48 protein-coding genes are annotated in these 56,572 nt (G+C 73.0%); 15 read left to right on the forward strand and 33 right to left on the reverse strand.

The features are described 5' to 3' along the window. Positions 1-354: 354 nt before the first annotated feature. The 7 genes from ACIQF6_RS34575 to ACIQF6_RS34605 all read right to left on the reverse strand — a co-directional run bounded on the left by ACIQF6_RS34575 (position 355) and on the right by ACIQF6_RS34605 (position 11,158). Positions 355-1,311 carry an acyl-ACP desaturase gene (locus ACIQF6_RS34575; RefSeq protein ID WP_400902424.1) on the reverse strand — a complete coding sequence of 319 codons (957 nt, stop codon included), beginning with the start codon at positions 1,309-1,311 and terminating at the stop codon, positions 355-357. A gap of 182 nt (positions 1,312-1,493) precedes the next feature. Further along, positions 1,494-2,900, reverse strand: coding sequence for a lanthionine synthetase C family protein (locus ACIQF6_RS34580; protein ID WP_400902427.1), 1,407 nt, complete (start codon positions 2,898-2,900; stop codon positions 1,494-1,496). Next, complete coding sequence (locus tag ACIQF6_RS34585; RefSeq protein ID WP_400902430.1) at positions 2,897-6,031, reverse strand: lantibiotic dehydratase; 3,135 nt, start codon at positions 6,029-6,031, stop codon at positions 2,897-2,899. Before ACIQF6_RS34585 ends, ACIQF6_RS34580 begins: the two co-directional genes overlap by 4 nt. Before the next feature lie 100 nt (positions 6,032-6,131). Next, complete coding sequence (locus ACIQF6_RS34590) at positions 6,132-6,275, reverse strand: hypothetical protein (protein WP_400902433.1); 144 nt, start codon at positions 6,273-6,275, stop codon at positions 6,132-6,134. Between the two features lie 348 nt (positions 6,276-6,623). Next, positions 6,624-8,405: an acetyl/propionyl/methylcrotonyl-CoA carboxylase subunit alpha gene (locus ACIQF6_RS34595; protein WP_400902436.1), complete on the reverse strand. Its 1,782-nt coding sequence runs from the start codon at positions 8,403-8,405 to the stop codon at positions 6,624-6,626. A 46-nt stretch (positions 8,406-8,451) separates the two neighbouring features. Beyond that, positions 8,452-9,486 carry a methyltransferase gene (locus ACIQF6_RS34600; protein WP_400902438.1) on the reverse strand — a complete coding sequence of 345 codons (1,035 nt, stop codon included), beginning with the start codon at positions 9,484-9,486 and terminating at the stop codon, positions 8,452-8,454. Positions 9,487-9,703: 217 nt separating this feature from the next. Then, positions 9,704-11,158: a DHA2 family efflux MFS transporter permease subunit gene (locus tag ACIQF6_RS34605; protein ID WP_400902441.1), complete on the reverse strand. Its 1,455-nt coding sequence runs from the start codon at positions 11,156-11,158 to the stop codon at positions 9,704-9,706. 158 nt (positions 11,159-11,316) lie between these two features. Between ACIQF6_RS34605 and ACIQF6_RS34610 the strand changes: the two genes are divergently transcribed. The 4 genes from ACIQF6_RS34610 to ACIQF6_RS34625 all read left to right on the forward strand — a co-directional run bounded on the left by ACIQF6_RS34610 (position 11,317) and on the right by ACIQF6_RS34625 (position 14,919). Beyond that, positions 11,317-11,994 (forward strand): TetR/AcrR family transcriptional regulator, encoded by a 678-nt coding sequence (locus ACIQF6_RS34610; RefSeq protein WP_400902443.1) that lies wholly within the window; start codon positions 11,317-11,319, stop codon positions 11,992-11,994. 124 nt (positions 11,995-12,118) lie between these two features. Continuing rightward, complete coding sequence (locus tag ACIQF6_RS34615; RefSeq protein ID WP_400902445.1) at positions 12,119-13,330, forward strand: cytochrome P450; 1,212 nt, start codon at positions 12,119-12,121, stop codon at positions 13,328-13,330. Between the two features lie 5 nt (positions 13,331-13,335). Next, positions 13,336-13,542 (forward strand): ferredoxin, encoded by a 207-nt coding sequence (locus ACIQF6_RS34620; RefSeq protein WP_400902448.1) that lies wholly within the window; start codon positions 13,336-13,338, stop codon positions 13,540-13,542. Positions 13,543-13,725: 183 nt separating this feature from the next. After that, on the forward strand, positions 13,726-14,919 hold the full coding sequence (locus tag ACIQF6_RS34625) for an acyltransferase family protein (RefSeq protein ID WP_400902450.1): 1,194 nt from the start codon (positions 13,726-13,728) through the stop codon (positions 14,917-14,919). A 75-nt stretch (positions 14,920-14,994) separates the two neighbouring features. On the opposite strand, the gene ACIQF6_RS34630 is transcribed toward ACIQF6_RS34625, so the two are convergent. Together ACIQF6_RS34630 and ACIQF6_RS34635 are read right to left on the reverse strand one after the other, a co-directional pair. Then, positions 14,995-16,212 carry a cytochrome P450 gene (locus ACIQF6_RS34630; RefSeq protein WP_400902453.1) on the reverse strand — a complete coding sequence of 406 codons (1,218 nt, stop codon included), beginning with the start codon at positions 16,210-16,212 and terminating at the stop codon, positions 14,995-14,997. Between the two features lie 264 nt (positions 16,213-16,476). Further along, entirely contained in the window at positions 16,477-17,304 is an 828-nt protein-coding gene (locus ACIQF6_RS34635; protein WP_400902455.1) for an SDR family NAD(P)-dependent oxidoreductase, read from the reverse strand. 146 nt (positions 17,305-17,450) lie between these two features. On the opposite strand from ACIQF6_RS34635, the gene ACIQF6_RS34640 reads away from it, so the two are divergent. Beyond that, the gene (locus ACIQF6_RS34640) at positions 17,451-18,068 is read left to right on the forward strand and encodes a TetR family transcriptional regulator (protein ID WP_400902457.1); all 618 of its coding nucleotides are present in this window, start codon (positions 17,451-17,453) and stop codon (positions 18,066-18,068) included. A 147-nt stretch (positions 18,069-18,215) separates the two neighbouring features. Continuing rightward, entirely contained in the window at positions 18,216-18,902 is a 687-nt protein-coding gene (locus ACIQF6_RS34645; protein ID WP_400902460.1) for a hypothetical protein, read from the forward strand. Between the two features lie 64 nt (positions 18,903-18,966). On the opposite strand, the gene ACIQF6_RS34650 is transcribed toward ACIQF6_RS34645, so the two are convergent. The 15 genes from ACIQF6_RS34650 to ACIQF6_RS34720 all read right to left on the reverse strand — a co-directional run bounded on the left by ACIQF6_RS34650 (position 18,967) and on the right by ACIQF6_RS34720 (position 33,726). Further along, complete coding sequence (locus ACIQF6_RS34650) at positions 18,967-19,632, reverse strand: hypothetical protein (RefSeq protein ID WP_400902463.1); 666 nt, start codon at positions 19,630-19,632, stop codon at positions 18,967-18,969. Between the two features lie 29 nt (positions 19,633-19,661). Next, on the reverse strand, positions 19,662-20,252 hold the full coding sequence (locus ACIQF6_RS34655; RefSeq protein ID WP_400902466.1) for an NADPH-dependent FMN reductase: 591 nt from the start codon (positions 20,250-20,252) through the stop codon (positions 19,662-19,664). Between the two features lie 19 nt (positions 20,253-20,271). Then, positions 20,272-21,501, reverse strand: coding sequence for an MFS transporter (locus ACIQF6_RS34660; protein ID WP_400902469.1), 1,230 nt, complete (start codon positions 21,499-21,501; stop codon positions 20,272-20,274). Continuing rightward, positions 21,498-22,481, reverse strand: a complete 984-nt coding sequence (locus ACIQF6_RS34665) for an LLM class flavin-dependent oxidoreductase (protein ID WP_400902472.1) — start codon at positions 22,479-22,481, stop codon at positions 21,498-21,500. The genes ACIQF6_RS34660 and ACIQF6_RS34665 overlap by 4 nt, the downstream gene beginning before the upstream one ends. A gap of 23 nt (positions 22,482-22,504) precedes the next feature. Next, the gene (locus ACIQF6_RS34670; RefSeq protein WP_400902475.1) at positions 22,505-22,717 is read right to left on the reverse strand and encodes an acyl-CoA carboxylase subunit epsilon; all 213 of its coding nucleotides are present in this window, start codon (positions 22,715-22,717) and stop codon (positions 22,505-22,507) included. Then, on the reverse strand, positions 22,714-24,285 hold the full coding sequence (locus ACIQF6_RS34675) for an acyl-CoA carboxylase subunit beta (protein ID WP_400902477.1): 1,572 nt from the start codon (positions 24,283-24,285) through the stop codon (positions 22,714-22,716). Before ACIQF6_RS34675 ends, ACIQF6_RS34670 begins: the two co-directional genes overlap by 4 nt. A gap of 51 nt (positions 24,286-24,336) precedes the next feature. After that, positions 24,337-25,104, reverse strand: coding sequence for an SDR family oxidoreductase (locus ACIQF6_RS34680; RefSeq protein ID WP_400902480.1), 768 nt, complete (start codon positions 25,102-25,104; stop codon positions 24,337-24,339). Then, the gene (locus ACIQF6_RS34685) at positions 25,101-27,074 is read right to left on the reverse strand and encodes an SDR family oxidoreductase (RefSeq protein ID WP_400902483.1); all 1,974 of its coding nucleotides are present in this window, start codon (positions 27,072-27,074) and stop codon (positions 25,101-25,103) included. Before ACIQF6_RS34685 ends, ACIQF6_RS34680 begins: the two co-directional genes overlap by 4 nt. Positions 27,075-27,076: 2 nt before the next feature. Continuing rightward, positions 27,077-28,033, reverse strand: coding sequence for an aromatase/cyclase (locus tag ACIQF6_RS34690; RefSeq protein WP_400902486.1), 957 nt, complete (start codon positions 28,031-28,033; stop codon positions 27,077-27,079). A gap of 32 nt (positions 28,034-28,065) precedes the next feature. Next, positions 28,066-28,851, reverse strand: a complete 786-nt coding sequence (gene fabG / locus ACIQF6_RS34695; RefSeq protein WP_400902489.1) for a 3-oxoacyl-ACP reductase FabG — start codon at positions 28,849-28,851, stop codon at positions 28,066-28,068. A 29-nt stretch (positions 28,852-28,880) separates the two neighbouring features. Further along, positions 28,881-29,132 (reverse strand): acyl carrier protein, encoded by a 252-nt coding sequence (locus tag ACIQF6_RS34700; RefSeq protein WP_400902491.1) that lies wholly within the window; start codon positions 29,130-29,132, stop codon positions 28,881-28,883. 19 nt (positions 29,133-29,151) lie between these two features. Continuing rightward, on the reverse strand, positions 29,152-30,372 hold the full coding sequence (locus ACIQF6_RS34705; protein ID WP_400902493.1) for a ketosynthase chain-length factor: 1,221 nt from the start codon (positions 30,370-30,372) through the stop codon (positions 29,152-29,154). Beyond that, positions 30,369-31,643, reverse strand: coding sequence for a beta-ketoacyl-[acyl-carrier-protein] synthase family protein (locus ACIQF6_RS34710; RefSeq protein ID WP_400902496.1), 1,275 nt, complete (start codon positions 31,641-31,643; stop codon positions 30,369-30,371). Before ACIQF6_RS34710 ends, ACIQF6_RS34705 begins: the two co-directional genes overlap by 4 nt. Continuing rightward, a complete protein-coding gene (locus ACIQF6_RS34715; RefSeq protein ID WP_400902499.1) occupies positions 31,640-31,969 on the reverse strand; it encodes a TcmI family type II polyketide cyclase in 330 nt (109 codons plus the stop codon). The genes ACIQF6_RS34710 and ACIQF6_RS34715 overlap by 4 nt, the downstream gene beginning before the upstream one ends. 188 nt (positions 31,970-32,157) lie before the next feature. Further along, positions 32,158-33,726 (reverse strand): FAD-dependent monooxygenase, encoded by a 1,569-nt coding sequence (locus ACIQF6_RS34720; RefSeq protein WP_400902502.1) that lies wholly within the window; start codon positions 33,724-33,726, stop codon positions 32,158-32,160. Positions 33,727-34,933: 1,207 nt separating this feature from the next. Here ACIQF6_RS34720 and ACIQF6_RS34725 point away from each other — a divergent pair. Further along, positions 34,934-35,653: a response regulator transcription factor gene (locus ACIQF6_RS34725; protein ID WP_400902505.1), complete on the forward strand. Its 720-nt coding sequence runs from the start codon at positions 34,934-34,936 to the stop codon at positions 35,651-35,653. 139 nt (positions 35,654-35,792) lie between these two features. Here the strand turns inward: ACIQF6_RS34725 and ACIQF6_RS34730 are convergent, their stop codons facing one another. From ACIQF6_RS34730 to ACIQF6_RS34740, 3 genes are all read right to left on the reverse strand, one after another. Then, positions 35,793-37,127, reverse strand: coding sequence for a GH1 family beta-glucosidase (locus ACIQF6_RS34730; protein WP_400902508.1), 1,335 nt, complete (start codon positions 37,125-37,127; stop codon positions 35,793-35,795). Between the two features lie 489 nt (positions 37,128-37,616). Continuing rightward, entirely contained in the window at positions 37,617-39,029 is a 1,413-nt protein-coding gene (pcaB, locus tag ACIQF6_RS34735) for a 3-carboxy-cis,cis-muconate cycloisomerase (RefSeq protein ID WP_400902510.1), read from the reverse strand. Further along, positions 39,026-40,930, reverse strand: coding sequence for an FAD/NAD(P)-binding protein (locus tag ACIQF6_RS34740; protein WP_400902513.1), 1,905 nt, complete (start codon positions 40,928-40,930; stop codon positions 39,026-39,028). Before ACIQF6_RS34740 ends, pcaB begins: the two co-directional genes overlap by 4 nt. A 688-nt stretch (positions 40,931-41,618) precedes the next feature. On the opposite strand from ACIQF6_RS34740, the gene ACIQF6_RS34745 reads away from it, so the two are divergent. Next, on the forward strand, positions 41,619-43,334 hold the full coding sequence (locus tag ACIQF6_RS34745; RefSeq protein ID WP_400902516.1) for an APC family permease: 1,716 nt from the start codon (positions 41,619-41,621) through the stop codon (positions 43,332-43,334). Here the strand turns inward: ACIQF6_RS34745 and ACIQF6_RS34750 are convergent. From ACIQF6_RS34750 to ACIQF6_RS34765, 4 genes are all read right to left on the reverse strand, one after another. Next, entirely contained in the window at positions 43,323-45,047 is a 1,725-nt protein-coding gene (locus ACIQF6_RS34750) for a hypothetical protein (RefSeq protein ID WP_400902519.1), read from the reverse strand. The genes ACIQF6_RS34745 and ACIQF6_RS34750 overlap by 12 nt on opposite strands. After that, positions 45,044-46,069 carry a hypothetical protein gene (locus ACIQF6_RS34755; RefSeq protein WP_400902522.1) on the reverse strand — a complete coding sequence of 342 codons (1,026 nt, stop codon included), beginning with the start codon at positions 46,067-46,069 and terminating at the stop codon, positions 45,044-45,046. Before ACIQF6_RS34755 ends, ACIQF6_RS34750 begins: the two co-directional genes overlap by 4 nt. Position 46,070: 1 nt before the next feature. Then, on the reverse strand, positions 46,071-46,400 hold the full coding sequence (locus ACIQF6_RS34760) for a hypothetical protein (RefSeq protein ID WP_400902525.1): 330 nt from the start codon (positions 46,398-46,400) through the stop codon (positions 46,071-46,073). Positions 46,401-47,127: 727 nt separating this feature from the next. Then, a complete protein-coding gene (locus ACIQF6_RS34765) occupies positions 47,128-47,733 on the reverse strand; it encodes a TetR/AcrR family transcriptional regulator (protein ID WP_400902528.1) in 606 nt (201 codons plus the stop codon). Between the two features lie 92 nt (positions 47,734-47,825). On the opposite strand from ACIQF6_RS34765, the gene ACIQF6_RS34770 reads away from it, so the two are divergent. Both ACIQF6_RS34770 and ACIQF6_RS34775 read left to right on the forward strand, forming a co-directional pair. Then, entirely contained in the window at positions 47,826-48,863 is a 1,038-nt protein-coding gene (locus ACIQF6_RS34770; protein WP_400902531.1) for an aldo/keto reductase, read from the forward strand. A 236-nt stretch (positions 48,864-49,099) separates the two neighbouring features. Beyond that, positions 49,100-49,654, forward strand: a complete 555-nt coding sequence (locus ACIQF6_RS34775) for a hypothetical protein (RefSeq protein WP_400902533.1) — start codon at positions 49,100-49,102, stop codon at positions 49,652-49,654. Between the two features lie 132 nt (positions 49,655-49,786). Here ACIQF6_RS34775 and ACIQF6_RS34780 read toward each other — a convergent pair whose 3' ends face one another. Beyond that, positions 49,787-50,425, reverse strand: coding sequence for a hypothetical protein (locus tag ACIQF6_RS34780; protein ID WP_400902536.1), 639 nt, complete (start codon positions 50,423-50,425; stop codon positions 49,787-49,789). Between the two features lie 371 nt (positions 50,426-50,796). On the opposite strand from ACIQF6_RS34780, the gene ACIQF6_RS34785 reads away from it, so the two are divergent. Continuing rightward, positions 50,797-51,573 carry a MerR family transcriptional regulator gene (locus ACIQF6_RS34785; RefSeq protein ID WP_400902585.1) on the forward strand — a complete coding sequence of 259 codons (777 nt, stop codon included), beginning with the start codon at positions 50,797-50,799 and terminating at the stop codon, positions 51,571-51,573. Positions 51,574-51,579: 6 nt separating this feature from the next. Then, the gene (locus ACIQF6_RS34790; RefSeq protein ID WP_400902539.1) at positions 51,580-52,803 is read left to right on the forward strand and encodes a glycosyltransferase; all 1,224 of its coding nucleotides are present in this window, start codon (positions 51,580-51,582) and stop codon (positions 52,801-52,803) included. Positions 52,804-52,903: 100 nt separating this feature from the next. Here the strand turns inward: ACIQF6_RS34790 and ACIQF6_RS34795 are convergent, their stop codons facing one another. Next, a complete protein-coding gene (locus ACIQF6_RS34795) occupies positions 52,904-53,266 on the reverse strand; it encodes a hypothetical protein (protein WP_400902541.1) in 363 nt (120 codons plus the stop codon). Between the two features lie 268 nt (positions 53,267-53,534). Between ACIQF6_RS34795 and ACIQF6_RS34800 the strand changes: the two genes are divergently transcribed. The 3 genes from ACIQF6_RS34800 (at position 53,535) to ACIQF6_RS34810 (ending at position 56,271) form a co-directional block, all read left to right on the forward strand. Then, positions 53,535-53,966 carry a DoxX family protein gene (locus ACIQF6_RS34800; RefSeq protein WP_400902543.1) on the forward strand — a complete coding sequence of 144 codons (432 nt, stop codon included), beginning with the start codon at positions 53,535-53,537 and terminating at the stop codon, positions 53,964-53,966. Positions 53,967-54,131: 165 nt separating this feature from the next. Then, entirely contained in the window at positions 54,132-55,436 is a 1,305-nt protein-coding gene (locus ACIQF6_RS34805) for a globin domain-containing protein (RefSeq protein ID WP_400902546.1), read from the forward strand. A 409-nt stretch (positions 55,437-55,845) separates the two neighbouring features. Then, a complete protein-coding gene (locus ACIQF6_RS34810) occupies positions 55,846-56,271 on the forward strand; it encodes a hypothetical protein (protein WP_400902549.1) in 426 nt (141 codons plus the stop codon). Positions 56,272-56,572: the final 301 nt, after the last annotated feature.

Genomic DNA, 56,572 nt, shown 5'->3' on the forward strand with positions numbered 1-56,572 from the left:
CTCTAGCCGATCCCCGCTCCGAAAAGCGAATCCGCCGCAATCTCCGAAAACGCGCACAGCAAATACGAACGGAGACGCGAAAAGGACGCGACCCGCCACGGATCAACTGGGTGGTTCTCGAGGATTGGCCGCCCCGGGACCGTCCACACAGATGCGTGTCCGGTGCTCCCTGCCGAGCGACTGGTGAACAGTACTCCAACTCCGTGCCCGAGACAAACATCCCTGCTGGCCCGGATGTCCCTCGAACGCGGCCCGGGTGCCCGAAGCCTCCGCCGGCGTCACAAGGCGGAGGCTTCGGACGTCCAGGCCCTGGCTTCAGGCCCTGGCTTCCGGTCCTGGCTTCAGGTCCTGGCTTCAGGCCTTCGCTGCGGCCCGCCGGGCCCGGATCGCGGCCTGCCGTTCGTCGAAGCGGGTCGCCTGGGTGGCCAGGCCGTCGAGCATCAGGCCCAGTTCCATCTGGGCCCGCACCCCGTCGGGGCCGAGCCCGCCCATGTCCATCACCTTGAGGTGGCGCAGGACGGGCATCAGCACGTCGTCGAGGTGGACGCGGAGGTTGTACACGCCGTCGACGGCGATCCGGGCGGCGGCGCGCTCGAAGCCGGGCATGCCGTGGCCCGGCATGCGGAAGTTGGTGACCACCTCGTTGACGGCCTGCATCGCCTGGTCGGGGGCGAGTTCGAAGGCGGCCCGGAGCAGGTTCCGGTAGAAGATCATGTGCAGGTTCTCGTCGTTGGCGACCTGTGCCAGCATCCGGTCGCAGACCGGGTCGCCCGAGGCGTGTCCGGTGTTGCGGTGCGAGATGCGGGTGGCCAGCTCCTGGAAGGCGACATAGGCGACCGTGTGGAGCGGCGAGTGTCGGTTGTCGGAGACGAAGCCGTTCTGCATGTGGGCCATGCGGGCCCGCTCCAGTTCCACGGGGTCGACGGCGCGGGAGGCGATGAGGTAGTCGCGCATGACCATCGAGTGCCGGGCCTCTTCGCTGGTCCACTGGTGCACCCAGGTGCCCCAGGCGCCGTCCCGGCCGAACAGGGTGGCTATCTCGTGGTGGTAGCTGGGCAGGTTGTCCTCGGTCAGCAGGTTCACCACCAGCGAGACCCGGCCCACCTCGGTCAGCGGCGACTGCTCGACCGACCACGGTTCACCGCCGAGCGGCCCGTCGAAGTCCCGACCCCGGCTCCAGGGCACGTACTCGTGCGGCATCCACTCCTTGAAGACCCCCAGGTGGCGGTTGAGCTCGCGCTCGACCACCTCCTCCAGAGCCTGCAGAAGTCGGGCATCGGTCCACCGGGCCGGGGAGGAGGTGCTGCTCACGGGTCCAACTCTCGATCGACGAACAAACCTACGGTGCCGTAGGTAACGCCACCGTAGGTTTGTCGCCCCGGCGGTGTCTGGGGCCGTTCGGCCCTAATTCGCGCCTGTCGGAGAGGCCGGAGCGGCCGGGGCTGTCAGGCATTCGTCGGCCGCCTCCTGCGACAGGGCCCGTGGCGGCAACGTCACGTCAGCAGCAGGGCGGCGTCCCAGTCGGGCGCCTCCCCGCCGCGAGGGTCGGACTGCGTGTCGGCGTAGGTGGCCAGGGCCAGGGCTGCGCCGGTGGCGCCGTCGATCAGGGCCGGGCTGTCCAGGTGTCGGGGGCCGGAAGCGGTGGGGACGTACTGGCGGTAGCCGAAGGGCGCGGTCTCGTCGAAGGCGGCGGCGAGTTCGGCGGCGGCGTGGTCCGCGGCCGTCCACAGGGCCGGGTCGTCGGTGGCGGCCGCCATCCGCACGGCGGTGTGCAGCAGACCGGCGCGGCCGTGGCACAGGCCGGGGTCGTCCGTCATCGTGCTCGGGAGCGGGCGGGCGAGTTCGGCGCGCATGGCGTCGCGGGCGCGGGCCTGGACCGCCGGGTCGGCGAGGGCGCGGCCGGCCAGGTAGAGGGACCGGGCGATGCCGGACGCGCCGTAGCACCAGCCTGCCCGGGGGGTGGCGGTGCCGGTGTCGTCGGCCTGGCCGGTCTCCTGCTCGTACGGGATCCGCGCGGGCCAGTAGGCGCCCGCCTGGTCCGTCAGCTGTCTGGTCAGGAGCCAGTCGGTGACGGAGCGGATCGCCTCGGGCCCGCCGGGTACCTGGACTCCGGCGCGGTGGGCGAGGGCGAGGAGCGCGAGCGGGCCGGAAATCCCGTGTGCGGCACCGAGGTTGAAGTCTCCGGACGGGTAGGCCAGCCGGTCGCGGTCGACGACGTAGCGCTCCGGCGCGCACCACCAGCCCGGTACCTCGCGACCCCGCACCTCGGTGGGTCGGGTCAGCCGGACGAGCAGGTGCAGCAGGTCGGAGAGGACTGCCGCGCTGCGGTCGTCGCCGGCGCCTGCGGCGGCCAGCAGGGTGCGGCCCCGGCCGGCGAGCCCGGCGATGACGTCGTAGTCCAGGTAGGACAGGCCCGGTCCGTGCTCGGTCAGTCGGGCGTCGAGCCCGGCGACCGCGGCCGCGGTGTGGGCGGCGTTCAACTCGGCGCTGCGGGCGAGCAGTTTGGCGTATCCACCGGTGAGGCGGGCGTGCAGCAGGGTGGGGAGGATCAGGTCGCCCGCCGCGGCCGGGCCTGCGGCGGGGGCGGAGCGGACGGCGGCGGCCAGGTGTGCGTGCGCGACAGCCGACCAGTCGGGCTCGCGCCGTGCCCGGACGACGTGCAGCAGGGCGATCCCGGGATGCCCGAGCAGGGTGGAGGCGGGTTGCCACCCGGGCAGCAGCAGGCCGGTCGGGGCGGTGGCGAATGCGCGTCCGGCGGTGTCGGCGACGTGCTGCGGGTCGCGGAGGCGCTCGCCGACCTGGTGGGCGACGGCCCGGGCGGTCTGCGCGGTCCGTTCGGCGGCCCGGCGGCGCTCGCGGTGCGGCGCGGGCGGGGTGCGGCGGATCTCGGGTGTGCTCATCGGCCGTGCCGCTTCCGGTCGATGCGCAGGGCCAGGGCCTCGCGGGCGATCGCGTGGGCCAGCGCCTCGTCGTCGGGGCGGGGGCCCAGGAGTCGGTTGCAGTGCAGGTGGGCGAGGCTCGTCGCGACGTTCGCCCGGCGGGTCGGGCCGGTCGTGGCGGTGGCCGTCGCGGCGCGCAGGCCGGTGAGGGCGTCCGCCCGTTCGGCCCACGGCCCGGCCGTCTCCGGCGTGAGCGCGGGTCGTGGGCGGCCGTTCGGGTCGAGCAGTGCGGCCACCGTCTTCTTGGTGTCCCGGTCGACGTCGCCGACCCGGGCGCGCACGGGCTCGCCGCTCAGCCAGGCGAGGGCCTCTTCGGGGGTGCCGAGGGCGGTGAGCAGGTCGAGCACGCCCAGCGCCGCGAGGGTCGCGCCCGAGTGGCCGAAGACGGCTTTTCCGGCGGCGAGTTGGGCGATCACCACCCGGCTGTCGGCGTGGAACACCCCGGTGGCGGCGTGGTGCGGGGCGGGGCCGCCGTAGCGTTCCGTCTCGGGGTCGTAGGTGTCCAGGACGAGCCGCCCGCCCAGTCCGGCGTCACGCAGGTGTTCCGCCCAGTCGTGGAGGCGGGGCAGCAGGGCCGTCCGGAGGTCGGCGGGTTTGCCGTGGAAGCGCAGCCGCAGGTGCGGGTCCGGGTCCGCGTAGCGGAGGAAGAACCAGTCGTTCACGCCGTCCTCGGCGAGCCGGGCGGGGTCGGTGATCGACGTCAACTGCCGGGCGAGGACGCCGTCCTGGCGCGCCTGCGGGACGTAGATCTTGGCGTACAGCCACTCCCCGCCGGGCAGGTGCGTGGTGGCGGCCCGGTCCGGCAGGAGGCGGGGGGCGGGCCGTCGTGGTGCGGTGCGGTTCGCGGGCTTCGGCTCGGCGAGCAGCGGGAGGACGAGTTCGGTGGCGTGCGGTCCGTCCGGTCCGGTCAGCCAGGTGCCGGGGCGGTCGGCGTCGAGGCGTTCCACGACGGCGGTTCCGGGGCGGGCGAGTTCTTCGGCGAGGACCGTCCGGTGCAGGGGCTGGTCGAGGTCGACGGCGATGCGGTGGTCCGCGCGGGTCAGCAGGACGTGTCGGGGCACGCTCCAGCGCTCGCGCCAACGTGCCACCTCCGCCTCCCGGTCGGGGCCTCCGACGGCTGCGGTCAGGGCGCGGTCGGGCAGCCAGCGTGCGGGGGCGAGCACGGTGCGGCCGTAGCTGACCCGGGGTTGGGCGGGGGCGGTCGACCAGGCGCCCCAGTTCCAGGGCAGGCACCAGTCCTGGCCCTCCTGTCCGAGTTCGAGGAGGAACCGGGCGAGGTGCGGGAGGTGGCCGCCGGCCGGGTTGAGCATCGAGTACGAGACCGGGCGGACGGGCTCCCCCGAGCGGGTGTCGGTGAGTCGGAGGCCGTCGAGGTCGGCGTGGACGGCGAGGTGCTCGACCGGCAGGTCCCGGGCGTGTTCCGTCGCGGCGGGGCCGACGCCCAGCGGGATCCGGTCCGGGAGCCACTGCGGGACGACGGCGACGTTGCCCGAGCGGATCGCGCGGGGCCGGTAGGCGACGGTCGCGGCGCGTTCCCCGGGCTCGGCGCCGCCGCCGGCCCGCCGGACGAACGCGGTGACGTCGGCGGCCCGTTCGCCCAGCAGGTGGGCGAACCGGCCGAAGGTGGCGCCCGCCAGTGGGGAGCCGGGGTTGCCTCCCAGGACGAGCCGGAAGTCGCCCGCGCACAGCGCGTCCCAGCTGTCGGCGAGGAGTTCGGCGCCGAGTTCGAGGGAGCGCGGCAGCCGGCGCTCCGTCGGCCCGGCCAGGTCGTTCAACGCCCGCTCGTCGAGCCGGACTTCGGGCACCGAGCCGGCGGGCGTCCGCCGGACGGCGGTGAGCAGGAGTTCGCCGAGCACCCGGTCCCGGGCGTCCGCCTCCGGGTGCGGGGCCGGGCGGGCGGCTGCCGTCCGGTAGGCCGCGGGGAGCCCCAACCCGCGTCCCTCGTCCAGCAGTTCGAGCAGCGGTACGGCCCGGTCGGTGCCGTACCGCTCCAGGAAGGCCTCGTGGTACTCGCGCAGGTGCGGGCTCCCGGGCCGGATCAGGGAGATCCGCCACAGGGCGTCGGCCGCCCGTTCGGCCTCGCGGGCGACCTCCTCCGGCAGGACGACGCGGGCGTCCAGGGCGAGGTCGGTCTGGATCAGGTGGTCGCTCGGGTGCAGCGCCGCCATCCGCTCGCGCGCCGCCGTGAGCGCGCGTCCCCGGTCGGCCGGAGCCGCGGCGTCCAGCTCGGCGAGGGAGGCCTGGACGCCGCGCAGGGCCGCGGCCGCCGGATGGCCGAGCCCGTCCAGCCGGTCGAGCATGTGGCGGAGCGGGTCCGCGCACTCGGGCGGCGGGGCGAGGTCGCTCAACAGGAAGCGGGTGCGGACGAGTTGGGTGATGGCGCGGTCGACGGCAGCCTCCCCCGCCCGAGGGAAGCGCTCGACCGTTCGGGCCAGCAGTTCCGACCGGTCGACGGGCTCGGCCGCGCACTCCAGCAGCTGCCGGACGGCCGGGCTCAGCCCGACCGAGTGGTGCAACTGGCTTCCGCCGTCGGCCTCGTAGACGTCGAGCAGCACCAGGCGGCCCTCGCGTTCGATCCGCAGGGCGTTGGCGACGAGCCGTCCGCCGCGGAGCACCGCGGGGTCGGCGAGCAGGGTGGTCAGCACGCTGTCCAGCCACCCGGCGTCGGGGCGGCTGACGGGCCGGTGGTCGGTGCCGAGTTCGGCGGCGGGCGAGGTTCCGAAGCCGGCGACGGCCACCCCGGCGAAGAGACCGAAGGGGGTCGCCCGGTGGGTCATCCGCAGGCGGTACTTGAGCAGCGAGACGGCGAGGCGGCGCAACCGCCGGGGTTTGAGCGGCTCCCCTGCCCGCACCCGGCGGGCCTCGGCCGCCAGGACGGGGCTCGCCAGGTCCACCGCGGCCATGAACTCCGGCTCGGATGCGAGGAGTTCGACCTCCGCCCGCAGGCGGTCCGGATGCTCGGGGTCGTCGGAGGCGGGGGAAGCGGAGGGCGCCCTGCCGTCGTCCGTTGGCAGCGGCAGGACGGCCGCGCGGAGCAGCGCCACTCCCGCCGATTCGAAGCCGGTGCCGCTGTCCGTCCGCATCCCGTCCATCCCGTTCCATCCGTCCTGTTCGTCCTGCCCGGCCCGTGGCGCGCGCCGGTGCCGGGCGGTGGGCGCGGAGTGCGCGCACCGCCCGGCGCCGGTCACCGGATCAGCACAGCCAGGAGGTGATCGGGCAGGACAGGCAGGTGCCGGTCAGGGTGAAGGACTTCGCGCCGGCGACGGCGCCCTCCTCCACGACGATCTCCAGGTCGAGGTCCAGGTCGAACTCGAGCTCGGCAGTGATGGTGCTCATGATGTCTCCCAGTGGGTGGGTGGGTGGGTGGGTTCGCCGGGAATCCGGCGGCCGGTGCACGCGGGTGCGCGCACCGGAGCTTCGGGAGGTCCGCCGCGGTACGGGCGGCGAACCGGTTCGGGTGGTGGGCCGGGTCGAACGGTGGGCCGGGGGTCGGGCGACAGGCCGTGCGGGGACGGCCGCGACCCGGGCAGAGCCGGGCGGGGCCGGGCGGGGCCGGGCCGTGCGGAACCGCCGCCGGGGCTCGCCGAGCAGCGGGCGCGGACCGGGCCGCGGCGTCGGCATCGGCGTCCGCGTCCGCGTCCGCGTCCGGGGCGATCGTGCGGACGCAGCCGGAGCGTCAGGCGCTCAGGGCGCCGGCTCCTTGATCTCGCAGAGTGCGGCGCCGCTGGAGACGGACTGGCCGACCTCGGCCTTCAGACCGGTCACGGTGCCGGCCTTGTGGGCGTTGAGCGGCTGCTCCATCTTCATCGCCTCCAGGACCACGATCAGCTCGCCCTCGGCGACGACCTGGCCCTCCTCGACGGCGACCTTGACGATGGTGCCCTGCATCGGCGACGCCAGCGTGTCGCCCGAGACCGCGGAGGCGGCCTTCTTCGCCCCCACCCGGCGCTTCGCCTTGCCCGCGCCGGCGCCCGCCGCCGGGGCCGACGCCACGCCCAGCGAGGACGGCAGCGACACCTCGATGCGCTTCCCGCCGACCTCGACCACCACGGTCTCGCGGCCCTCGGGCTCCTCGCCGTCGCCGCCCGCACCCGCGAACGGCGCGATGGTGTTCTCGAACTCGGTCTCGATCCAGCGGGTGAAGACCGTGAACGGGCCCTCGGAGCCGTGCACCTCGGGAGCGAACGCCGGGTCGGCGACCACGGCCTGATGGAACGGGATGGCGGTCGCCATGCCCTCCACCCTGAACTCCTCCAGGGCGCGCTTGGCGCGCTGCAGGGCCTGCTTGCGGTCGGCGCCGGTGACGATCAGCTTGGCCAGCAGGGAGTCCCAGGCGGGGCCGATCACCGAGCCGGACTCCACGCCGGCGTCCAGCCGGACGCCCGGGCCGGACGGCGGGGCGAACAGCGTCACGGTGCCGGGCGCGGGCAGGAAGCCCCGGCCCGGGTCCTCGCCGTTGATCCGGAACTCGAAGGAGTGACCGCGGACCTCCGGGTCGTCGTAGCCGAGCTCCTCGCCGTCCGCGATCCGGAACATCTCCCGGACCAGGTCGAGACCGGTGACCTCCTCCGAGACCGGGTGCTCCACCTGGAGACGGGTGTTGACCTCCAGGAACGAGATCAGGCCGTCCTGGGAGACCAGGAACTCGCAGGTCCCCGCGCCGACGTAGCCCGCCTCGCGCAGGATCGCCTTCGACGCCCGGTACAGCTCCGCGTTCTGCTCGGCGGTCAGGAACGGCGCGGGGGCCTCCTCCACCAGCTTCTGGTGGCGGCGCTGGAGCGAGCAGTCACGGGTGGAGACGACGACCACGTTGCCGTGCCGGTCGGCCAGGCACTGCGTCTCGACGTGCCGCGGCTTGTCCAGGTACTGCTCGACGAAGCACTCGCCGCGGCCGAACGCGGCCACCGCCTCGCGCACCGCCGACTCGTACAGCTCCGGGATCTCCTCCAGCGTCCGCGCCACCTTCAGGCCGCGGCCGCCGCCGCCGAACGCCGCCTTGATCGCGACCGGCAGACCGTGCTCGGAGGCGAACGCGACCACCTCGTCGGCGCCCGACACCGGGTCGGCGGTGCCCGCGACCAGCGGCGCGCCGGCGCGCTGCGCGACGTGCCGGGCGGTGACCTTGTCGCCCAGGTCGCGGATCGCCTGCGGCGGCGGGCCGATCCAGGTCAGACCCGCGTCGATCACGGCCTGCGCGAACTCGGCGTTCTCGGACAGGAAGCCGTAGCCGGGGTGGACCGCGTCCGCACCCGAATCCGCGGCCGCCTTCAGGACCTTCGCGATGTCCAGGTAACTGCCCGCCGGGGTGTCGCCGCCCAGCGCGTACGCCTCGTCGGCCGCCCGCACGTGCAGCGCGTCCCGGTCCGGCTCGGCGTACACGGCGACACTCGCGATACCGGCATCCCGGCACGCCCGGGCGACGCGGACAGCGATTTCGCCGCGATTGGCGATGAGCACCTTGCGCACTGTGGCTCTCCCGGGCGGGTTGTCGGCGGCGGCGGGTGACGGTGGGTCAGCGGTCCTTGTGCGCGATGATCAGCACGTCGTCGCGGGACTCGGCGAGGCCCACCGTCTCGGGGCGGAAGCCGGCCTCCTTCAGCCACGTGTGGCAGTCCTCGACGGAGTACTCGTGCCCGCCCGCCGACCAGACCAGCATGCTGAGGCTGGCGAGCAGCGCGAACAGCGGCGGGGTCTCGTTGCTGACCATCGGGTCGTAGATGATCACCGCGCCGCCGGGGCGCACGGCCCGGTACGCGCTGTTCAGCAGTCGCCGGCGGTCCTCGGTGCCCCAGTTGTGCAGGATGTGGCCGAAGACCAGCACGTCGGCCTCGGGCAGCGGGTCGGTGAAGAAGTCGCCGCCGTGGAAGGCGATCGGCTTGGCCGGGGCGAGCGCGGCCATGTGCTTCTGGAAGGCGCGGTCGAGCTGGGGCAGGTCGAAGACGCCGGCCTCCAGGTGCGGGTGGGCGTTCTGGAGGTGGTGGGCGAGGTTGCCGCGGGCGCCGCCCACGTCGACGAACGAGGTGTAGCCGGACCAGTCGAGGGCGGCCAGCCGGGCCGCGATCGGCGTGTTGAACATGTCCATGCTGTCGAGGAAGGAGTCGGTGGCCGACTCGTCCGCGTACAGCGAGTGGTACGGGTTGCCCTCGGTGGCGGCGAGGTTGTTCGGAAGGCCGGTGCGCAGCGAGCCGGCCAGGCCGTCCCAGGCGGGGTTCAGTTCGCGGTCGCAGAACTGGAGGTAGCCGCCGACGAATTCGGGCCGGCCGCGCACCAGGAATGTCGCGGCGGCCGGGGTGTTCCGGTATTTCCCGTCCTGGAGTTCGAGGAGTCCGAGGCCGGTGAGCGCGAGGAAGAAGTCGCCGGCGCCGGGCATGGCGAAGCCGAGGCGCTCGCAGAGCTCTTCGGCGGTGGCGGGCGATTCCGACAGCCGGGTGAAGAGGTCGGCGTCCGTCGCGGCCAGCAGGATCTTCGTCTGCCAGTAGCCGGTCAGGATTCCCATGACCTGGCCCGGGTTGGGCTCGGCGGGCGCTTGGGGGTTCGAGGCGTTCATGACCGTTGTCTCCTAGGAACGAATTTCCTACCGGTTGCGGAACTGCGGTCAATTCTTCCGGACGGGCGCAGTGTGGCCAAGGGCCGCAAATTCAGAAGTAGTTGAAGAAATGTCAGATCTATGTCATCCCGGGGTGCCCGCAACGACAAACCTGCGCCGGGCCGTTGGGCGGCCTGGCGCAGGTTCGGGGGTGCGGTCCGGGTGCGGTCCGGGGCGGTCAGTGCGCGGCGGGCGCGCCCTGCTCGACGGGGGCCACCTCTTCGACCGGGGCCGGCGGGGCCTCGACCTTGCCGGGCAGGAAGAGGGTGGCGACCAGCAGCACCGCGAGGGTGGCGATGGCGAACCAGTAGACGCCGTGGATGCCGCGCATGACGTCGTCGCCGCCGACGGTCTTCAGGATGACGGTGACGAGGGCGATGCCGATGCCGGCGCCGAGCTGGTTGAGCATGTAGAGGACCGAACTGCCCTGCGGCACCAGGTGCATGGGCAGGGTCCGGTAGAGCGAGCCCATGGTCGGCGCGCCGACGAAGCCGAGGCCGAGGCCCATGACCAGCGCAGCCAGCGAGGGCCAGAGTTCGAAGGTGTCGGCGCCGACCTGGGTGAGGGCGAAGCCGCCGAGGGCCGCGACGACGGCGCCGCCCTGGGCGAGGCCGCGGCTGCCCATCCGGTCGCTGAGCGCGCCGGCCATCGGCATGGCGAGCGCGGCGCCGAGGCCGACCGGGGCGACCAGGAGGCCGGCGACGAGCGTGCCGTGGCCGTGGGCCTGCTGGTAGTACAGCGGCAGGGCGAAGAGGCTGGCGAAGGTGGCCAGGCCGCTGAGGGTCATGACGGTGACGCTGGCGGTGAAGCTGGTGTTCTTGAACAGGCGCAGGTCGATCAGCGGCGCCTTGTTGCCGGCGCGCAGCGCGTGGGCGGCGTAGCCGATCAGCATCACGGCGCCGAGGATCAGCGGCAGCAGCACCTGCCAGACGGCGAACGCGCCCTGCTCGGCGGACTGGGTCATGGCGAGCACGAGGACGGCGAAGCCCGGGCCGAGCAGGGCGAGGCCGATGACGTCGAGCCGGACGCGGGGCTGCTCCGGGCCGGCCGGCTGGTCGGTGGGCACGACCTTGACGGCGAGCAGCAGGGCGATCAGGCCGATCGGCAGGCCGAGCAGGAACATCCAGCGCCAGCTGAGGCTCTGCAGGACCGCGCCGCCGGCGATCGGGCCGAGCACCGGGCCGAGCGAGAGGACGACGCCCATCAGGCCCATGACGCGGCCGGCGCGGGCCGGTCCGGCGGCGCGGGCGAGCAGCACGAGGACGAGCGGGTCGAGGATGCCGGCCGCGACGCCCTGGAGGGCGCGGAAGACGATCAGGCTGCCGACGTCCCAGGCGGCGGCGCACAGCAGCGACGCGGCGAGGAAGAGGGTGAGGCCGATCAGCCACATCCGCTTGCTGCCGAAGCGGTCCACCGCCCAGGAGGTGAACGGGATCATCGCGCAGACGGCGAGCAGGAAGCCGGTGGACGTCCAGCTGATCGTGTTCAGCGAGGTGCCGAACTCGTGGGCGAGGGTGCCGGTGGCGACGGAGGCCATCGTGCTGTTGAGGATGCCCAGAATGCCGCCCAGCAGAATCACGGCGATCATCCGCACGAGGGCGGGTTCGAGCCGATCGGCCCGGTCTTGGGACATAGCTGCTTCTCCGGTTGAGTATGTGGGTGTGCGCCGGGCTCAAAAGTTTTGAACCAACGGGTTCAATCTAATGGCCCCTCAGTTGGCTCCGCAACCAACTCGACCAGAGTTTTGAACCCATGGGTTCAACTTGCTGCCGCCCCGAGTACGATGACCGGGTGACCGAAGCGAGTACGACAGCCGAGACCGGGCGCAAGGCGCCGCGCGGCCGCATCGACAAGAGGGAAGCGATCCTGAGCGCCGCGTTCACGGTGTTCGCCCGCCAGGGCTACGCCAACGCGTGCGTGAAGGAGATCGCGTCCGAGGCCGGCGTCGCCAAGCCCACCGTCTACAACCATCTGAACGACAAGGCGAACCTCTTCCGCCAGGCCGTCCAGATCGCCGCCGACGAGGCGACGGCCCAGAACCTGGCCGCCGTCGAGCGCCTGGTCCCGCCCGGCGACGACCTGCGCGAGGCGCTCGTGTCCGTCGCCGAGGCCCTGCTGCTCTGCTACCGCAGCGAGCAGTCCTGGGCCCTGCGCCGGCTGCTCTACTCGGAGGTCGCCCGCTTCCCCGACCTGCTGGACACCGTCCAGGGCCAGGGGGCCGACCGGATCACCGAGGCGATGGCCGACCGGCTGGCCCGGCTGACCCTCTCCGGGCGGCTGAACGCCACCGACCCGGTCCGCGCCGCCGAACAGTTCATCGCGCTGCTCACCGGCCCGATGGAGACCCGCTCCCGCTACGGCACCCAGCAGGTCCCGATCGACGAGCTGAACAGCATGGCACGGGACGCGGTGGACACCTTTCTCAAGGCATTCGGCCACGTACCCGATGCGCCGGGGAGCCACACCTGAGTGACGCACGGGGCGGGTGAAACGTCAGGGGATTTCAAGAATTCCTGCAACTCCCGTGCGGCCGACACAGGTTGACGCAAACTCCGTTGACCGCGGCGCGGGCCGCGCGGCAGCGTCCTGACCTGTGACTACCACCGACTCCCCCACACCCGCCTTCCCCGCCGCCGCCACCGGCTGCCCGATGGACCCCGCGCCGTTCATGACCGAACTGCGCGAGGAGCGCCCGGTCTCCCGGGTCACGCTCTGGGACGGCAGCCGGCCGTGGCTGGTGACCCGGCACGCGGACGTCCGCCAGGCGCTGCGCGACGCCCGCCTGAGCTCGGACGTCCGGCGGGCCGGCTTCCCGTTCCTCTCCGCGGCCCAGGCCGAGGCGATCGGCGAGGCGCTGATCACCTTCATCCGCATGGATCCGCCCGAGCACACCCAGCAACGCCGCATGCTCACCTCGGAGTTCATCGTCAAGCGGATGGAGGCGCTGCGCGTCGAGGTCGATGCCACGGTGGACGCGCTGATCGACGCGATGGTGGCCGCGGGCCCGTCGGCGGACCTGATGGAGGCCTTCGCCCTCCCGCTGCCCTCGATGGTCATCTGCCGGATGCTCGGCGTCCCCTACGAGGACCACGGCTACTTCCAGCACCGCAGCCAGCTGGTCCAGGACACCACCGCCACGCCGGAGCAGGTGAACACCGCGCTCGGTGAACTGGCCCAGTACCTGGCCGAGTTGGCGGGGAAGAAGGACGCCGAACCGGGTGACGACCTGATCAGCCGGCTCGTGGTGGAGCAGGAGCGGACGGGCCGGCTGACCCGCCACGAGGTGGCCGGGATGGCGCTCAACCTGCTCATCGCCGGCCACGAGACCACGGCCAACCAGATCGCCCTCGGGGTGGTCGCCCTCCAGTCCCACCCGGGGCAGTGGGAGAAGCTGGTGGCCGACCCGTCGCTGATACCGGGAGCCGTCGAGGAGATCCTCCGTCACCAGTCGATCATCCCGACCGGCCTCCAGCGCGTCGCCCGCGAGGACATGGAGATCGGCGGGGTGACGATCCGGGCCGGCGAGGGCGTGCTGCTGCAGACGTCCACCGCCAACCGCGACCCGCGCGCCTTCGACGACCCCGACCGCCTCGACGTCGAGCGGGAGGCCCGGCACCACGTGGCCTTCGGCTTCGGCGTCCACCAGTGCCTGGGCCAGCCGCTGGCCCGCGTCGAACTCCAGTCCGCGCTGGCCGGGTTGGTCCGCCGACTGCCGGGGCTCACGGTGGCCGCGCCGGTCGAGGAGCTGGACTTCCGGCACGGCGGCAACATCTTCGGACTGTTCTCGCTGCCGGTGCAGTGGTGACGGCCGTGGCTCTGCGCATCCTCACCGACCGCGAGAAGTGCTGCAGTTCGGGCCAGTGCGCCGCCGCGCTGCCCGCCGTCTTCGACCAGGACCCCGCCGACGGCCGGGTCGTCCTGCTGCGGGCGACCGTCCCCGCCGAGCTGGCCGGCGCCGTGCGGGAGGCCGTCGAGTGCTGCCCGACCGGCGCCATCACCACCGAACCGGTCGACTGACGGCCCCTCGCACCCGAGCGCCCGAGCGCCCGAGCGCCCGAGCGCCCGAGCGCCCGACCACCGACGACCGCCCGAGCACCGACGACCGCCCCACCGGCGACCGACCACCCGAGCGACCGACCCGCCGGCGACCACCCGAGCGACCGACCACCGGCGACCGACCACGAGCGAGCGGAGACTCCCGTGACCGAACTCATCGCGCTGAGACCCGCGCCCGTCCTGCGGAACGCGCGGCTGCCCACCCTGACCGGGATGCGCGGTATCGCCGCCTTCCTGGTCTTCCTGTTCCACATCTCCACGTCGGGCCTGTTCACCAGCGCCCGGGTGAACCACGACGTGCAGTTCGCCGTCAGCCGGGCCGGAGACCTCGGCGTCTCGTTCTTCTTCGTGCTGAGCGGCTTCGTGCTGGCCTGGTCGGCGCGCCCGGACGACACCCGGCGTGCCTTCTGGCGCCGGCGGGCCGCCAAGGTGCTCCCGAACCACTTCGCGACCTGGGCGCTGGCGATCGCCCTCATGCTGGCCACCGGCATCGCGCCCTCGCCGTTCGAGACCATCCCCGACCTGGCCTCGGTCCACCACTTCCTGCCCAGCCTGGCCAGCCTGCTGCTGGTGCAGTCGTGGATCCCCGACCTCGGCTACGCCGTCTCCGGGAACCCGGTGAGCTGGACGCTCGCCTGCGAGCTGCTGTTCTACCTGAGCTTCCCCTGGCTGTTCGCCGCGATCTCCCGGATCCGCCCGGGACGGCTGTGGGCCTGGGCGCTCGGCACCGTCGCGGTCGTCTTCGCCGTCCCGTTCGCGGCGGCGCACCTGCTGCCCGGGCACCCGGCACTGGCCTGGAACCCGGCCGTCTCCAACTGGCACCACTACGCGGTGTCGTCCTTCCCGCCGGTGCGGCTGCTGGAATTCGTCCTGGGCATCCTGATGGCGCGGATCGTGCTCTCCGGCCGCTGGATCCAGATCGGGCTGCTGCCCGCGACGCTGCTGCTCGTCGGCGGGTACGTCGCCGCGCTCAACGTCCCGTACCTGTACGGGGTCACGGCCGTCACCGCGCTGCCGCTGGCCCTGCTGGTCGCGGCCGCCGCGGCCGGCGACGCCGCGCAGCGGCCCGGCGTGCTCTCGGGCCGGACGATGGTGTGGCTCGGCGAGATCTCCTTCGCCTTCTACATGGTGCACATCGGCGTGATCGCGTACGGCCGTCAACTCATCGGCCCCACCCGGACGTTCTCGGTCCCCGCGGGCATCGCGGTGATGGCCGCCTGCTGCGCGGTGGCGACGCTCCTCGCCTGGGCGCTGTACCGCGCGGTGGAGCAGCCCGCGATGCGGCGCTTCGGCCGGGCGGGCCGGCGGGCGGCGCCGGCGGGGAACCGGTCGGCCTGACCGGGGATGCAGGTGTCGGAGGTCTTGGTCCGGGCGCTCCGGTCCCGCAGCTGCGGGACCGGAGCGCCCGGCTGCCTACCAGGCGACGGGCAGGGCGCGCACGCCGCGCACGGCGCGGTTGGTCGTCCACTGCACCTCGTCGGCCGGTATCGCGAGCCGCAGCCCGGGCAGTCGGCGGACCAGCGTCGCCACGACCGTCTGCAGCTCCAGGCGGGCCAGCGGCGCGCCCAGGCAGTGGTGCGGGCCGTGGCCGAAGGTCAGGTGCGGCACCGACTCCCGGTGGAAGTCGATGTCCTCCGGGTGGTCGAAGACCCGCTCGTCCCGGTTGGCCGAGGCGTTCTGGGCCACCACGGCGTCGCCGGCCCGGATGGTCCGCCCGCCCAGCTCGACGTCCTCCAGCGCGACCCGGGTGAAGCCGAGCCCGCCGACGCTCGACTCCAACGGGGTGTGGCGCAGCAGTTCCTCGACCGCGTTCGGCACGAGGCCGGGGTCGGCCACCAGCTGCTCCCACAGCTCGCGGCGGCCGAGCAGGGTGTAGAGGAAGTTGCCGATCTCGTTCGCCGTCGTCTCCTGACCGGCGATCAGCAGGTTGACGCCGAGGGTGACGAGCTCGTCCTCGGAGAGCCGGTCCCCCTCGTCGCGGGCCTGGACGAGTTCGGAGAGCAGGTCGGCGGCGGGCTCGACGCGGCGTTCGGCGATCAGCTTGGCCAGGTAGGCGTCGAGGGCCGCGTCGGCGGCCATGATGACCTCGGGGTCGTCGGCGGACAGCGCCACCGACTGCTCCAGCAGTTCCTTGAGTCCGTCGCGCTCGTCCGCGGGCACGCCGAGGATCTCGGCGATCACCCGCAGCGGCACCTGCCAGGCGAGCGCACCGACCAGGTCGGTGCCCGGGCCGGCGGCGACCACGTCGTCCAGCAGGCCGTCCACGATCGCCTGGATGCGTTCGCGGCGTTCCTTCACCCAGCGCGCGGTGAAGGTGCGGGCGACCAGGCGGCGCAGCCGGGTGTGCTCCGGCGGGTCCAGGCTGGGCAGCGAGGCGTCCTGCTGGTCGGGCAGCGGCAGGGTGCGGGCGATGTCGCGCCCGGCGGCGGCGGCCCGGCTGAAGCGGGGGTCGGCGAGCACGGTCTTGACGTCGGCGTGGCGGGTGACCAGCCAGGCGTCGCCGCCGTAGCGCAGCGTCACTCTGGTGACGGGGTCGGTCTCACGCAGCCCGGCGTACTTCGGATCCAGGTCGAGTCCGTCGGCAGTGAAGTCCGCGTGGTGGAGCGGGCAGGCGGGGCGCCGTTCGCTCATGGCTGGGTACCTCCTCGTGGTTCCGGATGGTTGCGGCGGCCGCCGGGCCTGCCGGCGAGCCGTGGTGCGCCCGGTGGGCGGGAGCGGCGGCGCAGGACCGAGGGCCGGGGAAGCGTGGTGCGGGCCCGCGGTGCGGCGGGCGAACGCGCCGGTCCGGCCGCGGCACTGTGCAGTGCCGACGGCCGGACCGGGGCCGGCGCCGCACCTCGGGGGTCGGTGCGGCACGTTCGTGGGGCCGGAGGGGGTCCGGCGGGGTGGTGCAGGTCAGCGGTTGAGGAGCTCCTCGGTCACGCCGTCGAGCCGCTTGGCGGCCTCCTTGCTGAACAGCTCCGGGTGGTCGACGCGGATCCGGCGGCCCTCGACGAAGGCGCTCAGCGGTTCGGCCGGCGGGTTGTCGATCGCCTCCAGGATGGGCGCGACGGCCTGGGCGACCGGCTTGCCCATCCGCTTCATCGCGTCGACCTGGATCGCCGTCTGCGGGTCGTAGGCGCCGGCGAAGCTGGTCGCGGTGGAGCCGGGGTTGACCAGGATGTAGCGGATCCCGCTCGCGCCGTGCTTCTCGGCGAAGGAGACGCCGAGCAGGTCGTTGCCGCGGCCGGCCTGCATCTGGGCCGCGATGCCGTTGTATCCGCGCTGGAGGTACAGGTCGTTCCAGTAGATCTCGGGCTTGCCCACGCCGGGGCCGGAGACGTTGACGACGACCGGCGCGGCGGCGGTCTCCAGGCGCTCGACCAGGCCGTGGCTGAGCAGGTAGCGGCTCAGGTACTCCAGGGCGAAGGTGTTCTCCAGGCCCTCGGAGGTCTGTGCGCGGGCGGAGCGGAAGTACCGGGCGCAGAGCACCAGGACGTCCACGGTCGCGAACCGGTCCGCGATCTCGCCGATGACGCGCTTGTTCTCGCTGATCAGGCTCAGGTCGGCGGCGATGAAGGCCGCCCGGTCGGCGGCGCCCAACTCCTGGGCGGCGGCCAGGAACGCCTGGCCCTTCTCCTTGCTGCGACCGAGGACGACGACGTTGTCCCCCCGCTCGAGGTGGGCGAGCGCGAGGCCGCGCCCGATCCCGTCGTTACCGCCCGTGATCACAACGTTCTTCACCGAGAGTCTCCTCGCGCATACCTGGATGTGCTGGAAAAAGGCCGTCGTCGGGAGTGCCGGAAGGCTAAGTCCTCAACCGATGACATCACTCAAGCTATGCCCGCTCCACTAAGATGTCAACAAGCGATGATTAAAGGGAGTTACCGATGACCCAGCCCCGCAAGCGCAACCGCGCGGCCACCACCGCCGGTCTGCTGGCCGCGGCCCGGGCACGCTTCGCCCTCCTCGGCTACGACGCCACCAACGTCCGCGACATCGCGCAGGACGCCGGCGTCGACGCAACGCTGATCTTCCGTTACTTCGGTTCCAAGCAGCGGCTGTTCGAGGAGGCCCTCGCCCCGATCGACGACCAGGACGACCTCCCGCCGGACGGCGAGCCCGAGGACATCCCCACCCGCCTCCTGCACAGCACCATGCGCCAGGACAGCGTCGACCACCCGCTGATAGCCCTGCTCCGCTCCTCCAGCCGCGAGGAGTGCCGCGAGCGCCTCAACACGCAGCTGTACGACACCTACGTCAGAAACCTCGAAGGCCTCCTCGACCAGCCCGACCGCGAACTGCGGGCGGAGCTGCTCACCGCCTGGCTGCTCGGCATCAACGTCGCCCGCACGATCGCCCACACGCCGGCCCTCTCGAACGCCTGCGTCGACGACATCTCGCCCTTCTTCGACCAGGTGACGGCCGTCCTGCTGGGCTCGGGAAGCGCCCTGAAGCCCGCCGGGGCCGAGCAGACCGCCGGCACGGCGGCGGACGGGCAGGTTTGACGCGGCGTTGACGTTTCCCTGACGCTCCCGCACCGACCTGACGATTCTTCACACAGACCTGAACGGCAGGTGGTTGGCCCGCCTCGGCCCCGCCCCGGAGGATTGGTGCACATGCCCGTGCCAGCTTCCAGGTCCGAGGAGTCGCCGATGTCCCCCACCCCGACCGTCCGTCCGGAATTCGCCCGTTCCGACGTCGACGCGGTCCTCGTCGGAGCGGTCGGCGCGGGCGGCGCCGACCGCCGGCAGACCGTGGCGGACGCCGTCGTCGAGCACTGGCGCTCCGTGACGTGGCCGGAGGGCCTGGTGGCGCTCCACTGCTTCACCAGCACCCACAGCGACGCCGTTCTGACGTACGAGCAGTGGTCGTCCGAGGCCGCGCTGCGCGCCGCGCTGGCGGACCCGGCGAGCATCTCGCGCGCCAACCCGGGCTTCGCGCTCGCGACCGGCCCGTGCCCGGAGCCGGTCGCCTACCGCCGCCACCTGACCGTCCGCGGCACCGCCGTCGGCGACCCGCCGCCGCCCGCCGCCAGCTTCCCGGTCGCCGCGTTCCCGATGGCCGACCGGCAGACGGCCGAGCAGTGGATCGAGGACCTGCTCAAGTCCGAGGAGCGGGCGGCCGGCAAGGACCGCGCCTACCCGGGCGCGATCGCGGCCAACATGCACATCGGGCTGGACGGGCGGAGCGTGCTGATCTTCTCCGAGTGGATCACCGAGCAGCAGGCCGTCGCCCACATGGAGGTGCTCACCAAGGTCATGCTGGTCGACGTCGGCAACCAGGAGGACGAGCTCGGCGCCCTGTACGCCCACCACGCCTCCGTCGTCCTCGGGTCCTGACACCCGCGGCAGCAGGCCGGTGCCCGTACGGAACGTCCGTACGGGCACCGGCCTTCGGGCGCGCTCACCGCACGCGGTCGGCGCGCACGCTCCGGTACAGGTGGAAGCGGCGGAACCCGATCGGGCGCACCCCGGGGATGCTGGTCGAGATCCGTCGCGTCGTCACGTGCGTCGCCCCGGCGAGGAACTCGTCGTGCGCCCGGTCGGTCGTCCACTCCGCGTAGTTGAGCACCCGGGTGCCGTCCCGGCTGACGTGGAAGTTGGCGGAGAGCATGCCCGGGTGCTGGGCGGCCGGCAGTTCCTCGATCGAGTCGGCGATCGAGTTGACGATGAACCGCTGGCGGTCCGGGCCGTCCACGTCGAAGGTCGCCACGATCACCGTGCCGGGCGCCCGGCCCGAGGTGTCCAGCACGATGCTGCGGTGCAGCCGGTACTCCACCGCCTCGGCCGCGGCCCGGCCGCTCAGCCGCCCGAGCAGCGCCCGGTACGCCCCGGCGTCGGTGCACTGCGCGTACGTCAGCACGGTGTCCCCGTCGGTGCCCAGGTAGCAGCTCAGCGCGAGCACGCCCGCGGGCCACGGGGTGGCGGTCCACGCGTCGACGACCTCGCGGAGCGCGGCGAGCCCGAACTCCCGGTCCGGGACGTACCAGTGGCTGACGAAGACCGCGGCGTCGTCGGGCCGCCGGACGTCGGGCGGGTCCAGCGTGGCCGCCGGGCTGGTGGTGGTCATGAGGGCAACTCCTTGTTCTCGAGGGATGTTCAGCGCTCGTACGGCCGCTCGGCGCGGGCGGCGCGCAGCGCCTCGCCCCACCACACGAGCCGGTCGAGCATCACCTTGGCGGCGGCCTCCGCGTCCTCGCCGACGCCCGGCGCGCCCTGTGCGCCGAACGCCTCCCACGCGTTGTGGAAGCTGAGCGACTCCCGCACGGACAGGCCGTGCAGCTCCGCGAAGACCTGCCGCAGGTGCTCGACGGCCCGCAGGCCGCCGCTCATGCCGCCGTAGGACACGAAGCCGACCGGCTTCGCCGCCCACTCGTCGAAGAACCAGTCGATCGCGTTCTTCAGCGCGGCGGGGAAGGTGTGGTTGTACTCGGGCGTCACGACCACGAAGGCGTCCGCGGCGGCGAGTTGCGCACCGAGCCGGTCGCGCACCGCCGCGGTCCCGGGCGACGGCTCCCGCCCGGGCTCCGGCATGACCAGCGGCAGCGGGTGGTCGAGCAGGTCGACGACCTCGACCTCGACGCCGGCGTGCGCCCCGGCCTGCCCGACGAACCAGTCGGCCACCGCCGGGCCGAGGCGTCCGTCGCGCACCGAGCCGACGATGACGAGCAGTGAGAGGGGAGGAGTCACAGTGTCCGAACCTTTCCGTTCAGTGGGAGGGAGTCGGGGCCGGCCGGCGCAGCGCGGTGAGCGCGACCAGCAGGCCGAGCGTGGCGACGCCGAGCAGCAGCGACAGCGCCGCGCCGGCGCCCCGGCGGTCGAGCAGCAGCGCCGTCGGCGGCAGCACGAGGACCGCGCCCAGTTGCACGGCGGCCTGGTAGAGCGGCACCGCCACCGGCCGGTCCGGGACCGCGACGGTGGCGGTGGCCTGCATGTTCAGCGCCGCGAACGCGAAGACGAAGCCGATGCCGACCAGCAGCAGCGCCGGCAGCATCCCGGCCGCGTACGACCCGGCCGGGTGCCACCGGTACAGCGCGCAGCCCGCCACCGGCGCCAGCGCCCCGAGCGCGATCGGCCGGGCGGTGCCGAACCGGCCCACCAGCCGTCCGGCGAACGGGACGGTCACCGCGAGCGGCACGCACGCGGGCAGCAGGCCGAGGGCGGTCTGCCAGGGCGTCCAGCCGAGCCGCTGCTGGGTCTGGAAGACGACCAGGACCAGCAGGCCGTGGTACGTGGAGTTGAGCGCGGCCGCGCCCAGGGCCGCGCGCAGCAGCGAGCCGTCCCGGAGCAGCGCGGCCCGCAGCCTCGGCGGCCGGGTCCGGCCGCGGTCGCGCGGGATCAGTCGCAGGCCGGCCAGCAGCAGCACCACCGCGACGGGTGCCGGGAACAGGAACGTCCAGCGCCAACTCGCTTGCAGGAGCAGCCCGGAGAGCAGCAGCCCGGCGGTGAATCCGGCCGCCCCGAACAGCGAGTAGACGGTCACCGCCCGGCGCTGCTGCGCGCCCTCGGGGAAGGTCGTGCTGATGATGGCGAGCCCGGTGGGGGCGGTCAGCGCGGCGCAGGCGCCCTTGACCGCGCGGGTGGCGATCACCAGCGCCGCGCTGCCGGTCAGTCCGCCGACCACCGAGGCGGCGGCGAACAGCAGCATCGCGCCGAGGTAGGAACGGCGGCGGCCGAACCGGGCGTTGAGCCTCGGGCCGAGCAGCAGGAGTGCCGCGAAGCCCGCCGCGAAGCCGCTCATCACCGCCTGGACGGCGGGCAGGCCGAGCCCGAGGTCGGCGCCGATCCGGGGCAGCGCGGCCAGCACCACCGACACCTCCAGGGCGTCGAGGATCATGTTGCCGGAGAGCGTGAACAGGATGGCCCACGACCGGCGGTCCCAGCGCTCGGGCGCCGCCGCCGGGGCGGGCCGCGGGAGCGGGGTGGCGGCGGCCGTCATGACGACAGCAGCGGCGGCAGCTTCTCGCTGACCAGGGTGAGGTTCTCGGCGACCAGGTCGTCCGGCATGCCGGCGATGCTCGCCCAGAAGATCAGGTGCTGCACGGGCAGCCCGGCCGTCATCTCCTTGATCTGGGCGGCGGCGTCCTCCGGGGTCAGGATGCGCAGTGCGCCCCAGGGGGCGTCGGAGGTGCGGTTGCGCAGGTCCTCGGCCTTGATCAGCGGCGGCTTGGGCCGGTCCGTGCCTTCCACCGAGAGCTGCTGGTAGGAGTTCAACTGGTGTGCCAGGTACGGCGCGACGCGGTGCCAGGCGCGGTCCGGGTCGTTGGAGAGGATGATCGGCAGCAGGTCGGAGACCCGGGCGGTGGCCGGGTCGTGGCCGCCCTCCTCCAGGCCGGCGCGGTAGTGCTCGAACTTGTCGCGGTTGATGTGCAGCAGGCCGATGCCCAGCTGCCCGGCCAGACGGGCGCCGCGCGGGCCGTAGAAGCCGCCCCACAGCGGCACCGGCTGCTGGATCGGGCCGGGCGTGATCGCGCCCTCCTCCCAGAGCCGGCGTATCTCGGCGATGTGCTCGCCGGTGCGGGCGAAGCGGGACTTGAACTCGGTGTCGAACAGCGCGTACTCGGGCACCCGGTAGCCCGCGCCCATGCCGAGTTCCAGGCGGCCGCCGCTGATCAGGTCGACGAGGGCGGCCTCCTCGGCCAGTTGGGCGGGCTTGCGCAGGGCGGGCAGCAGCACCGAGGTGCCGATGCGGGCGCGGCGGGTGCGCGCGGCCGCGGCGGCGGCGAAGGTGAGCGGCTGGGGCAGGTAGCCGTCCTCGAAGAGGTGGTGCTCGGTGAACCAGAGGCCGCCGATGCCGCGCCGGTCCGCCTCCTCGCACAGCTCCAGGGTCTGGGCGTAGTGGTCCGCCCAGGGGCGCTGCCACTCCTGCGGGTTGCGCAGGTCGAAGATCAGGCCGACGTCCATCGTGGGGTCCTCCATTGGCTTCGGTGGTATCGGGGTTCTCAACGGGCGGCGTGCCAGGTGCGCGGGCCCTGGAAACCGGGGGCGCGTTCCGGTCGGCGCCAGCCGGCCCGGGGCAGCCGTCCGCCCGCCTCGGGGCCGGCGTCGGCCGCGGCGGCCAGCCGGGCGAGCAGGACGACGGTGAGCGCGGCGAGTTCGTCGCCGTCGGGGCTGCCCTTCTCGACGCGCAGGATCGGTTCGGGCCGGGGGTTCACTGCGGCGGGTTCCCGTGTTTGCGGTGCGGCAGCCCGGCGTCCTTGGCCCGCAGCATGGTGAGCGAGCGGATGAGCACCGACCGGGTGTCGCGGGGGTCGATGACGTCGTCGACGAGCCCGCGCTCGGCCGCGTAGTAGGGGTGGACCAGTTCGCGCTTGTACTCGTCGATCTTCGCGGCCCGCATGGCGTCCGGGTCGTCGGCGGCGGCGATCTCCCGGCGGAAGACGACGTTGGCCGCGCCTTCCGCGCCCATCACGGCGATCTCGTTGCCCGGCCAGGCGAGCGCGATGTCCGCGCCGATCGAGCGGGAGTCCATCACGATGTACGCGCCGCCGTAGGCCTTGCGCAGCACGACGGAGATCCGCGGCACGGTGGCGTTGCAGTACGCGTACAGCAGTTTCGCGCCGCGCCGGATGATGCCGTCGTGCTCCTGGTCGACGCCGGGCAGGAAGCCGGGCACGTCGACGAGCGTCACCAGCGGGATGTTGAAGGAGTCGCAGAACTGGACGAACCGCGCGCCCTTCTCGCTGGCCTTGATGTCGAGCACGCCGGCCATGGCCGCGGGCTGGTTGGCGAGGATGCCCACCACCTGGCCGTCCAGCCGGGCCAGTGCGCACACCAGGTTGGGCGCCCAGGACGCGTGGACCTCCATGTGGTCGCCGTCGTCGACGATCTCCTCGATCACCGTGCGGACGTCGTAGGAGCGGTTGCCGTCCGCGGGGACGAGGTCGAGCAGCGCCTCGCCGACCCGGTCCGCCGGGTCGGTGCCGACCGTCACCGGCGGGAGCTCCCGGTTGTTGGAGGGCAGCAGCGACAGCAGGTAGCGCACCTCCGCCAGGCAGGACTCCTCGTCGTCGTAGACGAAGTGCGCCACGCCGGACACCCCGGCGTGGACGTCCGCCCCGCCGAGGCCGTCCTGGGAGACCCGTTCCCCGGTGACGGCCTGGACGACGTCCGGGCCGGTGATGAACATCTGGGAGATGTCCCGCACGGCGAAGACGAAGTCGGTGAGCGCGGGCGAGTAGGCGGCGCCGCCCGCGCACGGGCCGAGCATGACGCTGATCTGCGGGATGACCCCGGACGCCCTGGTGTTGCGCTGGAAGATCCCGCCGTAGCCGGCGAGCGCCGAGACGCCCTCCTGGATCCGTGCCCCGGCGCCGTCGTTGAGCGAGACCAGGGGCGCGCCGGCGGCGAGCGCCAGGTCCATGATCTTGTGGATCTTCTGCGCGTGGGCCTCGCCGAGGGCGCCGCCGAAGATCCGGAAGTCGTGCGCGTACACGAAGACCGGTCGGCCCTCGACGGTGCCCCAGCCGGTGACGACGCCGTCCGAGTGCGGGCGCCGGAGCTCCAGGCCGAAGCCGGTCGCCCGGTGCCGGCGCAGTGCCTCGATCTCGGTGAAACTGCCCTTGTCCAGCAGGAGTTCGATCCGCTCGTGGGCGGTGAGCTTGCCCTTGGCGTGCTGGCGTTCGGTGGCCGCGGGATCCGCTCCTTCGCGGGCCAGCTCCTTCAGTCCCCTCAGTTCGGTCAGCCTGTCCAGCCCGGCCGCCGGTGCGGGTGCGGTGGTCATGTCCCCTCCCCGGTCGATGTGGTGCGGTGCGTCAGGTGGTGCCGCGTGCGGTCACCAGTCGAGGAGCCGGCCCTCGGCCGTGCCGTCCTCGCCGACGAAGGCCGCGGTGGGGCCGCCCTCGCCGAGGGTCGCGAGCAGGACCGGGATCCGGGCGCCCTGTTCGGGCGTCAGCGCCCCCTGGTGGCCGTTGATGTCGGTCGCCACCCAGCCGGGCGAGACGGCGTTGACCAGGATCCCGGTGTCGCGCAGCTCGTTGGCGTAGGTGACGGTGACGGCGTTCAGCGCCGCCTTGGAGGTGTTGTAGGCCAGGTGCGCCGGGAAGACGCCGTCCGGGAAGACCCCGGTCGGGTCCTTGCGGGCGGCCGCGTGGGCGAGCGAGCCGAGCACGCTGCTGACGTTGACGATGCGTCCGGCCGGGGCGCGCCGCAGCAGCGGGAGCAGCGCGTTGGTCACGGTGATCACCGCGAACACGTTGGTCTCGTAGACCCGGCGCACCTCGTCGGCCGGGGTCTCGCTGGGCGTGGACAGCGGGCCGCCGACGCCGGCGTTGTTGACCAGTGCGTCGAGGTGGCCGGCCTCCTGCGCGATCCGTTCGGCGGCGCTGGCGGCGGAGGCCTCGTCGGTGACGTCGAGGTGGAGGAAGCGCACGTCCAGTCCCTCGGCGCGCAGTTCGCGTTCGGCGGCCCGGCCGCGCTGTTCGTCCCGGGCGCCGAGGTAGACGGTGTGGCCCGCCTGGCCGAGGCGGCGGGCGATCGCGCGTCCGATGCCCTTGTTGGCGCCGGTGACGACGGCGGTCCGGGCGGTGGTGGTCCCGCTCATCCGAGGAGGGTCCCGCCGGTCGCGTCGATGAAGGCGCCGGTGATCCAGCGTGCCTCGTCGGTGGCGAGGAAGGTCACCACGTCGGCGACGTCGCCGACGTCGCCGACCCGCTTGAAGACGGACAGCTGGGACATCGCCTCGACGGCCTCGGGGATGTCGAAGACGGCGTGGCCGTTGTCGGTGATGCCGGGCGCCACGGTGTTGACCGTGATGTTGCGCGGGCCGACGTGCCGGGCGAGGTGGAGGGTGAGCTGCTCGATCGCGCCCTTCGTCATGCCGTAGGCGATCTGCTCGGGGTTGGCGAAGCGGGTGATGCCGGAGGAGATGTTGATGACGCGGCCGCCGTCGGGCATCAGGCCGAGGGCGCGCAGCGTGATGTAGTACGGCGCCCGGGCGTTGACGGCGAAGTACCGGTCGAACTGCTCGGGGGTGAGGTCCTCGGGGGCGACGCCGGTGGCGCTGGTCTCGCCGGCGTTGTTCACCAGGATGTCGAGGCGGGCCTCGCCGGTGCGGGCCTTGAGGCCCTGCTCCAGGCCGGCGAACAGTTCCTGCACGTCGCCGGGCACGCCCAGCTCGGCCTTGATCGCGAAGGCCCGTCCGCCGTCCTTCTCGATCAGGTCGACGGTCTCCTGCGCCGCGGCCTCGTTGCGTGCGTAGTGCACGGCGACGAGGGCGCCCTCGCGGCCGAGCCGGACCGCGGTGGCGCGGCCGATGCCGCGGCCGGAGCCGGTGACGAGCGCGGTCCGGTCGGTGAGCCTGTTCATGGTCGAACTCCTCTGTGTCGTCGCTGTTCGGTGCGGGTCGGCCGGCTGCTGCGGCGTTGTCGCGGTGTCGAGGCCGCTGATCATTCCGGCCAGGTGGCGGCGCACTGCGGCGTGCTCCAGCAGCTCGCCGAAGAGCGCGCGCAGCCCCTCCACCTCCGGGCCGCCGAGCAGCAGTTGGGCCTGTGCCTGGATGTTCATGAGGGTGCGGGCGCCGACCGGGTGCCGCTCGTCGTGGTAGGCGTCGAGCGCCTCCGGCCGGTCGCCGCCGACGGCCTGGGCGGCGAGCCGCCGGCCGAGCGCGACCGCGTCCTGGAGGCCGAGGTTGACGGCCTGTCCGCCGACCGGCATCTGGACGTGGGCCGCGTCCCCGGCGAGCAGCACCCGGCCGTCGCGGTAGCGGGTGGCCTGGCGGCGGGTGGTGCCGAAGGCGTCGAGCCAGCGCGCGCTCCCGGCGGAGATGTCCTCGCCGGTCACCTCGGCCCACGCTTCGCACACCTCGTCGAAGGTCGGCGCGGCGGTGCGCCGGCGGGGCCGTTCCCCGTAGCGGTGCACCATCACCCGGGTCGTGCCGTCGGGCCAGCGGAAGGCGGTGGCCAGGCCGGCGGGCAGCCGCTCGAAGCGCCGGTTCGGCACGTCGATCCCGGCCACGTCGGCGCGCAGCATCTCCAGGGCGGCGTCCTGTCCGGCGAAGTCGAACCCGGCCAGCTGCCGCACCGTGCTCGTCTCGCCGTCGCAGCCCACCAGGTAGCGGGCGGACAGCCGGTACGGCTTCCCGCCGAGCGGGGCGACCCCGGCGACGACCCCGTCCGGCCACCGGGTCAGCCCGGTGAGCACGTGGCCGCGCCGCAGGTCGGCGCCCAGTTCGACGGCCCACTCCTGGAGCACGGCCTCCAGGTGCGTCTGCGGGCACTTCCACTGGCCCGCGTACGGGTGGCCGGGGTCGGCCTCCCGCAGGTCGAGGCGCAGGCCCCCGAAGTGGCCAGGACCGCCGTCCGGGAGCTCGCCCAGCCGCGTCAACAGCCCGCGCTCGGCGAGGAGTTCCATCGTCCGGGCGTGCAGCGTGGACGCCCGGGACTCGGTGGTCGGCCCGGCGAGCTGCTCCAGGACGGCCACCCGGGCGCCGCCGGCGCGGAGTTCCCCGGCGAGCAGCAGCCCGACCGGTCCCGCGCCGACGACGACCACGTCCGTGTCGAGGACGCCGTCCACGCTCAGCGCCGCTCTTCCGCGTACGTCGTGGCGTGGCCCAAGGTGGCCCGGCTGTTGGTGCCGAGCGCGTTGCGGATGTAGGCGCGCGCCTCCGGCAGGCCGGCGTCGGCGCCCAGGATCTTCGCGATGTTCTCGGTCCGGATCACCACGGTGTGCTGCGAGGTCGCGGTGGTGACGCCCGTCTCGTCCTCGTCCAACTGCCAGTAGCCGGTGTGCAGTTCCATCAGCGCGGGCAGCGTCGTCTGCTTGTAGGCGATCCGCCGGTGCGGGAAGCAGACCCGGACGGACTCGGTGGTGTGCGAGGAGCCGTCCTTGGTCAGGGTGTCCATCCGCAGGATCTGGAGGCCCTCGGTGTCCTCGGTGAGCGTGACCGAGGCGACGTGCGGCAGGCGCTCGGACCACAGCTGCGCCTCGTTCAGGAAGTCGTAGACATCCTTGACCGAGCCGTCGATCCGGACGGTGTCCTCGAACGACAGGGTGCGCTCGTCGGCCTGCGCGGCCAGCTCCACGTTCGCCTTCAGCGACGGGAGTTCGGCCTTGCTGTTGCTGTCGACGGCGGCGTCGATCCAGGCGAGGCCCGCCGGGTCGTCGTCCACCGAGCGGTAGGCGTGCAGCAGCCGGATGCGGGTCTCCTGCTCGCCGAGCGGCTCCAGGATCCAGGTGCCGTTCATCTCGGCCACCGGCGGCGAGAACACCTCCTGGCGGAAGGTGATCCGCAGCGCCTGCGGGTCCAGCTCGCGGCGCGAGGCCCAGCTCTTGACCTCGCCGTTGGCGGTGGCGAAGATCCGGATCCGCTCGGTGTTCCCCTCCTTCTCCAGGTACTCGACGAACACCGACGGCGGGAACAGCCGCGGCCAGTTCTCCACCTCGGCGAGCAGGCGGTAGACGTCCGCGGCCGCGGCCCGGACGGTGATCTCGTGCTCGACCTCTTTGAGGGCGTGCGGGGTGTGCTCGGCCATGCTCGTCTCCTTGGGGGGTGTGCCGGGGCGGATCAGAAGTTGCCCAGCCCGCCGCAGACGTTGAGCGCCTGGGAGGTGATGGACGCGGCGGTGTCCGAGGCGAGGTAGCCGACCAGGCCGGCCACCTCCTCCGGCGTCGAGTAGCGCCCGAGCGGGATCTTGGCCCGGAACTTCTCCAGGATCGCGTCCTCGTCGGTCTGGAACGCGGCCGCGTAGCCCTGGCGCACCCGCTGTGCCATCGGCGTCTCGACGTAGCCGGGGCACACCGCGTTCACGGTGATGCCGGTCGGCGCGAGCTCGTTGCCGAGCGCCTTGGTGAAGCCGACCACGCCGTGCTTGGAGGCCGAGTAGGGCGCGCCGAGGACGACGCCCTGCTTGCCTGCGGTGGACGCGATGTTGATGATCCGTCCGCTGGGCTTCTCCTGCATGCCGCCGGCGGTCAGCACCTCGCGGGTCACCCGGAAGACGCTGTTGAGGTTGGTGTTGATGACGTCGAGCCACAGCTCGTCGGTGATGCCGGCGGTCACGCCGCCGCCGCTGCGGCCGGCGTTGTTGACCAGCACGTCGATGCTGCCGAAGCGCTCCACGGCCGCGCCGACCAGCCGCCGGATGTCCTCCGGCGCGGTGACGTCGGCGGTGGTGCCGTCGACCTCCAGGCCCTCCTCCCGCAGCTGCTTGACGGTGCGGGCCACCGCCTGCTCGTCGCGGGCGCAGAAGAACACCCGGTGGCCCTGCCGGGCGAGGATCCGGATCGACGCCAGGCCGATCCCGCTGGTCCCGCCGGTCACCAGGGCGACCTTGCGGTCGTCGTTCGTCATGTCGTGTCTCTCCAGTCGATGGGCGGGGCTCAGGCGGCGTGCGCGGACAGGTGCGCGTTGACGGCGTCGATCAGGTCGGCCGGCCGGCGGCTGCGCCCGAGGACGTCCTCGTCGAGGGTGATGCCGTACTCGCGCTCGATCCGGGTGACGGTCTCCAGCAGTGCGATGGAGTCGTAGCCGAGGGTCTCGAACTCGGCGTCCGCGGTGAGGGGTTCGGCCGCGCCGGCGCCCTCCAGCAGGATGCGTTCCAGGTCGGCCAGGGTGAACAGGTGTGCACTCATCGGGGTCTCCTCGGCGGGGTCAGCGGGTGGCGGAGCGGACGACGACGGCCGAGTTGAAGCCGCCGTAGCCGCGGGCGATCACCAGTGCGGTGCGGACGGCGGCCTCCCGCGGCGCGCCGACGACCAGGTCGAGCCCGTAGCGCTCGGCCGGTTCGGTGTGGACGGTCGGCGGGATCACGCCGTCCCGGATGCTCAGCAGGGCGGCGGCCACGTCCAGCGGCGCGGCGCCCGAGTACAGCCGGCCGGTCATCGTCTTGGGGGCGGTCACCGGCACGCCGCGCGGGCCGAACACGCCGGTGAGGACCTCGGCCTCGATCCGGTCCAGCTCGGGCACGGCGGCGGCGTCGGCGAACACCACGTCGATGTCGGCGGGCGTCACGCCCGCGTCGGCGAGGGCCAGTTCGACGGCCCGGCGCAGACCGGGCGGGCGGCCGCTGCCGGGCGCCGGGTCCATGGTGGCGCCGTGGCCGGCCAGCTCGCCGTAGATCCGGTCGGCACCGCGGGCCCGGGCGTGTGCGGCGTCCTCCAGCATCAGCAACGCCCCGCCCTCGCCGGGCACGAACCCGGAGGCGCCGTCGTCGAACGGCAGATAGGCACGCTGCGGGTCCCGGTTGACGGTCAGCCGGTCGCTGGCGAGCTGGGCGACCCAGCCCCACGGGCAGATCGCGGCGTCGACGGCGCCGGTGAGCACCAGCGGCGTGCCCTTGCGGACCTGCCGGCGGGCCTGGGCGAGCGCGTCGAGCCCGCCGGCCTGGTCGCTGACGACGACGCTGCTCGGCCCGCGCATGCCGTTGCGGATCGAGATCTGGCCGCTGTTGACGGCGTAGAACCAGGCGAACGACTGGTACGCGCTGACGTACCGTCCGCCCATGCTCCACAGCGCCCGCAGCTCGTTCTGGCCGAACTCGAACCCGCCGGACGCGCTGGCGGTGATCACGCCCATGTCGAACTCGGGCAGCTCGGCGGGCACCACGCCCGCGTCGGCGAGCGCCCAGTCGGCGGCCACCAGCGCGAGCCGGGTCATCCGGTCGGTCTGCGGCAGCAGCCGCGCCTGGAGGTAGTCCTCGGCGACGAACCCCTCGATCTCACCGGCCAGTTGGGCCGGGTACGAGGAAGGGTCGAAGTGCGTGACCCGACCGATGCCGCTGCGGCCGTCCAGCGTCGCCTTCCAGTAGTCGTCCAGACCGAGGCCGTTGGGCGAGGCGATGCCCAGGCCGGTCACCACGGGTCCCCGGTTCATCGGTCCGCCCTCTCCACGTCGGCGAGCACCACGGCGCTCTGGAATCCGCCGAAGCCGCTGCCGACCGACAGCACCGCGTCGGTGCGCCAGTCGCGGGCCACCAGCGGCGTGTAGTCCAGGTCGCACTCGGGGTCGGGGTTGTGCAGGTTGGCCGTCGGCGGCACCACGTCGTACTTCATCGCGAACACCGAGGCCGCCACCTCGATCGAGCCGATCGCGCCGAGCGAGTGCCCGACCATCGACTTGATCGAGCTCACCGGCGTCCGGTGGGCGTGCTCGCCGAGGCTGCGCTTGAACGCCGCCGTCTCGTGCCGGTCGTTCTGCTTGGTGCCCGAGCCGTGCGCGTTGATGTAGTCGATGTCCTCCGGGTTGAGCCGCGCCTCGTCCATCGCGACCCGGATCGCCTCCGCCATCTCCCGCCCGTCGGGGCGCAGCCCCGTCATGTGGAAGGCGTTGGAGCGGGTCGCGTACCCGGCCACCTCGGCGTAGATCTGCGCGCCGCGCCTGCGGGCGCTCTCCAGCTCCTCCAGCACGAACACCGCGGAACCCTCGCCCAGCACGAAGCCGTTGCGGCTCGCGTCGAACGGCCGGGAGGCGTGCTCCGGGTCGTCGTTGCGCGGGGTCGTCGCCTTGATCGCGTCGAAGCAGGCCACGGTGATCGGGGAGATCGGGGCGTCCGTCGCGCCGGCCACCATGACGTCGACCGAGCCCTCCCGGATCAGCTCGACCGCGTACCCGACCGCGTCCAGGCCCGAGGTGCAGCCCGTCGAGACCACCGTGCTCGGCCCCTCGGCGCCGACCGCCCATGCGACCTCGGTCGCGAACGAGCTCGGCACCAGGAAGTTGTACAGGTGCGGCACGGCGTACTCGTGGTCGACCAGCTCCAGCCGGCCGCCGTCGCTGACCGTGCGGTACTCCTGGTCCAGCCCCATCGTCGCGCCGACCGCGCTGCCGATGGTGACGCCGATCCGGTGCGGCGGTATCGCACCGAACTCCAGCCCGCTGTCGGCGACCGCCTCACGGGCCGTCACCACGGCGAACTGCGCGGCGCGGTCCATCCGCCGGATCTCCTGCGGGCGCAGCCCGTGCAGCTCCGGGTCGAAGTCCGCCTCGGCGGCGACCTGGGAGCGGAACGGCGACGGGTCGAAGAAGGAGATGCGGCGGGTCGCGGTGCGGCCCTCGGAGATCAGCTTCCAGAAGGCCTTCGCCCCGATGCCGCCGGGGGCGGTGACCCCGACTCCGGTGATGACGACCCGGCGCCGCCCGCTCACTGGGCACTCCAGTGGTAGAAGCGCTGCGCCATCGCGTCGGCCGGCGAGCGCCAGGTGGCGGGGTCGTAGGCCTCGATGAACGGCTTGAGGTCCTCGCTGATCCCGATGAAGCGCGGGTCCGTCTTGGCGGCCTCGATCCGCTCGCCGCCGTCCTCGGAGTCGAACTCCTGAAGGTGGAAGTAGAGCCCGCGGTAGGAGAAGAGCTGACGGCGCCGGGTGCCCATCAGGTGCGGCATCTCCGAGCGGTCGAACTCGCCGAACAGGCGGGCGACATCGGGAGCCGAGCCGAGATCCATGCGGGCCACGATCAGTGTGCTGTGCTGCATCGGTTGCCTTTCCGGTGAGCGGTGTGTGGGGTGCGGGGTGCGGGGAAGTTCCGGTGGTCACCGGGGGTGGTCTGCGGTGGTGCGGGTGGCCGCGGCCGTCGCCGGGCGCGCCGCCGACGGGCGTGCGGTTGTCGGGCGCGCGGTAACCGGGCGCGTCGTCACCGGGCGCGTCGTCACCGGGCGCGTCGTCACCGGGCGCGCCCGAACCAGCGGGTCAGTGCCATCGGCAGGTCGTGCCAACTGCCGGGCGCGGTCCAGGCGATGTGCCCGTCGGGGCGCAGCAGCACCGCGGCGGTGCCCGCGAGCCCGCTGTCCTGCGTCGGCGCGGCGGCGGTGGCGGTGACCACGTCGATCCGGTCGGTCCAGTCCGCGGCGCGGCGGCGCAGGTGGGGGTTGTCGGTCAGGTCGAGCAGTACTCCTCGGCCGGCCCGCAGCAGTTCGGTGCTGCTGGTGGTCCGGCCGCCGACGGTCAGCTCCAGGCGCGGCATGCGCAGCCCGAGCAGCGGGTGGCTGCCCTCGCCGACCTCGTAGCGGATGTCCAGCCCGGCCGCCTTGGCGGCGAGCAGGCGGGACACCTCGTCGACCTCGACCAGCTCGGCGAGCACGCCGCGCAGCGGCTGCACCTCCTCGTCGCCGAGGATGAGTCGGCTCTGCGCCTGGGTGTTCGCGATCAGGCGTTCGCCGACCGCGTGCCGCTCGGTGTGGTAGCTGTCGAGCAGTTCCGGGCCGGCGGTGCCCTTGAGGACGGCCGCCAGCTTCCAGCCCAGGTTCACCGAGTCCTGGATGCTGGTGTTCATGCCCTGCCCGCCGGCCGGCAGGTGGACGTGGGCCGCGTCCCCGGCCAGCAGGACCCGTCCGCGCCGGTACTCGGTGACCAGCCGGGCGGCGTCGCCGAAGGCGCTCACCCAGACCGGCTCCGCGTGCGAGATGTCCGTCCCGGTGAGGCGCTTCCACAGGTCGGCGACCTCGGCGAAGGCGGGCGGCTCGGTGCGGCGGCGCGGGGGCGCGCCGTGCTCGGCGGCGATCACCCGGTGGATGCCGCCCCCGAGCGGTGCGGCCATGACCATCCCGCCGGTGACCCGGTCCGCCGACATCCGGGTCTCCAGCTCCACCCCGCGGACGTCCGCCATCAGCAGCTCGGTGGTGGCGGTGGTGCCGGGGAAGTCGAAGCCGACCGCCTTGCGGACGCTGCTGCGGCCGCCGTCGCACCCGATCACGTAGCGGGCGCGCAGCACCTTCTCGGCGCCCTCGCCACTCCCGCCGCCATGCGCGTTCCCGGTGCCCTCGCCGTACCCGGTGCCGCGGGCGTTCCCGGTGCCGTGGGCGTTCCGGGGGCGGCGGTCCGCGGTGCGGCGGACCCGGACCTCGACGCTGTCGCCGAGGTCGGTCAGCCCGACGAATTCCTGGTCGCGCCGGATGTCCGCGCCGAGTTCGACGGCCCAGCCTTCCAGCACCGTCTCGGTGACGTGCTGCGGGACGGTCCGGGCGGCCTGGTGCGCGCTGCCGAGCACGCCGAGGTCCAGCGGAATTCCGCCGAAATGGCCGTGGTTGCTGGTCTCGATATCACCGAAGCGCCGGAGAATACCGCGCTGATCGAAAACCTCCATGGTGCGCATGGTGAATCCGATTCCGCGCGACTCCCCCGTGCGACGGGTCAGCCGATCCAGCACGATGACGTCGACACCGGCCAGCCGCAGTTCTCCGGCCAGCATCAGCCCTGCGGGTCCTGCGCCCACCACAATGACTGAAGCATCCATATGAATCTCCCGGAGCGAAAGTTCCATCAAGTTCGAATCGCGACGATAAATATCTTCGACCGTTGCCACCCGACACTTCAAGCAAACATCTCCAGGACATCCGCAAGATCCTGTCAGAGGATTGTCAACTCGACAGGGGAAGGCCAACGGCGGTCCAGGCCGACGCAAGTGCCGATCGAACGAGCAGGCGAACAAGCACGCGGAGGGACGGACGAACAGGCAGCCGGGCAGGCGGCCGGCCCGCCCGGAGGCCGGCCCGCTCGCCCCGCCGCCCCCTCCGCGACACCTGACGCCACACGGCCGACGCGCTACATCGACCGAAATCAGTCCTTCCGACCCAACGCCGGAGATAAGACCCGGGGGCCAGTTCGCGCCAGCCGGCGGCCGATACCCGCCCCCCGGGCGCTCCCTGCGCGACCGAACCTCCGACCACCGACAACAAGTCCGCCACCAGGCAAACTCAATGCCTCGCCGACAATCGGACAGAACTGTTCCGTTTCACCTCGAAGGTCGGCCGCCGACCGCATCGCCGCAGGGCTCCGGGGAAATATGGAGGAAATGTGCACCCATCGCGCGGCTGGCCGAAACACCCGTCCGCGTGGGTGGGCGACACGGGGCCCGAGTGTGACGCACGTTACATGCTGTTGTCATCAGTGACAGGACAAGGAGAAGATGAACGCCGGGCAAGGCAATACCGGGCGATCAATGCCGAATTGACCCACGGGTCCGCCGGCCGGATCGAAATCGCCGCCTACATATCATGAGTGCACGAAACTGGGGGTCGTGGACTGCGCATGCCATCATTTTTCTTGCACAGGTCCGCCGAATCCCGGGCTGCCCTTTCCGTGCGGCTTCCCGGACGTTCTCCTGCGCCGCTTGCCGCTCCGCTTCCCGCGCCGCACGGTGCGGCCCCGGAGCTGACCCGGGCGCACCTCCACCCGAACCCGCATCGGCCACCGATGGACGGCGGAACGGGGCTGGGCGATTTCCGACCGGCAGGCTCTGCCGCATTCCCGTGAGACTCGCATCACGCTCGACGAGCACTTTCGACGGTCACATTCCACCCGTAACCGATCAGAGCCACATCCCCCACACCGGCCGGCGCAGCGGCTCAGGCAGTGTCTTGTGCCGGTCGTTTCCCTCGGGGCCGGAATCCGCCACTCGGCGCGTGAGCGGCCCACCCGCGCCACAAGACTTGGAAGGCATCATGCACGTGCTCATCGTGGAAGGCCAGGACAGCCCTGCCCAGGCGCTCGCGGCCAGATTTGAGCGGCACGGCTACGACGTCGCGACCGTCTCCACAGGCGCGGCGGCGCTCGCGCGCTGCGACGACACGGACATCATCCTGCTCAACCTGGAGCTTCCCGACCTCGACGGACTGGAGGTCTGTCGACGCATCCACTCGATCAGCGACACGCCTCTCATCGCCTTCACCGACCGCGGTTCGGACCTCGACCGCGTCCTCGGCCTCCAGGCCGGCGCGGACGACTGCCTCGACAAGCCGTACGAGTTCCGGGAGTTGCTCGCCCGGATCGAGGCCATCATGCGCCGCGCCCGGAAGGCCCGCTCCGCCCCGTCCACCCCCGTCGGGGCGCTGACCGTCGGGGACATCTGCATCGACGGCGCGTCCCGGGAGGTACGGCTGCGCGGCAAGCCCGTCCAGCTCACCCGGAAGGAGTTCGACCTCCTGCACTACCTCGCCCGACACTCGGACACGGTGGTCTCCCGGCGCCGCCTGATGAGCGAGATCTGGGACGACACCTCCTCCCACGCGCTGGGCCCGCGTGCCAGCCGCACGATCGACACCCACGTCAGCTCACTGCGCAGCAAGCTGGGCCACAGCGGCTGGATCCTCACCGTCCGCGGTGTCGGCTTCCGGATCGGCCACGTCTACGACTGCCCCCGGCCCAACGCCGAGGTGAGCTGATTGAGCCCCCGCCCGCGGCCCCCGCGGACTCCCGTCCCGGCCCGCGCCCGCTGACGCCCAACCGCATCCCGTTCACCTCGGCGGCGGCGCGCACGGCTGCGGGACGTCGTCCCGGGCCGGGCGCGCTTCACCACTCCCGTCAACCGGTGCGCCGCGCCTGAGCGGCGATCAGATCGCGGTACCAGGCGAACGAGGCCTTCGGGGTGCGCTTCTGCGTCTCGAAGTCGACGTGGACCAGGCCGAAGCGCTGGCTGTAGCCCTCGGCCCATTCGAAGTTGTCGAGCAGGGACCAGGTGCAGTAGCCGCGGACGTCGATGCCGTCGGCGGCGGCGCGGGCCAGGGCATCGAGGTGGCCGGCGAGGTAGTCGATGCGGAAGGTGTCGTCGAGGGTGTCGTCGGTCGAGCAGCCGCTCTCGGTGACGGTGATCGGCGGCAGGGCGGCGCCGTAGCGGTCCCGGAGGATCACCAGGAGTTCGCGCAGACCGTCCGGGACCACCGGCCAGCCGAAGTGCGTACGGGGAACGCCCTCGACCGGAGCCTCGGCGAACGGGAGCCCCGGGTCGGTGGGGGCGGCGATCCGGGTCGGGTTGTAGTAGTTGACGCCCAGTCCGTCGAGGCCGGGGCCCGCGATCAGCGCGAGATCCCCGTCGCGGACGCTGCCGTGCAGATCGGGGCCGACGCCGTACGCGGACAGATCGGGGTAGCGGCCGAGCAGCAGGGGGTCCGTGAACAGCCGGTTGTGCAACGCGTCGTACGCCTCGGCCGCGGCCAGGTCGGCGGGGTCCTCACTCGCGGCCCGCACCGGCGTCAGGTTGTTGGCGATCAGGACGTCGAGGCCGCGGCCGCGCAGGTCGGCGGCAGCCAGCCCGTGGGCGAGAAGCTGGTGGTGCGCGGCGGGCAGGGCGTCGAGCATCATCGCCCGCCCGGGCGCGTGAATGCCCAGGGCATAGCCGTAGACCAGGTGCACGAACGGCTCGTTGAGGGTGATCCAGGCGGGAACCCGGTCGCCGAGCCGGTCGACGGCCAGGGCGGCGTACTCGGCGAAACGGAAAGCGGTTTCCCGTTGCATCCAGCCGCCCTCGTCCTCCAGCGCCTGCGGCAGATCCCAGTGGAACAGGGTGGGCAGCGGGGTGATGCCGGCCGCGAGGAGCCCGTCGACCAGACGGTCGTAGAAGTCGAGCCCCGCCGCGTTGGCGGCGCCCCGCCCGGTGGGCTGGACCCGCGGCCAGGCGAGCGAGAACCGGTAGGTGTCGAGCCCGAGTTCACGCATCAGCTCGATGTCCTCGGGCCAGCGGTGGTAGTGGTCGCAGGCCGTCCGCCCGCTGTCCCCGTTCTTCACCGCACCCGGCCGCTCGCAGAAGGTGTCCCAGATCGACGGCCCTCGGCCGCCCTCGTCGACCGCACCCTCGATCTGGTACGCAGCGGTGGAAGCGCCCCAGCGAAAGCCGGCGGGCAGGTCATGGCGGTCCGTCACGGGGAGTCCTTCCACACAGCACGAGCCGTAAAATGCGAGGGGTGCTCATGTTATGGAGGCGGCGGCCACGGATCCAGAGGCAGGAACGCCCAATCCCCCGACCCCGACGGCCACCCCAGCACCGCCAACGCCCCGGAAGGATCCACGCCATGAGGTTTCCGCTCGACCGAGCCCGCCGATCCCGACTCGAACCGCCCGGCGGCCGCGCCGTCGCGCGAGCCGCTCCGCAGCACGAAGGAGCCCCCGATCCGGGTCTCTCCGGCCCAGCAGGCTCCCGATGCCTCTGCCGGGGCAGCAGGATCTGAACCTGCGACCCCTTGACCCCCAGCGGTCAGGGTTCGAGCGTCAACGGGCAGGCCCGGATCGGTGACCGTCGGTGGCGGAGGACAGCGGCCGTGGAGCCACCGTCCCCCACCGGCCCCGGGCGCCTTCTGTCCGGGGCCGGGCCGTCGGAGAGCGGGGCGGGGGAAGGGGCTGCCCGGTCCGGGGTCAGGGCCGCAGTGCCCGGTCGACCAGCGGCTCCGCCACTCCGAGGTAGTCCTCGGGGCGGCACAGTGCTGCCAGTTCTTCAGGGGTGAACCTGTCCTTCAGTTCGGGGAGTCCGGCGAGTACCTCGGCGAGTTCCCGGCCCGTGGCCGCGGCGGTCGCGGCGGCCCGGGAGGACAGGGCCCGGGCGGCGGCCCGGCCGAGCAGGGGGGTGAGGACGGCGGAGACGCGTTCGGAGACGATCTGACTGCCGGTCAGCGCCAGGTTGGCCGCCATCCGTTCGGGCCGCACCTGGAGGCCCTCGGCGAGATCCACCGCGGTGTGCGCGGCGCCGCCGGTGAGCCGGAGTGCCTCTCGCAGCAACTGCCACTCGGCGTGCCAGACACCGCCGGAGCGTTCGTCCTCGGTGATCAGGCACTGCGTCAGGCCGGTGGCGAGGGCGGGCACTTGGAGTGCGGCGCTGCGGATCAGCGTGGAGTGCACCGGGTTCTGCTTGTGCGGCATGGCGGAGGAGGCGCCGCGTCCGGCCACCGGCCGTTCGCCGACCTCGCCGATCTCGGTCCGCGTCAGGACCTGTACGTCGACCGCCATCTTCCCGAGCGCCCCGGCGGTGAACGCGAGTGCGGCGGCCAGGTCGGCGATGGGGGTCCGCAGCGCATGCCAGGGCAGGACCGGCCGGGCCAGGCCGGTCTCGGCGGCGAAGGCGTCGACCAGGCGGTCGAGGTAGGAAGCCGGGTCGTCGTCGGTGGCGGGGCCGGCGGCGCGGGCGTTCTCCAGGTATCCGGCCAGGGTGCCGGCCGCGCCGCCCAGCGAGACGGGCAGGCCGGTCCGCTCGACCAGCGCCAGCCGGTGGTTCGCGTCCAGCACCAACTGCCGCCATCCGGCGGCTTTCAGGCCGAAGGTGGTCGGCACCGCCTGGAGGGCGAGGGTGCGCCCGGCCATCGGTGTGGACCGGTGGGCATCGGCCAGTGCGGCGAGCGCTTCGGCCACCCGGTCCAGGTCCGCCCGGATGATCCGCAGGGCGCGGGCCGCGACCAGCATCGCCCCGGTGTCCAGGATGTCCTGGCTGGTCGAGCCGGAGTGGACGTACTCCGCCGCCTCGGGGTGCGTGGCCGCCACCAGCTCGGTCAGGGCCCGGACCAGGCCGACCACGGGGTTGGCGGTCTCCCGGGAGGCCAGAGCGAGCGCCCGCACGTCGAAGTTCTCGACCCGGGCGAGGGCGGTGATGGCCTCGGCCGCCGATCGCGGCACCACGCCGAGTCCGGCCTGTGTCCGGGCCAGCGCCGCTTCGGCGTCCAGCATCGCCTGGAGCCAGGCCCGGTCGCCGACCGCGCCTTCGATCGGGGTGCCGGCCCGGACCGGCGAGAGCAGACCGGTGTCGGCCTCCGCGTCGGACGGCGCGGTCTCGGGTGTCATGCGCTGGCTCCTGTCCTGACTGCTTCCGGCCGCTCCGCGGGCCGGAGTTCGAGTATGGCGCGGGCGATCGCGTCCGAGTCGCCCAGGGTCACGGAGTCCACCCCGGGACGGATGCCGGCCGCCGTGACCCAGTGCACTCCCTCGGTGGGAACCCCGTAGGCGAACCGGCGCGGGTGCGCACGCCCTTGGGCGTCGACCACCCGGTACGGGCGGGCGGTCACGTGCAGTCCCCCGGTCTCGTGGCCGTCGGCGTCCGGCGTCCGGTAGGGGGCGATCCGGCCGCTGTCCAGCAGGTGCCGCAGCAACGGGTCGGCGGCCCGGCGCACGTCCGGTTCGGGGAGCCGGGCCTCGATCAGCACCGTGGCCGACACCGGCGGCCCCGGCACCCGGTCGGAACGGGCGACGAAGGCCCGGCGGTCGGTGTCGACGCCCACCGTGGTTCCGGGGCCGGTGAGTTCGAGTACGCCCGCCTCGATCAGCGCGATCATCTGCTCGATCCGGGCAGCCGGCGGGCCGATCGACAGGAACGCGTTGAGCGGGGTGTACCAGCGCTCCAGGTCCTCGCGGTGCGAGTCGCCGACCAGGCCGCCGTGGTCCACCGCGAGCCGGATCTCGTTGCGCAGGTCGCGCAGGACGTCCAGCGCGGCCTTCAGCGGGCCCCGGACGTTACCGGACCGGGCCTCCCGCAGGTCCTGCGACAGGTACTCCACCAGCCAGGACCGGAACTCCGCCCGGTAGCCGAACTCCCGGCCCGCGCACGGTTGGGCCAGGCGTTCCCAGTCCCAGTGGTCCGCCCGGTCGATGCCGTACGCGTGCAGGATTTCGGCCCGCTGCTCCGGCTGTTCGGCAGCCAGGTAGAGCTCGGTGAACGGCTCCCGGTCGGCCGGGCGGTCGCGGACGTCCAGCAGCGCGCCGTAGTACACGCTCTCGACCTCACGGGCGATCAGCGGCCACAGGTCGCGACGGAAGTCGAGCGGGGTACCCGGCCGGCGAAGGGCGTCGACGAACTCGGCCGAGAGCAGCCTCGGCACGTACCGCCCGTAGGCGCCCTTCTGGTTCTCGCCACGCGCCTGGTACGGCACACCGCGCCGTGAACTCGCGTACAGCACAGGCTCCTTGCCGGAGGCACGGTAGACAAGTCGACCGCCCTCGCGGGTGAAGGTGCCGCCGCGGCCCTCGGTCAGCAGCGCCAGGTGGTCGAAGAAGTTCAGCCCGAGGCCGCGCACCAGAACGTGTTCTCCCGGCCGGATGACACTGAGGTCGGCGTCGGCCGGATTGCCCGGCGGCAGGTAGCGGAGCCCCAATGCCGCTGCCGTGTCGGCAAGTTGCTGTTCCTCCGGGCCCAGTACGGCCGGTCCGTGCCCCGTGGCCAGCACCACGGCGTCCAGTGCGTCGACCGTGCTGCCGTCCGCCAGCCGGATCTCCTGGGACACCTCTCCGGTGAGGGCAACGGCCCGGGAGCGGTGCACCCGGACCGTGACATGCTGCGGCGCCCGCTCGACCAGGCGCTGGAACACGGCCCGCAGGTATGCCCCGTAGAAAGCGCGGGTGGGGTAGGAGTCGGGGCCCAGTGCGGCCGCCTCGACGAGCGCGTCGGCCTCGGCCCCGTACGGCGACCGGGCCCACTCGTACAGGCTCGGCCCGGGCTCGACCGGGCCGTCGATCCGTACGCTGTCGTCGGTGAACACGGTGACCTGGGACGCCACGGTGTTCATCAACAGATGCCGCGACTGGTCGGTGCGCCAGACCCCGCCCGCCCCGGGCGGGTCGGGGTCGATCAGATGCACCGTCAGGGGACGCGGGGAGGGGTTGACCCGCTCGTTGGCACAGAGCCGTTCCAGTACGGACAGACCGCGGGGGCCCGCGCCTATCAGGGCGACTCGCATGCGGGTCTCCGTCATGACCGGCGTCACCGCGCCCGGCCCGGCCGAACGGCGCCGCCCACCCCGCGGCCGGTGCGGTGGGCGCCACTGGCCCGAGTCCCGCTCGGATGCCGTCGGCGGGCGACCGGGCGGACCTCGTCCTGCGGGAGCTTCCACCGGGTGACGGGCGTCCCGTCGGCGGGGCCGATGCGATGCGATCCGAGAAGCACCGACCGGCTTGACCGGACGTCCGGCTCAGTCGGAGCCGTGCGGACATTCCCCACGGGGCTCCCTCCTGTCCTTGTGTATCTGGTGCGGAGGCCTTGCAGGGGCCAGGTGGAGAGAGTGTGATTCCGGCCGTGTCCGCCTGGATGATCGGCATCCTGCCCAGCGATCGACGACGGAGTCAACGGTCTCGTGAACTTCCCGGCCCGAAAGGGCATTTGACCTGCCCGGACGATACTGAGGTCGTTTGCAGGCGATCGGTGGGAGCGAAGCCGGTGCGGTGGGAGCAGCGACGCGGTGGGAGCTGTGCCGCCATACGCACAAGACGCCCCGCACATCTGCGTCTCCTGGGGTGGATCGCACAACGGCACCTGCTGGACCAGCAGTTGGAGCGTTGCGTAGCAATTTCCTGACGGACCATCACCCGGATCGTGTCGTGTTCTGTAACCTTTCGATGCTGTGCGTGGGGGAGCCAGCACAGTGAACGCCGGGGAGGGCCCAAGTGAGCGTCCACGAGGCGCGGCGCGGCAGCGGACAGGCGGTGCGGATCGAGGACGAGGACGAACAACGCCGGTTGCCTGTTTACCATCTCGTCGGTCTGGCGGCCGGGGGCGTCTTCGGGTCGGGCTGGCTGGTGGGCGCGCAGAAGGCGTACGAGCAGGCCGGTTCCAGCGCCTGGCTGGCTTGGCTGGTCGGCGGCGGGCTGATGCTGGTGGTGGCCTGGGTCATGGTCGAACTGAGCAGTGCCGCGCCCAAGACCGGCGGGCTGATCTTCCTGCCCCTGCAGAGCAGTGGACCGCTGGTGGCGACCGTGATCGCCGCCGGGCTGTGGATCTTCTACGCGATCAACTCGGCCAGCGAGGCCCTGGCGATGACCCAGGGCCTGTCCTGGAAGCTCCCCGGGCTGCTCGTCGACCACCGGCTCACCCTCGTGGGCTGGGGGTACACGCTGGCCTTCATGGTGCTGATATGTGCGGTCAACCTGATTGCACCGCGGCTCCTGTTCCGCTTCTCCACCGCCCTGACCCTGGCGAAGGTCGCCGTCCCGGTCCTGGCCGTCGCGCTGCTGCTCACCCACGGCGCGCAGCGCGGCATCCTGCCGTCGGCCGCCGATCCCCGCGGGCACGGCGGCAGTGCGGTGCTGGCCGCCGTGGTGAACAGCGGCGTGATCTACGCCTACGTGGGTTTCCAGGCGCCACTCGAATTCGCCGGGAACGTCAAGCGGCGCGGGATCGGCGAGGCGGCCCGGCTGCGCTGGGCGGTCTTCGGGACGATAGTCGGCTCGACCGCCCTGTACATCGCGCTGCAGGTGGTCTTCGGCCGGTACCAGACGCACTGGCAGCCGCCGGGGTCCCCCTCGCACCAGGCCGTGGACGGGTCCGAGTCGCCCTTCGTCGACTTCGCGTTCGCCGCCGACCTGAACGTTCTGGGGTGGCTGCTCAGGATCGACGCCGTGGCCTCGCCGTTCGGCGCCGGCCTCGTCTTCGGACAGGCCGTGACCCGCGAGGTCGCCGCGCTCAGCCGGGCCCACCTCACGCACCGGGGCCTGCAGAGCGCCCGCAGGGCCTCGCTGCGACAGCGTTACGACGTCTACTGGCTGATCCTGCTGGCCGACTTCTTCATCGGGGCGATCGTGCTGTGGCTGGCCGGCGGGAGCTGGGCCCCGCTGACCGCCGTCACCGGGGTCCTGACGCTGATCATCTACGCCTTCCCCGGGGTGGTCCTGGTCTCGCTGCGGAGCAAGCTGGGCCGACACTCCTTGCGACGGCGCACCGTCCACGAGGGGCTGGCCCGGGTGAGTTTCACGCTGATCGCGCTGATCCTCTACGGCGCGGGCTGGGCAAGCATGTGGCGCTCCATGGCCTCGCTCGCCGGCGGCAGCGCCCTGCTGCTGATACTCCCCGTCCTCTCGCGCCGACTCCCGTTCCTCGGACGGATCTACGACGCCAAGGAGCACGTCACGCTTCTGCGCCACTGGCGCACCAGCGCGGCGGCCCGGGCGGCGATCTGGCTGACCGCCTACCTGGCCGCGCTGATGCTGCTGACGCTGCTGGGCAACTCCTCGGTCGGGACGCACCAGGAGTTCGCGGTGGGCGTGCTGGTGGCCGCCCTGGCGCTCGGCGCCTTCGAGATCCTGGTCAGGACCTCGCGCCAGCACATGGGGCAGGAGGCCCCGCTGCTGCCGGCGCCGACGCCCGCCCCCGACCTAACGAAGTGAGCGGACGACTTCCGCCGCCTCCGGGTCGTAACCCTTCTCCCGCAGCAACTCGACCGCGTTCTCCCGGGCGTGGGTGTCGGCCCAGCGGCCCACCGTGGCGCGCAGCAGGAAGAGCCTGCGGTCCGCCGGCAGCGTGCTGTCGGGCTCGCGCAGCCGGGCGACGACGGCCGCCACGTCCTGGTGGCTGATGCGCTGCTCGTTCTCCAGGCAGCGCTCCAGCAGGTCCCAGCCGTCGCGCCCCGCGTCCCGGGCGTAGAGGCGGACCGCGATCTCCGCAATGACCAGTGCCGACCCCTCGGACCAGCTGCCCGGGTCGGAGGGGTCGGCCAACTCCTTGAGGGCGAGGAAGACAGCGTCCGAGCGCCCGTCGACGCGCAGCCTCGTGACGTAGTCGACGAACAGGGCGGGGTCGGCACCGTCGCCGAGCACGTGCGCGGTGAGCTTGCCCGCGGTCCTGCGCGCCACCCGGTAGCGGTCGCTGGTGCGCTCGACCCGGCCGAGCAGCTCGGCCAGTTCGATCCCCGAGCGACCCTCGACCTGTTCGGCCGCGGCGATCCACAGCAGTCGCCGGCACTCCGCCTCGGCGTTGAAGTTCGCCAACACCTTGTCCAGGTCGGCCACCCTCGACCGCGGCCGGGGTCCGGTGGCCCCTCCGACTCCGGCGGCGACGACGTCGGCGAGGAGGTCCTTGGTGGTCCGGGTGAGGATCTGGGAGCGGTGCCAGGCGATGACGAGCTCGGCGAGCTCGTCGTTGCTGCTCCGGGCCGCGGCATGCCGGCGGATCTCGTCGCACTTCTCGGGCCGCTCCGTCGCCAACTGGCCGCATATCTCGACGATGTCATGCCGGGACAACCGGGCGCCGACGTGTTCGACCAGGGTGTCGGGGCTGCCCGTCTCGCTGGCGATCAGCCGGGCGACGATCCGCCTGGTCGTGATCACCTGCTCCGGGTCGGCCAGTTGGGCATCGACCCAGTTCTCCAGGATCTGCTCGGCCGGGCTGAGCTGGTAGAGCGCCCCGACCAGGTCGTGGAACTCGGCCGGGTCGGTGTCCGCCGCCTGCGTCGAACCGTGCCGGTCGATCGTGGACAGGGTCTGCAGGAGCAGCTTGCCGGCCTCCGGGTCGCAGCCCTGGTCGCGCAGCAGGATGTAGAGCAGCGCCTTGTCGAGATTGGTCCGTCCGGAGCTCGGCCGGGTGAAGACGCGCAGCGTCTTGTCCACCGGCCCCTGAGCCCGCCGGCACTCCCGGACGAAGACAGCGACGTCCGGCGCGGTCCGCTGGCAGGCGACGTCGTGCACGATGCCGTCGGTCAGCGGTGTACCCCGCCCCGCTGCGCCGCGCCCCTCGGCCTCCCACTGCTTGCACGCGAGCTCCGCCGCCTGTTCGGCGCTGCGGCACAGGGCCGCGGTCGCCAGCATGTTGACGGAGTCCCAGTAGTTGAGGCGGTCCCGCGCGGGGAGGGCCGGGCCGGCCGCGGGCATCGACGTCGAGGCCGCCGTGAGCAGATCGTCGATGGAGCGACTGACGGCGAACACGTGCAGGAGGCGGATCGCGGTGGCGGGCTGCGCCCCGTCGTCGTTGGCCGCGCCCAGCCGGATGGCCTGCATGCGGCGCACGAAGCTCTCGATCGAGCAGGTGGTCACCCACCCGTAGCCGAGGGTCGAGGGGCGCTCCGGGCCGCCCCCGGCGGCCTCGCCCGGCAGACTGCCGCTCATGTGCGCGGCGCCCGCTCCACCCGGTTCCAGTACCGGGCGAAGGTCTCGGCCTCCTGGAACCGCGTGTTCGCCTTCTCGTCGAGGTGGCGCGCGAGGGACTGACTGGCGTCGTCGGGCCTCCTGCTCAGCGTGCCGACGATGTCCCCGACCATCCGCTCGTCCCCGAACAGCACGTCGAGCAAGTAGTCCTGATCGAGCATCAGATGCCGGATCCAGTCCTCGGCGCTGGCCGGCACCTGGCTCTGATCCCGCAGCCGGCGCTCCATCCGGTTGGTGAACAGCGGGGTGCCGTCCCGGGCGTCGTTGAGCAGCATGCCCGGCGCCTGGTGCGCGCAGCCCTCCATCTCCCGCCGCACCGCCTCGCGCAACAGGCCGATGGTCAGCCGGTCCTTGTGGTCCTTGGTGCCGCCCTCCAGGACGCGCAGCAGGTGTCCGCTGAACGGTGTGCACCGGTCCAGCGGTGCGGGCAGGCTCGAACAGCCCTCGGCGTCGGCGGCCCTGACGTTCCTGACGGCCGTGAAGACGCAGCTGCCCTCGTCCCGCCGGCCCAACACCCCGGGCAGGACCGGCGCCTCGTCCCCTCCGCTCAGGATCGGCAGCATGTTGGAGTAGCAGCAGTCGGCTATCAGGACCTTCAGCCGCGCCTTGGCCTTGCGCATGGCGCGGTAGAGGTACCAACTGGAGAGCCAGGTCCACGGCTTGTCCTTGTACGAGGACCCCACCGAGAAGTGGACCTGGCCGCCCGGCACGTCGCTCCAGTACTGGCCGTGGCCGACGTAGACCACCAGCAGGACGTCCTCGGGCCCGGTCGCGTCCGCGGCCCCCTGCAACGCCCGCATGACGTCGTCCGCGGTCCGCGCCTGCTCGCCGACCAGGACGCGGTAGCTCTCCGGGCCCCACATCGCGTCGCCGGCCAGGGCATGCCCGTACATCAGGGCGCTCGCGCGGATCGTGGGGTGGCCCGGCAGGCCCGAGTCCTCGGCGTACTCGCCCGGTCCGATCACCAACGCCCGGGAGGCCATCTCAGCCGTCCCGCTCCTGCGCACCCGTCGCCTCGGTGTCGGGCAGGGCCTGCACGTCGACCGCTGCGTCCGGCCGGTCGAGCCGCTCCTCGCGCCAGCGCTCGACGACCTGTTTCACCCGCTCCAGCACCGCCTCGAAGGCCAGCTCGGCCGTCTTGCTCACGACGGCCACCAGCAGGATCTCCACCAGGCCACCGCTGAGGACCTTGCCCTCGTCGACCGGCTCCTCGCGCCAGCCGAGGCCCGTCTGCGCAGCCAGCTCCTCCAGCAGCCGGGACGCGTCGTCCAGCCCCAGCGACCCCTTGAGCGACACCGAAATCCTGGTCCCCACGCCCGCCCCCAGCCAGCCGCCAACCCTTGCGCCCAGCGTACCCGGCCCAACGGTCGGACACCCGGGAGTCACTGACGAACAGTCAGTCGAAATCGGCGGTTGGCCGGGCCGGGCCGGCCGCGTGGGTGGGCGAGCGGGTGCCGCTCCCCCACCCGCGTGCGTCTCAGCCGACCGCGCAGCGGGGCAGCCTGTCACCCTCGCCGCTGCCCCGGGAACGGGCCGCCGTCGGCTTGTTGACCGAGGCGCAGCCCGAGGGCACCGATGCGCTCTCCACCGCCCCGCCTCCGCCTCGGTTCCTTCATGTCCAGGACCCGACAACATCTCCTGGCAAAACCGCCACACCCCCACTCCTGGACCCGCGCAACGCCGGGCCGCACTCCACCGGCGCGCCCCGAGCCACACCACCCGAACAAGCTCTGCCTCACCCGCGCACCGGCAACGCCGCCGCGCCCGCAACCCACCGCCCCCTCCCCCACCACCGACCCCAACCGCACCGGGCCGTTCGCCACCTGGCAGCCCCGCCGAACACTTCCGCGCGGCGCGCCGGCCGGTGAACGACGAGACCGCTGGGGTCACCTTCCGGCTGGGGGTCTTCGCCGTTGGGAAGGACCCACCACGCCATGTCACTGCCGACGATCCTCGACGTCCCCACCGGGGGGCCGACCGCTTGCCGGGCGTCTGCCCATGCGGTGCCACCTCCCGGGGAGCGTCCGCACTCCGTGCGAGGTCAGCGGAAGGCCCCCGCCCGGGCAGCGGCTTCGGCCGCCGCGGCAGCGCGGTCGGCGGCGGCCTCGTCCAGGGGTTCGGCCGTGGTGAGCATCCGGTAGTAGAGCGGTGCGGAGACGGCCCGGACGACCTCGAACGGGTCGGTGCCGGCCGGGAGTTCGCCCCGTTCGACGGCCTCGGTCACGCAGGGGGCCCATTCCGCCACCCGGACCCGGTAGAAGCGGTGCAGCGCCTCGGCGGCGGCCGGGTCGCAGGCGGCGCCGACCAGCACGGCCCGGAAGAGGGCGCCCTGCCGGGGGTCGGCCAGGGTGCGCTGGACGAGGCGCGCGTTGGCGCGCAGGTCCTCGTGCAGCGAGCCGGTGCGGGCGCGCGGCAGCGACTGTTCGGCCATGTCGGCGAGCACCTCGGCGAGCAGTGCGCCGACGGTTCCCCAGCGCCGGTAGACGGTGGTGCGCCCGACCTCGGCGCGCCGGGCGACGTCGCCCAGGTCGAGCCCGGCGAAGCCGACCTCGACGAGCGCGTTCTCGGCGGCGCGCAGCACGGCGGAGCGGACGCGGGCGGTGCGGCCGCCGGGTCGCTGTATGCCGGTGGGGGTCGGTGAAGCCATTAACGGGACTCCTGTTCCATTAGTGCGGTGCGGCGTGTTACGGTCCTCCCATCTTAACGGCACAGCAGTCCCGTTAGCGAAGGAGACCCCTCATGGAGTACCGCCGCCTCGGCGCATCCGGCCTCGTCGTCCCCGCCCTCTCCCTGGGCACCGGCACCTTCGGCGGCAGCGGTCCGCTGTTCAGCAACTGGGGCACCACCGACGCCCAGGAGGCCCGCCGCCTGCTCGACATCGCGATCGACGCCGGGCTGACCATGTTCGACTCCGCCGACGTCTACTCCGACGGCGCGTCGGAAGAAGTCCTCGGCCAGGCCATCAAGGGCCGCCGCGACCAGGTGCTGATCTCCACCAAGGCCGGACTGCCCACCGGTGACGGCCCGCTGGACGCCGGCACCTCCCGGGCCCGGCTCACCACCGCCGTCGACGCCGCGCTGCGCCGGCTCGGCACCGACTACATCGACCTGTTCCAGCTGCACGCCTTCGACGCCGGCACGCCGGTCGACGAAGTACTGGCCACCCTGGACGACCTGGTGCGCGCCGGGAAGATCCGCTACACCGGCGCCTCCAACTTCGCTGGCTGGGAGCTGATGAAGTCACTGGACGCCGCCGACCGGCACGGCCGTCCCCGCTACGTCGCACACCAGGTCTACTACTCCCTGATCGGCCGCGACTACGAGTGGGAGCTGATGCCGCTCGCCCACGACCAGGGTGTCGGCGCCATGGTGTGGAGCCCGCTCGGCTGGGGCCGCCTCACCGGCCGGATCCGCCGCGACGCCCCGCTCCCCGCCGACAGCCGCCTGCACGCCACTGCGGACTACGGCCCGCCGGTGGACGAGGAGTTGCTGTACGACGTGGTGGACGTGCTGAGCGCGATCGCCGAGGAGACCGGCCGCACCGTCCCGCAGGTCGCGATCAACTGGCTGCTGCGCCGGCCCACCGTCTCCTCGGTCATCATCGGCGCCCGCAACGAGGAGCAGCTCCGGCAGAACCTCGACGCGGTCGGCTGGGAACTGACGCCGGACCAGGTCGCCCGGCTGGACGCCGCCAGCCTCCGCACCGCGCCGTACCCCTACCACCCCTACCGCCGCCAGGAGGGCTTCGCCCGGCTCAACCCGCCGCTGGCGGGCTGAGGTTCGGCGGAGGAAGCCGCGCCGGGCCGGGCACGGCCGGCGGGAGCGACTCCGCGGTCGCCCGCCGGTGCGACGGCCCGGCCGCCGGAGGGGCGACGCCCCTGCGCGCCCGGGGTTCCACCCGTCGGGCCCGCCGCTTCATCCGGGCGGCGGAATGCCCGAAACCGTTACCCCCGAAGGTCGTTGTTCCTGCACATCCGCCACTGCACGAACCGGGACATCGGGAGATCTCCACCATGAAGACCGCTTTCCGTGGCACCCTCCTGGCGTCCGCCCCGCTGATCGCCGCGATGCCGCTGATCGTCGACACCTCCGCCCGCGTGCACCCCTCCGTCCCCACCACCGACGCCACCTGCGTCCTGCACAGCCACGGGCCCCACGCCGCCACCGCCAAGGGCGGCGGCAGCAAGCTCCCGGCCCCCGACACCCTGGCGACGACCGGAACCGTCACCTGCGTGGACCCGGCCGGCGCCCCCGTGGCCTCCGGCGCCTTCGAACGAACCACCCCCAGGCCGGCCTCGAAGTGCACCGGCCACGAACGCGAAGCCCCGTCCACCACCACCGTCCACTGGCACGACGGAACCACCTCCACCGTCCACTTCGACAAGTCCGACATCGACCGGGCGAACGGCACCGCCTCCCTGGTCGCCAGCGGCGAAGTCACAGCCGACAGCGACCACTTCGCAACCGACACCGTCAAGGCCGTGGGCACCAGCACAGGCCCCGGCTGCGACGCCCCGGCCGGCAAGACCGCCCTCGACTCCACCCTGGTGCTCCGCCTCATCCACTGAACGGCTCCTGAACAACCCCGCCGTCCAACGCCCGACACGGATGCATACCCCCAGCCGTCGCCGCCCGCCCAACGGCTTGCCCGGCCAGCGGATTGCCCGGCCACCGGTCGGCGCCCGTGCGTCGGGTTCGGCTCAGTTCGGGGACTCGGCCCGTTTGACGGCCTTTGCTGCCAGGAGGTGCATGTCCGTGGCGGTGAAGGGGCCGGACTGGGTGACGCTGAGGTGGATGAGGAGCTTTCCGCGCCTGATGTAGAGCTTGCTCCAGGACGTGTTGCCGAAGTGTGCCGTGTAGTACTTCACTTCGTCGCCGAGGTCGCGGAAGGCGGTCGTGTCCTGTTCCTCCGGGTTGTCCATCAGCTTGTTGAGTTCGCTGATCAGGTCGGGGAATTCGGCGGTGGCCTGTTCGGCGCTCTCCTCGCGGTGGAGTTGCTCGTCGAGGGTCTCCAGGCCGCCGTTCCGGCCTCGGAAGCTGGTGCCGAGGATCTTGGGGTTGTCCTCGCACGGAACGGACGGGAAGGCGCCGTTGAATCCCTGCGGCAGGTCCTGCGCGGTGATGAGGAGGCGGCAGAGTCCCTCCGCCGGGGCACCGTTGGCCGACGGGGTCGATGCGGAGACCCCGACCGGGTGGGCGCGGTCGCTCCCGGCGGCGCAGCCGGATCCGAGCAGGATCACCGCGGCTGCCAGGACGGCCGCTCCGGGCCTGCGGATTCGCCGGTCATTCAGCCGATCGCTCAGCCGGTCGTTCAGCCGGTCGTTCAGCCGGTCGTTCATGAGCCCCCCATAGCTGTCGACAACCGCCGATGACCGTCGATGATTCGGTCGCGGAGCATAACAGCAACGCCCGCGCAGGTGAGGGCTCCTCGAGGCTCGTTCGCCCTCCAACCACCGCGTTCGGGCCCGGAGTTGCCTGGCCTCGGCCGCCGGTCGGGCCGCCGGCTCGCCGGTCCGCCGCAGCAGGTAGCGAACGGGTCGCCCGGGGCGCCGGGGGTGATCCGGGCTCCGTACACCTCGCACCCGCCCACGGTGACCGCCCGCGCGTCGACGTCGGCATCGGCGTCGGCGAGTGGTTGACCCTCTCCTGGCGTCAGGGTTCAGCATGGGGGCGTTCGGAAGGGAGATCGGGTGTGGCTGAGCAGGGCGGCGTGACGTATTCGGTGGGGCAGGTGGCGGGGTTCGCGGGGGTGACGGTGCGAACGTTGCACTATTACGACCGGGAGGGGCTGCTCTCGCCGAGTGAGCGAAGCGCGGCGGGCTACCGGCGGTACAACGACCGGGATTTGGCGCGACTTCAACAGATTCTGTTCTACCGGGAGCTCGACTTCCCGATCGAGGAGATCCGCAGCATCCTGACCGACCCGCACGCCACCGCGCTCGGCCAGTTGCGCGAGCGGCACCGTCAACTCAACGAGCAGATCAGCAAGTTGCAGCGAATGGTGGAGGTCGCCGAGCAGGCCATCGAGATGGAACGGACGGGCGTCCGGCTCTCGCCGGAGGAGCGGTTCGACATCTTCGGCGAGGTCCGGTGGGACCTGAGCTATGCGACGGACGCGCAGGTGAAGTGGGCGGACAGTGCGCGGCAGCGGGAGTCGATGGCGCGGGCGGCCCGGCACAGCAAGGAGGACTGGCGGCAGTTGATGGCCGAATCGGCGGCCTGGCGGCGGGAGTTGATCGCGGCGTTCGAGGACGGCCGGGCGGCCGACGACGAGCGGGCGATGGATCTGGCGGAGCAGCACCGGGCGCATGTGGAGCGGTGGTTCACGCCGTGTCCGCCGGAGGTGCACCGGGTGATCGCGGAGGACTACCTGACCGATCCGCGGGCGTTCGCGATGCTCGTGCCGCCGTCCGAGCAGTTGCCCGGGCTGGCGCAGTTCCTGCACGCCGCGGTCGGGGCCAACGCCCGTCGCCTCATGGAGGGTTGAGAACGGATGCGGATTCTGGTCACGGCGGCGGGGTCGCACGGCGACGTCGCGCCGTACACGGGGCTCGGTGTGCGGTTGGCGCAGGCGGGGCACGAGGTCGCGCTGGCGACGCACGGCAGCTACGCGGGGATGGTGGAGCGGTGCGGGCTGGAGTTCCGGCCGCTGCCGGGCGACCCCCGGGGGAACGGCCCCGACGAGGCCGGGGGCAAGGGCGGGATGCTGCGCCGGGCGAAGGAGTTCGTCGGGGAGTTGGGGCGCGGGATCGCGGAGGTGGCGGAGCCGGGGGCGGACGTGCTGCTGCTGTCCACGTCGACGGCGCCGCTGGGGTGGCACGTGGCGGAGGCGCTGGGGGTGGCCAGTGCGGGGGTGTATCTCCAACCGGTGGAGCCCACCGGCGAGTTCGGGCCGGTGGTGGGCGGCGCCAGGTCGCTCGGCCGGTGGGGGAACCGGACGGCGGGGCGGGCCGCGCTGGGGGTGGTGGACCGGCTCCACCGGGATGCCGTCGCGGAGTTGCGGGCCCGGCTCGATCTGCCGCCGCTGTCCGGGCCGGCGATGCGCCGCCGGCTGGTGAGCGAGCAGTGGCCGGCGCTGCACGGGTTCAGCGCCGCGCTGGTGCGCCGCCCGGCGGACTGGCGGGCGGGGCTGGACGTGGTGGGCAACTGGTGGCCGGCCGGGACGGGTGAACTCCCGGCCGAGGTCGAGGAGTTCCTCGCGGCCGGACCGGCGCCGGTGTTCGTCGGCTTCGGCAGCATGGGCGCGGGCCAGGGCGAACGCCTGGGCCGGATCGCGGTGGAGGCGCTGCGGGCGGCCGGGCAGCGGGGGGTGCTCCAGGCCGGCTGGGCGGGTCTGGCGGCGGACGGCGCCGACGTACTGACGGTCGGGCAGCTCGACCACGCCGCCCTGTTCCCGCGGATGGCGGCCGTCGTCCACCACGCGGGCGCGGGCACCGCGGCGGCCGCACTCCGGGCCGGCGCACCGTCCGTCCCGGTGCCGGTGACGGCTGATCAGCCGTTCTGGGCGCGGCGGTTGACGGCGATCGGCGCGGCGGTGGCGCCGATCCCGTTCGGCGATCTCACGGCGGAGCGCCTGGCCGCCGCGATCCGGTCGGCGGTCGCCGAGCCGTCCCCCCGCGAGTTCGCGGCCGCGGCGGCCGCCCGCATGGCGAAGGAGGACGGCGCGGGCCGCGTGGTGGACCTGGTCGCCCGCGTGACGCGACACACCGGCACCTGAGCCGACACACGCCGGCCCCGCCGGCACCTGAGCCGCCACGGGCCGCCCCACCGGCAACCGACACCGACAGAGCGGTCCGGCGGGGCCGCCCCGGTGCAGGTCAGCCGTCGGAGTAGCTGAGGTCGCCGACCGACCAGGCGCTGATGTCGCCGATGGCGATGCGGTACATGCCGCCGGTGTACGGGAGGCCGAAATCGCCCTGGAGGATCTTCGCCCGGTGCAGGTGCAGGTGGGTGGGGCGGGCCGGGGGGCCTTCGGGGGGTGGGGCGAACAGGGCGGCGAAGGGCTTCAGGTGGTCGGAGGCCTGGAGGACGTCGGCCACGCGCTCCCACCACAGGGCCACCGGGGCCAGCCTGCCGGTGATCACGGCGCCGGGGACGACCACCGTGAGGGACATCTGGTTGCTGTGCTCGGACTCGACCATCGCGGCGATGTCGACGAGCAGCCCATCGGGGTTCGACATGCTGCCCAGCGTAGGGCCTGTCCCCGCAGCGATCCGGCTTTCCGGGCCGTGCCGGGAAGCCCGCCGGCCGCACCCGACGGATACCGGCCACCGAACTCAGAGGATTCTCAGAGGATGGATCTCTTGGCCGATCCTCTGACGCCGCGTCAGAATTGTCGGCGCTTCGACAAGTGGAGCGGGTCCGAACCGGACGGCCCGCCCCGATGTTCCGGTGGGCTCCCAGCACCCGGTCACTATCGGTTTCTCGTCCCCACACGAGGAGTTTCACATGTTCGAAGAGCTGTCCCGGCTCGCCGATCGCACCCGCCCCACGGTGCTCGGCCTGGCCCGGATCGTCGTCTCGCTGCTGTTCGCCTGCCACGGCGCGGCCACCCTGTTCGGGGTGCTCGGCGGCCCGCACGGCAAGGCCCCGCAGGTCGGGGAGTGGCCGGGCTGGTGGGCCGCGCTGATCCAACTGGCGGGCGGCATCCTGGTGTTGGCGGGCATCGCGGTCCGCCCGGCGGCGCTGGTGTGCTCGGGCTCGATGGCGTACGCGTACTTCAGCGTGCACCAGGAGCACGCCCTGTGGCCGATCCAGAACGGCGGCGAGCCGGCCGCCATGTTCTGCTGGGCGTTCCTGCTGATCGCCGCCGTCGGGCCGGGCGGCCTGGCGCTGGGCTCCCTGCTGCGCCGCCGCACGTCGGCCGCCGTCGCGGCCTGACCGCCTCCCACGCAGCCCGCGCAGGGCCCGCCGAAAGCCTCCCCCGGGGCCGCCGGCGGGCCCTGGCAGTGCGCATCGTCCCAGGTCAAGGGCCGAACGTCCCGGTTCCGGACGGCCGAACAGTCCATGATCAACTCGTCTACGCGGGTGGTTAACCTGGCGTTCATGGAGTACATCAGCAGCGGCGCTCCGCGCCCCCGCACCGCCACCCCCACCACTGCCGGCGCCTACGACGAGGACGCATTCAGCCCGGAGTACGATCGACTGCTCGCCCGCCACCACGCGATGCGTCTGCGTCGCAGCATCCTCGCCCCGCCCGGGCGGTCGTCCGCCCCGCAGGGGCCGGCGGTGGAGCTGCCGGAACCCGGCGACCGGGACTTGATCCTCCATCACCTCGCACCGCTGCTGCCGTTCGACGCCCTGATCGAGGTGCTGTACGACGCGATGTTCGTCCGGCGGCCGTACCTGCGACGGCTGTTCCCGGAGTCGATGGAGTTCCAGCGCCAGCACCTGGCGCACATGTTCCAGCACCTGATCGACCACCTCGACCGGCCGGCCGAACTCGGCGTCAGGCTGCGGGCGTTGGGTGCGGACCACCGCAAGCTCGGGGTGTGGCCGGCGCACTACGAGGCGTTCGAGGAGTCCCTGATCAGCGCGCTGCGGGTGCGCGGCGGGCGGATGTGGACCGAGCAGGTCGAGACGGCCTGGGTGCGGATGCTGCGGTTCGCGGTGGCGGCGATGGTCGCGGGCGCGGAGGGCGCGGCCACCGAACCGCCGTTCTGGCACGGCGAGGTGATCGGCCACGAGCGCCGTCGCCCCGACCTGGCGGTGCTGCGGGTGCGCACCGGCGAGCCCTACCCGTACCGGGCAGGCCAGTACGCGGCGTTGGAGTCGCCGCTGCTGCCGCACACCTGGCGGACGTACTCGGTGGCGTGCGCGCCGCGCGAGGACCGGGTGCTGGAGTTCCACGTCCGCCGGACCTCGCCGGGCGGGGTGAGCGCCGCGCTGGTGGACGGCACCGGCGTCGGCGACCAGATCCGGGTGGGGCCGCCGCGCGGCTCGCTCTCGCTGGACCTCGACGGGTCGGACGTGCACCGCGATCTGCTGCTGGTCGGCGGCGGCACGGGGCTGGCGCCGATGAAGGCCCTGGCGGAGGAGTTCGCGGCGGCGCACCGGGCCCGCGGCCGACGGGTGCGGCTGGTGGTCGCGGCGCGCGGCCGCGAGGAGCTGTACGACTGGCCGGCGCTGGTCGAACTCGCCGCCAACCGCTCCTGGTTGGAGCTGACCCCGATGCTCGGCCCGGACCTGGAGGGGCTGGCCGCACTGCTCCGCGGCCACCAGAGCCTGCCGGGGCTGGCACTGCTCAGCGGGCCGTCCGGGATGGTCGCCGGCGCGCGTTCGATGCTGCTGGACGCAGGCGTGCCGGACGACCGGATCCGCTACGACGGCTCGACCGGCGCCTCGCGGTAGCCACCGACCACCGCGGCCGGCCACCCGAAACCTCGGGGCCACCGGAATCGCCGGTCGCCCGTACCGCCGGTCGGCCAAGTCACCGGCCGTCCGTATCACCGGTCGGCCAAGTCACCGGCCGTCCGAATCGCCGGTCGGCCGTACCGCCGGTCGGCCAAGTCACCGGTCTGCGGGCCGGGCGGCCGACCGGTCTGCGGGCCGGCCCGCGGGCCGCTCCGCCCGTCGCTGCGCGGGACCGTCCGCCGCCCGCGCCGCCGTCAGGCCCCGGCGAACGGGGCCGTTCGGCCCTACCGCCGCGGTTTCCGGCTTGGGGACAGTGACACCCAGGTCAACAGGTCAGCGTTGTCTGTGTCCGGTCCGCACTCGGCGGGCCGGTCGGTTGGGCGTGGGTGCCCGGAGAGGCCGAGGGATGGAATCCGACGAGGTCATGCTGGCTGTCCGGCTCACCACCGCCGATCGGACGTTGCTGCGGCGGTTGGCGCACGGGCACCGCGGCGACGTGTCCGAGGTGGTGGCGGACGCCCTGCTGGACGTACTGCCCTCCGTTCTCACCGGGGGCACACCCCAACTCGCCGACGAACTACGGAGGTTCGCGCCCTGCGCGGTGACGGTCTGGCTGCCGCCGGAGCTCGCCGAGCTGCTCCCGGCGCTGGCCGACCGGATGACGGACCTGAGCGGCGTTCGCCCCGGCACCCCGTGCGCGGCACTGGGCGCAGCGGTCCGGCTGTGGCTGCGCCAGGACCCGGCCCGGCTGATGGCGGGCCTGCGCACGCTGCACGGCACGGATGCTCGCTGCCACCACCCGCAGCCCGTCGCACAACCCGTCGCTGCCTGAACCCGTCCGCCCGCCCCGGCGCGCCGCCACCTGCCTGCGGCGCGCTTCGGCGTCCCCTCCCCCAGGGCTGCCGCCGACCCCCGTCGCCTCCCCGTCCGCCTCCCCGTCGCCGACCTGCCGCCTCCCCCTCGCCCCCCTTCCGTCGACCCGTCGCCGACCTGCCGCCGGCCCTTCCGTCGATCCATCACCGACCCTTCCGCTTCCCCCTCGCCGACCTGCCACCGGCCCTTCCGCCGGCCCTTCCGTCGACGCCCCGCCGACGCCCCGCCGACGCCCCCGTCCGCGCCTTCGTCGCCGCCCC

The sequence above is a fragment of the Kitasatospora sp. NPDC092948 genome (assembly GCF_044754805.1).
GTDB lineage: Bacteria > Actinomycetota > Actinomycetes > Streptomycetales > Streptomycetaceae > Kitasatospora.

What these genes read in the sequence shown, in the direction of transcription:
- ACIQF6_RS34580 (WP_400902427.1), bottom strand. Translation starts at nt 2,900, where the DNA reads ATGAGCACACCCGAGATCCGCCGCACCCCGCCCGCGCCGCACCGCGAG.
- ACIQF6_RS34585 (WP_400902430.1), bottom strand. Translation starts at nt 6,031, where the DNA reads ATGGACGGGATGCGGACGGACAGCGGCACCGGCTTCGAATCGGCGGGA.
- ACIQF6_RS34590 (WP_400902433.1), bottom strand. Translation starts at nt 6,275, where the DNA reads ATGAGCACCATCACTGCCGAGCTCGAGTTCGACCTGGACCTCGACCTG.
- ACIQF6_RS34600 (WP_400902438.1), bottom strand. Translation starts at nt 9,486, where the DNA reads ATGAACGCCTCGAACCCCCAAGCGCCCGCCGAGCCCAACCCGGGCCAG.
- ACIQF6_RS34605 (WP_400902441.1), bottom strand. Translation starts at nt 11,158, where the DNA reads ATGTCCCAAGACCGGGCCGATCGGCTCGAACCCGCCCTCGTGCGGATG.
- ACIQF6_RS34630 (WP_400902453.1), bottom strand. Translation starts at nt 16,212, where the DNA reads ATGAGCGAACGGCGCCCCGCCTGCCCGCTCCACCACGCGGACTTCACT.
- ACIQF6_RS34640 (WP_400902457.1), top strand. Translation starts at nt 17,451, where the DNA reads ATGACCCAGCCCCGCAAGCGCAACCGCGCGGCCACCACCGCCGGTCTG.
- ACIQF6_RS34645 (WP_400902460.1), top strand. Translation starts at nt 18,216, where the DNA reads ATGTCCCCCACCCCGACCGTCCGTCCGGAATTCGCCCGTTCCGACGTC.
- ACIQF6_RS34650 (WP_400902463.1), bottom strand. Translation starts at nt 19,632, where the DNA reads ATGACCACCACCAGCCCGGCGGCCACGCTGGACCCGCCCGACGTCCGG.
- ACIQF6_RS34660 (WP_400902469.1), bottom strand. Translation starts at nt 21,501, where the DNA reads ATGACGGCCGCCGCCACCCCGCTCCCGCGGCCCGCCCCGGCGGCGGCG.
- ACIQF6_RS34665 (WP_400902472.1), bottom strand. Translation starts at nt 22,481, where the DNA reads ATGGAGGACCCCACGATGGACGTCGGCCTGATCTTCGACCTGCGCAAC.
- ACIQF6_RS34675 (WP_400902477.1), bottom strand. Translation starts at nt 24,285, where the DNA reads ATGACCACCGCACCCGCACCGGCGGCCGGGCTGGACAGGCTGACCGAA.
- ACIQF6_RS34680 (WP_400902480.1), bottom strand. Translation starts at nt 25,104, where the DNA reads ATGAGCGGGACCACCACCGCCCGGACCGCCGTCGTCACCGGCGCCAAC.
- ACIQF6_RS34690 (WP_400902486.1), bottom strand. Translation starts at nt 28,033, where the DNA reads ATGGCCGAGCACACCCCGCACGCCCTCAAAGAGGTCGAGCACGAGATC.
- fabG (WP_400902489.1), bottom strand. Translation starts at nt 28,851, where the DNA reads ATGACGAACGACGACCGCAAGGTCGCCCTGGTGACCGGCGGGACCAGC.
- ACIQF6_RS34700 (WP_400902491.1), bottom strand. Translation starts at nt 29,132, where the DNA reads ATGAGTGCACACCTGTTCACCCTGGCCGACCTGGAACGCATCCTGCTG.
- ACIQF6_RS34705 (WP_400902493.1), bottom strand. Translation starts at nt 30,372, where the DNA reads ATGAACCGGGGACCCGTGGTGACCGGCCTGGGCATCGCCTCGCCCAAC.
- ACIQF6_RS34715 (WP_400902499.1), bottom strand. Translation starts at nt 31,969, where the DNA reads ATGCAGCACAGCACACTGATCGTGGCCCGCATGGATCTCGGCTCGGCT.
- ACIQF6_RS34720 (WP_400902502.1), bottom strand. Translation starts at nt 33,726, where the DNA reads ATGGATGCTTCAGTCATTGTGGTGGGCGCAGGACCCGCAGGGCTGATG.
- ACIQF6_RS34725 (WP_400902505.1), top strand. Translation starts at nt 34,934, where the DNA reads ATGCACGTGCTCATCGTGGAAGGCCAGGACAGCCCTGCCCAGGCGCTC.
- pcaB (WP_400902510.1), bottom strand. Translation starts at nt 39,029, where the DNA reads ATGACACCCGAGACCGCGCCGTCCGACGCGGAGGCCGACACCGGTCTG.
- ACIQF6_RS34740 (WP_400902513.1), bottom strand. Translation starts at nt 40,930, where the DNA reads ATGACGGAGACCCGCATGCGAGTCGCCCTGATAGGCGCGGGCCCCCGC.
- ACIQF6_RS34750 (WP_400902519.1), bottom strand. Translation starts at nt 45,047, where the DNA reads ATGAGCGGCAGTCTGCCGGGCGAGGCCGCCGGGGGCGGCCCGGAGCGC.
- ACIQF6_RS34755 (WP_400902522.1), bottom strand. Translation starts at nt 46,069, where the DNA reads ATGGCCTCCCGGGCGTTGGTGATCGGACCGGGCGAGTACGCCGAGGAC.
- ACIQF6_RS34765 (WP_400902528.1), bottom strand. Translation starts at nt 47,733, where the DNA reads ATGGCTTCACCGACCCCCACCGGCATACAGCGACCCGGCGGCCGCACC.
- ACIQF6_RS34770 (WP_400902531.1), top strand. Translation starts at nt 47,826, where the DNA reads ATGGAGTACCGCCGCCTCGGCGCATCCGGCCTCGTCGTCCCCGCCCTC.
- ACIQF6_RS34775 (WP_400902533.1), top strand. Translation starts at nt 49,100, where the DNA reads ATGAAGACCGCTTTCCGTGGCACCCTCCTGGCGTCCGCCCCGCTGATC.
- ACIQF6_RS34780 (WP_400902536.1), bottom strand. Translation starts at nt 50,425, where the DNA reads ATGAACGACCGGCTGAACGACCGGCTGAACGACCGGCTGAGCGATCGG.
- ACIQF6_RS34790 (WP_400902539.1), top strand. Translation starts at nt 51,580, where the DNA reads ATGCGGATTCTGGTCACGGCGGCGGGGTCGCACGGCGACGTCGCGCCG.
- ACIQF6_RS34795 (WP_400902541.1), bottom strand. Translation starts at nt 53,266, where the DNA reads ATGTCGAACCCCGATGGGCTGCTCGTCGACATCGCCGCGATGGTCGAG.
- ACIQF6_RS34800 (WP_400902543.1), top strand. Translation starts at nt 53,535, where the DNA reads ATGTTCGAAGAGCTGTCCCGGCTCGCCGATCGCACCCGCCCCACGGTG.
- ACIQF6_RS34805 (WP_400902546.1), top strand. Translation starts at nt 54,132, where the DNA reads ATGGAGTACATCAGCAGCGGCGCTCCGCGCCCCCGCACCGCCACCCCC.
- ACIQF6_RS34810 (WP_400902549.1), top strand. Translation starts at nt 55,846, where the DNA reads ATGGAATCCGACGAGGTCATGCTGGCTGTCCGGCTCACCACCGCCGAT.